This window comes from Allobosea sp. 05T439 (genome assembly GCF_056396005.1).
On record NZ_JBFTKP010000024.1, the window covers coordinates 1 to 57,430 of the forward strand.

Annotated in this window: 52 protein-coding genes and 1 pseudogene (1 of these 53 cut by a window edge); 25 read left to right on the forward strand and 28 right to left on the reverse strand. The window is 62.5% G+C overall.

From position 1 onward, the window contains the following. Positions 1-111: 111 nt before the first annotated feature. The gene (locus tag AC1DIO_RS23430) at positions 112-300 is read right to left on the reverse strand and encodes an SDR family NAD(P)-dependent oxidoreductase (protein ID WP_441508546.1); all 189 of its coding nucleotides are present in this window, start codon (positions 298-300) and stop codon (positions 112-114) included. Between the two features lie 775 nt (positions 301-1,075). On the opposite strand from AC1DIO_RS23430, the gene AC1DIO_RS23435 reads away from it, so the two are divergent. The 3 genes from AC1DIO_RS23435 (at position 1,076) to AC1DIO_RS23445 (ending at position 5,527) form a co-directional block, all read left to right on the forward strand. After that, complete coding sequence (locus tag AC1DIO_RS23435; protein WP_476770669.1) at positions 1,076-2,992, forward strand: diguanylate cyclase; 1,917 nt, start codon at positions 1,076-1,078, stop codon at positions 2,990-2,992. A 490-nt stretch (positions 2,993-3,482) separates the two neighbouring features. Then, positions 3,483-3,818: a hypothetical protein gene (locus AC1DIO_RS23440; RefSeq protein ID WP_476770668.1), complete on the forward strand. Its 336-nt coding sequence runs from the start codon at positions 3,483-3,485 to the stop codon at positions 3,816-3,818. Between the two features lie 686 nt (positions 3,819-4,504). Further along, positions 4,505-5,527 (forward strand): IS1595 family transposase, encoded by a 1,023-nt coding sequence (locus AC1DIO_RS23445; RefSeq protein ID WP_476854148.1) that lies wholly within the window; start codon positions 4,505-4,507, stop codon positions 5,525-5,527. Here AC1DIO_RS23445 and AC1DIO_RS23450 read toward each other — a convergent pair. Continuing rightward, the gene (locus AC1DIO_RS23450; RefSeq protein WP_476854149.1) at positions 5,524-5,970 is read right to left on the reverse strand and encodes a hypothetical protein; all 447 of its coding nucleotides are present in this window, start codon (positions 5,968-5,970) and stop codon (positions 5,524-5,526) included. The two genes, AC1DIO_RS23445 and AC1DIO_RS23450, sit on opposite strands and share 4 nt — an antisense overlap. 941 nt (positions 5,971-6,911) lie before the next feature. On the opposite strand from AC1DIO_RS23450, the gene AC1DIO_RS23455 reads away from it, so the two are divergent. Continuing rightward, positions 6,912-7,478: a DinB/UmuC family translesion DNA polymerase gene (locus AC1DIO_RS23455; protein ID WP_476854184.1), complete on the forward strand. Its 567-nt coding sequence runs from the start codon at positions 6,912-6,914 to the stop codon at positions 7,476-7,478. A 34-nt stretch (positions 7,479-7,512) separates the two neighbouring features. Beyond that, the gene (locus tag AC1DIO_RS23460) at positions 7,513-7,764 is read left to right on the forward strand and encodes a hypothetical protein (RefSeq protein ID WP_441508543.1); all 252 of its coding nucleotides are present in this window, start codon (positions 7,513-7,515) and stop codon (positions 7,762-7,764) included. 237 nt (positions 7,765-8,001) lie between these two features. On the opposite strand, the gene AC1DIO_RS23465 is transcribed toward AC1DIO_RS23460, so the two are convergent. From AC1DIO_RS23465 to AC1DIO_RS23475, 3 genes are all read right to left on the reverse strand, one after another. Beyond that, a complete protein-coding gene (locus AC1DIO_RS23465; protein WP_441492650.1) occupies positions 8,002-8,391 on the reverse strand; it encodes a hypothetical protein in 390 nt (129 codons plus the stop codon). Then, positions 8,388-8,738 carry a calcium-binding protein gene (locus AC1DIO_RS23470; protein WP_476854185.1) on the reverse strand — a complete coding sequence of 117 codons (351 nt, stop codon included), beginning with the start codon at positions 8,736-8,738 and terminating at the stop codon, positions 8,388-8,390. The genes AC1DIO_RS23465 and AC1DIO_RS23470 overlap by 4 nt, the downstream gene beginning before the upstream one ends. Before the next feature lie 776 nt (positions 8,739-9,514). Further along, the gene (locus AC1DIO_RS23475) at positions 9,515-10,429 is read right to left on the reverse strand and encodes a LysR family transcriptional regulator (protein ID WP_476854150.1); all 915 of its coding nucleotides are present in this window, start codon (positions 10,427-10,429) and stop codon (positions 9,515-9,517) included. A 155-nt stretch (positions 10,430-10,584) separates the two neighbouring features. Here AC1DIO_RS23475 and AC1DIO_RS23480 point away from each other — a divergent pair, with 155 nt between their 5' ends. Continuing rightward, on the forward strand, positions 10,585-11,796 hold the full coding sequence (locus AC1DIO_RS23480) for a carboxymuconolactone decarboxylase family protein (protein ID WP_476854151.1): 1,212 nt from the start codon (positions 10,585-10,587) through the stop codon (positions 11,794-11,796). A 379-nt stretch (positions 11,797-12,175) separates the two neighbouring features. Here the strand turns inward: AC1DIO_RS23480 and AC1DIO_RS23485 are convergent, their stop codons facing one another. From AC1DIO_RS23485 to AC1DIO_RS23515, 7 genes are all read right to left on the reverse strand, one after another. Next, complete coding sequence (locus AC1DIO_RS23485; protein ID WP_476854152.1) at positions 12,176-13,168, reverse strand: ABC transporter ATP-binding protein; 993 nt, start codon at positions 13,166-13,168, stop codon at positions 12,176-12,178. Then, on the reverse strand, positions 13,165-14,151 hold the full coding sequence (locus tag AC1DIO_RS23490; protein ID WP_441492646.1) for an ABC transporter ATP-binding protein: 987 nt from the start codon (positions 14,149-14,151) through the stop codon (positions 13,165-13,167). Before AC1DIO_RS23490 ends, AC1DIO_RS23485 begins: the two co-directional genes overlap by 4 nt. Next, on the reverse strand, positions 14,148-15,029 hold the full coding sequence (locus AC1DIO_RS23495) for an ABC transporter permease (protein WP_476770662.1): 882 nt from the start codon (positions 15,027-15,029) through the stop codon (positions 14,148-14,150). The genes AC1DIO_RS23490 and AC1DIO_RS23495 overlap by 4 nt, the downstream gene beginning before the upstream one ends. Beyond that, positions 15,029-15,964 carry an ABC transporter permease gene (locus AC1DIO_RS23500; RefSeq protein WP_441480561.1) on the reverse strand — a complete coding sequence of 312 codons (936 nt, stop codon included), beginning with the start codon at positions 15,962-15,964 and terminating at the stop codon, positions 15,029-15,031. Before AC1DIO_RS23500 ends, AC1DIO_RS23495 begins: the two co-directional genes overlap by 1 nt. A gap of 11 nt (positions 15,965-15,975) precedes the next feature. Beyond that, positions 15,976-17,574, reverse strand: coding sequence for an ABC transporter substrate-binding protein (locus tag AC1DIO_RS23505; RefSeq protein WP_476854153.1), 1,599 nt, complete (start codon positions 17,572-17,574; stop codon positions 15,976-15,978). Between the two features lie 33 nt (positions 17,575-17,607). Further along, positions 17,608-18,723 (reverse strand): mandelate racemase/muconate lactonizing enzyme family protein, encoded by a 1,116-nt coding sequence (locus AC1DIO_RS23510; protein WP_476854154.1) that lies wholly within the window; start codon positions 18,721-18,723, stop codon positions 17,608-17,610. 412 nt (positions 18,724-19,135) lie between these two features. Beyond that, entirely contained in the window at positions 19,136-19,840 is a 705-nt protein-coding gene (locus AC1DIO_RS23515) for a GntR family transcriptional regulator (protein ID WP_441492642.1), read from the reverse strand. 343 nt (positions 19,841-20,183) lie between these two features. Between AC1DIO_RS23515 and AC1DIO_RS23520 the strand changes: the two genes are divergently transcribed. The 7 genes from AC1DIO_RS23520 to AC1DIO_RS23550 all read left to right on the forward strand — a co-directional run bounded on the left by AC1DIO_RS23520 (position 20,184) and on the right by AC1DIO_RS23550 (position 28,059). Beyond that, positions 20,184-21,281 (forward strand): enolase C-terminal domain-like protein, encoded by a 1,098-nt coding sequence (locus AC1DIO_RS23520; protein WP_476854155.1) that lies wholly within the window; start codon positions 20,184-20,186, stop codon positions 21,279-21,281. A gap of 7 nt (positions 21,282-21,288) precedes the next feature. After that, positions 21,289-22,500 (forward strand): enolase C-terminal domain-like protein, encoded by a 1,212-nt coding sequence (locus AC1DIO_RS23525; RefSeq protein ID WP_476854156.1) that lies wholly within the window; start codon positions 21,289-21,291, stop codon positions 22,498-22,500. Positions 22,501-22,540: 40 nt separating this feature from the next. Further along, the gene (locus tag AC1DIO_RS23530) at positions 22,541-24,154 is read left to right on the forward strand and encodes an ABC transporter substrate-binding protein (protein ID WP_476770178.1); all 1,614 of its coding nucleotides are present in this window, start codon (positions 22,541-22,543) and stop codon (positions 24,152-24,154) included. Between the two features lie 156 nt (positions 24,155-24,310). Continuing rightward, on the forward strand, positions 24,311-25,243 hold the full coding sequence (locus AC1DIO_RS23535) for an ABC transporter permease (RefSeq protein WP_476854157.1): 933 nt from the start codon (positions 24,311-24,313) through the stop codon (positions 25,241-25,243). Between the two features lies 1 nt (position 25,244). Next, positions 25,245-26,060 carry an ABC transporter permease gene (locus AC1DIO_RS23540; protein WP_441480553.1) on the forward strand — a complete coding sequence of 272 codons (816 nt, stop codon included), beginning with the start codon at positions 25,245-25,247 and terminating at the stop codon, positions 26,058-26,060. Then, positions 26,057-27,076, forward strand: a complete 1,020-nt coding sequence (locus AC1DIO_RS23545; protein ID WP_441480552.1) for an ABC transporter ATP-binding protein — start codon at positions 26,057-26,059, stop codon at positions 27,074-27,076. Before AC1DIO_RS23540 ends, AC1DIO_RS23545 begins: the two co-directional genes overlap by 4 nt. Beyond that, positions 27,073-28,059, forward strand: a complete 987-nt coding sequence (locus tag AC1DIO_RS23550) for an ABC transporter ATP-binding protein (RefSeq protein WP_441480551.1) — start codon at positions 27,073-27,075, stop codon at positions 28,057-28,059. Before AC1DIO_RS23545 ends, AC1DIO_RS23550 begins: the two co-directional genes overlap by 4 nt. A gap of 812 nt (positions 28,060-28,871) precedes the next feature. Here AC1DIO_RS23550 and AC1DIO_RS23555 read toward each other — a convergent pair. After that, on the reverse strand, positions 28,872-29,078 hold the full coding sequence (locus tag AC1DIO_RS23555) for a cold-shock protein (RefSeq protein WP_476854158.1): 207 nt from the start codon (positions 29,076-29,078) through the stop codon (positions 28,872-28,874). Between the two features lie 376 nt (positions 29,079-29,454). Between AC1DIO_RS23555 and AC1DIO_RS23560 the strand changes: the two genes are divergently transcribed. The 3 genes and pseudogenes from AC1DIO_RS23560 to AC1DIO_RS23570 all read left to right on the forward strand — a co-directional run bounded on the left by AC1DIO_RS23560 (position 29,455) and on the right by AC1DIO_RS23570 (position 31,442). Further along, positions 29,455-29,862 (forward strand): hypothetical protein, encoded by a 408-nt coding sequence (locus tag AC1DIO_RS23560; RefSeq protein WP_476854159.1) that lies wholly within the window; start codon positions 29,455-29,457, stop codon positions 29,860-29,862. Between the two features lie 136 nt (positions 29,863-29,998). After that, positions 29,999-30,697: a response regulator transcription factor gene (locus tag AC1DIO_RS23565; RefSeq protein WP_476854160.1), complete on the forward strand. Its 699-nt coding sequence runs from the start codon at positions 29,999-30,001 to the stop codon at positions 30,695-30,697. Between the two features lie 567 nt (positions 30,698-31,264). Next, positions 31,265-31,442 (forward strand): annotated as a pseudogene (locus AC1DIO_RS23570) (cold-shock protein). 70 nt (positions 31,443-31,512) lie between these two features. Here AC1DIO_RS23570 and AC1DIO_RS23575 read toward each other — a convergent pair. The 3 genes from AC1DIO_RS23575 to AC1DIO_RS23585 are packed head-to-tail and all read right to left on the reverse strand — an operon-like array spanning position 31,513 to position 35,459. Next, positions 31,513-32,769, reverse strand: coding sequence for a glucarate dehydratase family protein (locus AC1DIO_RS23575; RefSeq protein WP_476854161.1), 1,257 nt, complete (start codon positions 32,767-32,769; stop codon positions 31,513-31,515). 59 nt (positions 32,770-32,828) lie between these two features. Further along, a complete protein-coding gene (locus tag AC1DIO_RS23580) occupies positions 32,829-33,674 on the reverse strand; it encodes an NAD-dependent epimerase/dehydratase family protein (RefSeq protein ID WP_476832935.1) in 846 nt (281 codons plus the stop codon). Between the two features lie 57 nt (positions 33,675-33,731). After that, positions 33,732-35,459 carry an IclR family transcriptional regulator domain-containing protein gene (locus AC1DIO_RS23585; RefSeq protein ID WP_476854162.1) on the reverse strand — a complete coding sequence of 576 codons (1,728 nt, stop codon included), beginning with the start codon at positions 35,457-35,459 and terminating at the stop codon, positions 33,732-33,734. A 322-nt stretch (positions 35,460-35,781) separates the two neighbouring features. On the opposite strand from AC1DIO_RS23585, the gene AC1DIO_RS23590 reads away from it, so the two are divergent. The 8 genes from AC1DIO_RS23590 (at position 35,782) to AC1DIO_RS23625 (ending at position 46,370) form a co-directional block, all read left to right on the forward strand. Further along, complete coding sequence (locus AC1DIO_RS23590) at positions 35,782-36,636, forward strand: aldose epimerase family protein (RefSeq protein WP_476854163.1); 855 nt, start codon at positions 35,782-35,784, stop codon at positions 36,634-36,636. Positions 36,637-36,720: 84 nt separating this feature from the next. Then, positions 36,721-38,679, forward strand: a complete 1,959-nt coding sequence (locus AC1DIO_RS23595) for an ABC transporter substrate-binding protein (RefSeq protein ID WP_476854164.1) — start codon at positions 36,721-36,723, stop codon at positions 38,677-38,679. Positions 38,680-38,740: 61 nt separating this feature from the next. After that, the gene (locus AC1DIO_RS23600) at positions 38,741-39,727 is read left to right on the forward strand and encodes an ABC transporter permease (RefSeq protein ID WP_441492627.1); all 987 of its coding nucleotides are present in this window, start codon (positions 38,741-38,743) and stop codon (positions 39,725-39,727) included. 3 nt (positions 39,728-39,730) lie between these two features. Then, the gene (locus AC1DIO_RS23605) at positions 39,731-40,858 is read left to right on the forward strand and encodes an ABC transporter permease (RefSeq protein ID WP_476769214.1); all 1,128 of its coding nucleotides are present in this window, start codon (positions 39,731-39,733) and stop codon (positions 40,856-40,858) included. Then, positions 40,855-42,582, forward strand: coding sequence for an ABC transporter ATP-binding protein (locus tag AC1DIO_RS23610; protein ID WP_476769213.1), 1,728 nt, complete (start codon positions 40,855-40,857; stop codon positions 42,580-42,582). Before AC1DIO_RS23605 ends, AC1DIO_RS23610 begins: the two co-directional genes overlap by 4 nt. 20 nt (positions 42,583-42,602) lie before the next feature. Further along, the gene (locus tag AC1DIO_RS23615) at positions 42,603-43,823 is read left to right on the forward strand and encodes a mandelate racemase/muconate lactonizing enzyme family protein (RefSeq protein WP_476854165.1); all 1,221 of its coding nucleotides are present in this window, start codon (positions 42,603-42,605) and stop codon (positions 43,821-43,823) included. 4 nt (positions 43,824-43,827) lie between these two features. Then, a complete protein-coding gene (locus AC1DIO_RS23620; protein ID WP_476854166.1) occupies positions 43,828-45,030 on the forward strand; it encodes a mandelate racemase/muconate lactonizing enzyme family protein in 1,203 nt (400 codons plus the stop codon). Positions 45,031-45,329: 299 nt separating this feature from the next. After that, on the forward strand, positions 45,330-46,370 hold the full coding sequence (locus tag AC1DIO_RS23625; protein WP_476854167.1) for a lactonase family protein: 1,041 nt from the start codon (positions 45,330-45,332) through the stop codon (positions 46,368-46,370). 672 nt (positions 46,371-47,042) lie between these two features. Here the strand turns inward: AC1DIO_RS23625 and AC1DIO_RS23630 are convergent. From AC1DIO_RS23630 to AC1DIO_RS23650, 5 genes are all read right to left on the reverse strand, one after another. Beyond that, positions 47,043-47,231 carry a hypothetical protein gene (locus AC1DIO_RS23630; protein WP_476769209.1) on the reverse strand — a complete coding sequence of 63 codons (189 nt, stop codon included), beginning with the start codon at positions 47,229-47,231 and terminating at the stop codon, positions 47,043-47,045. Positions 47,232-47,730: 499 nt separating this feature from the next. Beyond that, positions 47,731-48,075, reverse strand: coding sequence for a hypothetical protein (locus tag AC1DIO_RS23635; protein ID WP_476769208.1), 345 nt, complete (start codon positions 48,073-48,075; stop codon positions 47,731-47,733). A gap of 441 nt (positions 48,076-48,516) precedes the next feature. Further along, positions 48,517-48,765: a CBS domain-containing protein gene (locus tag AC1DIO_RS23640; protein WP_476769207.1), complete on the reverse strand. Its 249-nt coding sequence runs from the start codon at positions 48,763-48,765 to the stop codon at positions 48,517-48,519. After that, entirely contained in the window at positions 48,762-48,977 is a 216-nt protein-coding gene (locus tag AC1DIO_RS23645; protein ID WP_476769206.1) for a CBS domain-containing protein, read from the reverse strand. Before AC1DIO_RS23645 ends, AC1DIO_RS23640 begins: the two co-directional genes overlap by 4 nt. Before the next feature lie 296 nt (positions 48,978-49,273). Next, positions 49,274-50,500, reverse strand: coding sequence for an MFS transporter (locus tag AC1DIO_RS23650; RefSeq protein WP_476854168.1), 1,227 nt, complete (start codon positions 50,498-50,500; stop codon positions 49,274-49,276). Positions 50,501-50,599: 99 nt separating this feature from the next. On the opposite strand from AC1DIO_RS23650, the gene AC1DIO_RS23655 reads away from it, so the two are divergent. Then, a complete protein-coding gene (locus AC1DIO_RS23655; protein WP_441509163.1) occupies positions 50,600-51,508 on the forward strand; it encodes a LysR family transcriptional regulator in 909 nt (302 codons plus the stop codon). Between the two features lie 1,107 nt (positions 51,509-52,615). Here the strand turns inward: AC1DIO_RS23655 and AC1DIO_RS23660 are convergent. The 7 genes from AC1DIO_RS23660 to AC1DIO_RS23690 form a co-directional block, all read right to left on the reverse strand. After that, positions 52,616-53,407 carry an amino acid ABC transporter ATP-binding protein gene (locus AC1DIO_RS23660; RefSeq protein WP_441508106.1) on the reverse strand — a complete coding sequence of 264 codons (792 nt, stop codon included), beginning with the start codon at positions 53,405-53,407 and terminating at the stop codon, positions 52,616-52,618. An 82-nt stretch (positions 53,408-53,489) separates the two neighbouring features. Next, on the reverse strand, positions 53,490-54,311 hold the full coding sequence (locus tag AC1DIO_RS23665) for a transporter substrate-binding domain-containing protein (RefSeq protein ID WP_476854169.1): 822 nt from the start codon (positions 54,309-54,311) through the stop codon (positions 53,490-53,492). Positions 54,312-54,358: 47 nt separating this feature from the next. Next, on the reverse strand, positions 54,359-55,009 hold the full coding sequence (locus tag AC1DIO_RS23670; protein ID WP_441492613.1) for an amino acid ABC transporter permease: 651 nt from the start codon (positions 55,007-55,009) through the stop codon (positions 54,359-54,361). Positions 55,010-55,019: 10 nt separating this feature from the next. Further along, the gene (locus tag AC1DIO_RS23675) at positions 55,020-55,688 is read right to left on the reverse strand and encodes an amino acid ABC transporter permease (protein ID WP_441492612.1); all 669 of its coding nucleotides are present in this window, start codon (positions 55,686-55,688) and stop codon (positions 55,020-55,022) included. A 108-nt stretch (positions 55,689-55,796) separates the two neighbouring features. After that, positions 55,797-56,558, reverse strand: coding sequence for a 3-ketoacyl-ACP reductase (locus AC1DIO_RS23680; protein ID WP_476832976.1), 762 nt, complete (start codon positions 56,556-56,558; stop codon positions 55,797-55,799). A gap of 1 nt (position 56,559) precedes the next feature. Beyond that, positions 56,560-57,333: an enoyl-CoA hydratase/isomerase family protein gene (locus AC1DIO_RS23685; protein WP_476854170.1), complete on the reverse strand. Its 774-nt coding sequence runs from the start codon at positions 57,331-57,333 to the stop codon at positions 56,560-56,562. Next, on the reverse strand, positions 57,330-57,430 hold the 3' end of the coding sequence (locus AC1DIO_RS23690) for an acyl CoA:acetate/3-ketoacid CoA transferase (protein ID WP_476832977.1). 1,492 nt of this gene lie beyond the right edge of the window; 101 of the gene's 1,593 nt are visible here — the last part of the coding sequence; its start codon lies off the right edge, out of view — the gene reads right to left on this strand; the stop codon is at positions 57,330-57,332. Before AC1DIO_RS23690 ends, AC1DIO_RS23685 begins: the two co-directional genes overlap by 4 nt.

Below are 57,430 nucleotides of genomic sequence, written 5' to 3' on the forward strand. Positions count from 1 at the left end.
ATTCCAGTTCCAGCATAATGCTCCACGGCTGTTCCTCTCATGATGCTTGAGGCCGATCGCTCGGACCTCGTTTTCAACACCATCATTCTGAGGGACAGCCACCCAAAATGGCTATTCGAAGCGCCGGCCCATTACGGCATCTAGGGCAGTCGCCTGTGGATCAGACAAATCCGCACGAATGTCGGATTCATCCCGATCGATCCCGACCACCTCGTACCCGTCTTGCCGGCAGCGATCGGCGATCGCGCGCCCTATTCCGGCTGCTGAACCCGTGATGAGAACGCGTTGCTGGCTCGTCATGATTTGACCGGGGGACTATTGGAGTGATGGAAAGGCCCACAACCCGGAGCCGAAACGCGAGCCCTACTCAATAAGAGGCCGCAGGGCTATTACACTTACTATCAACTTAGGCAATCAAGCGCTTCACTGCCGGCCGCTTTGTGGCGGTTCCAGCTATGTTGGAGCCCCGGCGTGCATTCACGGCCGGGCCGGAGGCGTCGCGAGCGGGCCTCGTCKAACATCTCGTCGCGCTGGGTGACGCGGTCACGAAGGGGCAGCGTGTCGCGCTGCTGCATCCGACTGCAGGAGCACGCGGTGGGTAAGACGTGATCCTCAGTCCGATGCCCGGCTATGCGCTGCGCCAGACGGAGCACGCCTTCGCGACACCCAATCAGTTGATCGGCAAGGTCGGCACGCCGATGCAGAGATAATTCGTGAATTATGGATTGGATGAGGCTCCGCCACGCCTCATGGTCTTAATGACATAATGCGTTCCCGGGGCTTTCAGCCCTCGCCAATCGCGTTGGCTGGCGGCCGAGCGAACGTTCCGTGTCCTCGCCGCTTCGGGCTCGAAGGCGTCAGTGCGACCGGTCCTGAGCGGCGGTAACTCATTGCACGTGTTGGCCTTGCCTTGATCGTTCTGCGGCTGCTGGGGTTGAAACAAGTGCGATGGCGATCGTTGAAAGCGTGAGCTGGGGTTCATTATGTCGATGATGTACACTTAGACTACAGCCGAGCGCGTCGCCGATGCTTCATCGCGAGCGAGCGGGTGCCAACTAAGAGGAGGCCCGTCACAATGAGGGCCGGCGTCGACACGCAAATTGCGAACCGTTCTCGCCTCCCGTTCTGGGCCGGCGTGTTCGTGACAATTGCCTGTCTTGCGATTCTCATCCTTAGCGGCTGGCGAGAATGGTCAGCGCGCGAAGCGGTGCTGGAGAATGCCGAGATAGACATGGCCAATCTCGCCCGCTCGCTTACGCAGCACGCCGAAGATTCGGTGGAGCTCGCCGACGCGACGCTCCTTGGACTTGCCAATCGCCTGGAATCAACTGGCATTGAGTCCGAGGCCCTAGCGGGCCTTCAGAGCTTCCTAAACGATCGTCGAACCACGCTAGGCCGTATCCGCGGCCTCTTTGTTTATGACGAGATCGGCGAGTGGGTCGCGACGACGGAAAGCGTAAACCTCGCCGGGCTGAACAATAGTGACCGCGCCTATTTTCAACATCATCGCGATATCGACGACCGCCAAACTTTCTTAGGCCCCCCTGTGCAAAGCCGATCGGGCGGTCAATGGATCATCACGATATCGCGCCGCTTCAATCACAGGGATGGCAGGTTTGCCGGCGTGGTTGCTGCGACAATCGACGTCGCCTATTTCGCAGAATTTTATAGGAGATTTGATATTGGGCCACGCGGCACCGTCACGTTGCTCAACAAGGACGGAATTCTGCTTGCCCGAAGCGTCGGTGACGGCAGTTTTGTAGGCAGGGATCTGTCGACGACCCGTCTTATTCGCGAACAGATCCCTCGCGCTTCATCGGGAACATACTACTTCCGCTCACCCTTGGACGGATTGCAGCGGTTGAGCTTCTACAAAGTGAGTGATCGCTTCCCGTTCGTCTTGCTCGCGACACAAGCGGAGCACGACGTGCTTGCGCGCTGGCGCCAGGGTGTGATCACACGTGTAGCCTTCGTCGTTGGGCTCGCCCTGTTCATTGCTCTTGTCGGTATCCATCTCGTCCGGCAGCTCGTCGCACGTCAGCGTCTTGCCGCTGCAATCGCGGCAAAGGAGGCTGACTTTCGGCTCCTGGCTGAAGAGTCCAGCGACCTGGTGACCCGTATCGATTTCGACGAACGCATTCTTTATGCGTCTCCAGCCTCAGCGCGCGTTTTGGGTTGGGCCCCCGCGCAACTTGTCGGAACCTCGGCTTTGGCGGGCGTCAATCACGAGGACCGACCACGAGTCGAGCAAACGATTGAAGCGCTGAAGCGAGGTGAGATGGACGAAGCGCGAATGCTCTATCGCATTCGCCATCGCGAGAAGTCCGAGATCTGGGTCGAGACGACAATGCGCCCAACCAGGAATTCGGACACTGGTCTTATCAATGGTTTCGTTGCTCTCTCCCGCGATATGACGCAACACAAAGACCTTGAGGCGAAGCTCGCCGTTCTGGCCGCCTCCGACGGGCTCACAGGCCTTGGCAACCGTCGCTGCTTCGACGAACGTCTAGAGCAGGAATGGGCGAGAGCGCGCAGGGAAGGCACTCCTATTTCCCTGCTGATGATCGATATCGACCACTTCAAGATGTTCAACGACCAGTTCGGACATCAAGCGGGAGATAGCTGCCTGCGGACGATCGCTAGCGTACTGGCTAACCAGGCTCTGAGGTCGGCCGATCTTGCCGCCCGTTATGGCGGAGAAGAGTTCGCTCTTCTTCTCCCGAATACGGATTCCGACGGGTGCGAGCAGGTCGGGACCAGGGTTCTAGAGGCGCTCCACGAAATCCAGATTGAAGACGGTAGTGTCGCCGCATGGCGCACAACGGCAAGTATTGGCGGCGCTACGATCTGGCCCAATGCCGCGACCACGACCAACCATGCTTCATTGGTGGAAGCAGCCGATCGAGCACTATACGCGGCTAAGAATGGCGGTCGCGATCGCCTGATGATGGCAGGAAAAGTGATCCGCTGGCCCGGGGCCAAAACTGCATAACGCATTTTGAAGCGGCATTAGGTAGCAAAGACCACCAAAGGCTCACTAAGCAACTGAATTGTAGGGGTTTCTAGCCTCTCGGCATTGCCAAAAATGGTACGCGTGGAAGGCGTCGTTCGACAACCTGCCAGCACTGTCCTCATCGGTTCCCAGACGCGCCGGGACCTTACCCATCAGCAGACGTTCCGAAGGTCGAGGGTGGGTCGAAAGCGGAAGTCGCTAAGCTGCCCGAAAGCGGGCCTCCTGGCCAAGGCGCTATCGCCTCATCGAGCGTCTGCTTCCGGACCGAGATCGAAGGGTAGATGCGGAGCGGGCGCGCGGTTGCGAGGCGGCCGAAGTCTGCTCGGGTAACGGGGCGGTGAAATCGGGCCGGGCCCAACACCCCGGACCAATGTAGGCGGCGAGCAAAATATTGGCCGAAAGCAACAAGAGGCAGCACGGTCAATCGCGTATCGATCCGGCGAAGCCCGCTCTGCCACGAGGAACTGTGATGAATTACCCCACGAAGATTGCCCCGTTCGCGATCTGCTTGGCTCTGGCCGCTACTGCGGCACAGGCGCAGGCCGCGCCCAAAGCCGAGAGCGTTGCTGGCGATTACCTGAAGATGAGCAGCCTCGATACTGTCGAAGCTGATTGGGCTCGCCGCCGGTCGCGCCGGCACGCCTCCCGGGGGCACCGGGAATACCGGGTGTATCACCGCACCGCGACCGTCTCCCGGCCACACCGCCGACTGCGCTCGCTGGCTGTCCCGGTGCTGATGCTCGGCGGCAGCGGCGGCTCGTCCGAGATCTGCTGGATTCAGAACGGCGTGGTGCTGTGCCCATGAACCCGCACCGGATCGCCTTGGGCAAGGCCAACAGGGCAAGTTCGCGCCCTGTTGGAGTAGCGTCGCGACATCTCGCGTGTCGAGATTGCCGAGCGCCTGAGCCTCAGCGCGATGGCCGTGACCCGGCACGTTGCCGCGGACGTCACCAAGATCGACGCAAGGCTCTTTGCCAAGTGCTTCAAGGCTCAAGGTTTAACTGAGAGCGGCAGGTCTCCACGGATAACTCATGATCGGGGGCGCTCCGACAGCCGGATAGGTCAATTCCCGCTACTCGACTGCCGACGTTATCGAACTGCCCGGAAGCAGAATTTCATAATGCCAGCTCAGAGTCGATTTTGCTCCTTCGATCTCGGTCCGGAAGCTGACGTTCGTTCGGACAATAGTGCGAGAGCCTGCGCCGACTATCGGTCGCGTCGCCGTTAACCAACGCCGTGCATCCCGATCGACTCCACGCCATTCCCCTGGCATGAGCTCGGATCATGCATCGGCTCATATGACAGCGCTGACTTGAACCGCGACGCCCACCTGGATCGTCGACGGTTCCCGCTGCCCGATCATGACAATCCCCATACCGGACCGGACTCCGAGCATGACCATGCCGTTCATCACCATGGGTTTCAGCTTCCGTGCCTTCGCCGGGGGCTGGGAAATACCGCTCTCCCTCGTCTCGAGGGGAGCGCTGAGCCATGGAGAGGCCCGGCCAGCACTTCTTGCTTTCGCCCAAGGTCCGCGACCTGACGATCACCGAACTCTCCCGCATCCAGGAGAGGACGGCCTACAAGTGGTTCCGGCAGGCCCGTTGGCCTGAGACGGACGGCGAGGCCTACTGCCCGCATTGCGGGAACCTGCGCTGCTACGAGATGATCCGGAGCCGCTTCAAGTGCTCCGCCAAGGAATGCGGCTCCGTCTTCACGGTGACGTCCGGGACAGCGTTCGCCTGGCGCAAGCTGCCGTTCAAGAAGATGCTCTTCGCGATCTGGTTCGTCGCCAACTCCGTCAAGGGAAAGGCCGCCCTCCAGCTCTCCAGAGAGCTCGGCGTCCAATACAAGACGGCCTGGGTGCTCCTGATGAAGCTCCGGGAGACCGTGGCGTCGCGCCGCGAGGAGATGGTGCTCGACGGCGAGGTCKAGATTGACGGCAAGTACGCCGGCGGCCACGTGCGGCCCAAGAACAAGGCCGAGGATCGCGTCGATCGGCGCCTGAAGAAGAACCGCAGCCCGGACCGCCTCTGCATCCTGGCGATCCGGCAGCGGGGCATGTCCGGCCGGACCTTCACCCGAGTGATCCGAGAAGAGGACGGCGATGCCGCTTGGGCTGCGGTTCGCGACCACGTCTCCCGGAACGCGAAGGTCTTCGCCGACGAGCACGGGAGCTACAACGATGTCGTCGGCCTGAACCGCATGGGTCGGGTGAACCACTCCGAGGCGTATTCCTCCGAAGATGGCACGAACACCAACGTCGTCGAGAGCTTCTTCAGTCGGATCCAGCGGGCCTATGTCGGCATCCACCATCGCTTCTCGACGCGATATCTCGACTGGTACGCGGCCGACATCGCCTGGCGCGAAGACACGAGGCGGATGAGCAATGGCGGGCTGACGCGTTCCCTGCTGGGGCAGGCGCTGAGGCGACCGACGTCGCGGTACCTGTGCGGCTATTGGCAGGGCAACAAACCGCCCGAGCTGATCTGGGATGGAAGCGCCGCAGCCTAAGCTGCGATCTCCCATAGGTGCTTTCGGCTGTCGATGGTGCCCGCTTGGCGTACGCGGCCGCGCTTGGTCAGGGCGATCAAAGTGGCGGAGACCTGCGTCAGGAAACGCGGCATAGACGGATCGTCCGCATCGGCACCGTTGCGCTCTACGATCCGGAAGGTGCAGTCCGCCGTCGAAAGCGGGTGCTCCGCCTCGCGGAGCACCTCGAGGATGGCCTCGTTCTTGTTGATCCGTGCGAATTCGGGAGGGAGCTGTTTGGGTGCCCTTGGCCGCTGCGGCTTCGTTGCCGCTGATCCCTGCGGGGCATAGGCCGGATCGTAGATCGCGATCACCTGGTCGATCGCCGAGACCTGTCCATCGATCGCCTGAATCTTGGCTTTCAATTCCTCGACCTCGTCAAGCAGCTCGGCGCGCTTCCGCTTCAGTTCCTCGTCAACTCTCACCTGCTCCTGCTCCGTCAATGGGAGCCGGAAGCTACCAAACCGACTGGATCAGGTCTGGTGGTTTTTGCTACCTAATGCCGTTTTGAAGCACCGGTTGTCGGACGCCAGCGATTAAGCGCGCTCCGCCGAGCCCATGCCTATGGCCAGCCGTGCCGCTCCGTCTTGGCCGATACCGTTCGGTGAGACTACTGCGACCTATACTAAGGAGGGGGCGCGATCCGAGACGTTTGCCGCTATTCCAAGATGTGAACAGCGAGCAGCATTATGTTCTCCGCTTTTAGCGGATCCGAAATGGTGGGATTGCTCCTCGGAGCGGCTCCATCACAGGTTTTCGTCGTCGGCTTTCTTTGGCGATTCTCACTGCGCATTCCATCGCGCAGACCCGCGGAGGCACAACGCAGGGGAGCCTGGCATGCGTCAAGAACGACCAGACCGCAGGCGAAACCGGGCCCCAGCCTACCCAAGTCGCCGCTCCGTAATGTTGAGTTCGGAGGCGGACTATATTCGCGCCTGTGCCCGAGCTTGCGACCTCCATGCTGCTGCTCGTCATCCGATGGCTGAGGTCGAACTCGAGAATTTGGCTCTCGCCATTCTGACATGGGAAGCCAGAGGTGGCGGGCCAAACGGAACCTGAGCAGCGGCCCGCCCGACCACGCCTAGCCGACAAACGCCAGCGCCACTTCGTGAAGCGAGGGGCGGTCACGGATCCTGTCCGAACTCAGCCGCGTTGGCTGCGCGGCCGCATCCTCTATCTCGCCGTACCCCCCACAGCCAATATTCGGCATGGGTAGGCAAGACCACCCGAGGCCACCTAAGCAACTGAATTGAACAGGCTTTTTGATGCCTCCGAAAAATTCGGTGACGGGCGGAAGGCATCGTTCGGCAACTCCCAGCACTGCCATCTGAACAAGCCCAACGGCCAGGCCATCATCACGCCACGCATGGGACCGCCATTCGTCGAGGCGCTCGCGGTCAAGAAATTGCACGGGGTCGGACCGGCCACCGCAGCCAAGATGGAGCGGCTCGACATTTTGACAGGCGCCGACCTCAGGGCGAAGCCACTCGCCTTCCTGCAGGAGCATTTCKGGAAGTCCGGCGCCTGGTATTACAGGATCTCGCGCGGGATCGATGAGCGCCCGGTCCAGCCCGACCGGCAGCGGAAATCGGTCGGCGCCGAGGATACCTTCGCGGTCGATATCTTCGACCTCGAGGCGGCGCACTCCGAGGTCACACCGTTGGTCGCAAAGGTCTGGCGCCATTGCGTAGCGAAGGGGCTGCACGGGCGAACCGTGACCTTGAAGGTGAAGTACGCCGGTTTTCAGCAGATCACGCGCAGCCGCACAGTCGGCCTGCCGCCGGGATCAGCATCGGAGGTGGAGAGCATCGCGTGCGGCCTCCTCGATCCACTATTCCCGACCCAAAAAGGCATCCGGTTGATAGGCGTCACGTTGTCGTCCTTTGAAGGCGAACAGCACGAGGACCCGGACCAGCTCAGTCTCATGATCTAGACGGCATGTCGTCCCTCTGAACCGGATCAGTCACATGGCCTTCAAGACAGTCGAGAGTATTTTGCAGCCTGACCCGCGCTTTGCCGATCTCTGTGTTGTCCAGAACGGTGTAACCCGCCGGATGACCCTCGCGGACCATCATGACGTATTGGCTGCCTTCGGCCTCAAATGGACCGCACCGGCTGATGTGGTGGCGGGTTTCGATCGCGCGCGAAACACCATCATCTACGCCTTTTTCGACTATGACGCGAAGCGCAGGCGTTTGGTGCGTTCGAGCTGGCGCTAAAGCATCAGCTCGATGGCCGCGGCGACGCTTCTCATGGTAAGCTGCGCAATCTCGTCGACAGGGCGAGGAAGGCTGCCATCCTACCAGCGCCCATTTCTGGCTCGGTAGTGATGTCCGACCCAATCGAGGCTCTCATCCGGTGTCTGGGGCAAAGTTCGGCGGAGGGTGGCCCAAGTCCGGAACAGGATGGACCGCTTGGGCTCCTGTTCCGGGTGAAATCGTTAGCCTCCGAGCCCGTTAGATAAACAGCGGATCGGTCGAGAACGGCGCGGGCGCCGGGTCGAACAGGAAATCATCTTGGTCGAGGAAAACCTCCTGCCCGGCATTCACGAAGACCGAGATATTCCCGCGCACCGAGGTGATCGTCGTTTCGAATTCCTCGTTGACGATCGACAGGTCGGAGAATTGCAGGCCGCTGCCGCGCAGGTCGAACAGGTCCGAACCATCCTGGAAGCCGGACACCGTGTCGCCGAAGAAGCTGCCTTCCTCGCTCCAGCGCCCGGTTCCGCTGTAGACGAACAGATCCTGCGCATTGTCCAGCTCGAAACCGAACTCGTCGCGTCCGGCCTCCATCTGGTCGTCGGCCGCACCGCTGATCAGCCAATCCGAGCCGCCTTCCCCGTTCATGGATGTGCCGACCGCGCCGGCATGCAGCTCGTCGTTGCCGGCCTCGCCCGCAGCGTGTTGTCGAAGTTGTTGAAGGAGGTGTCGCTGCCGAACATGACATCGTCGCCCTCGCCGCCAAACGCCGTGCCGCCGCCGTCGCTCGTCGCCAGCGTCAGTCGGTCATTGCCCGCGTCGCCAAACAGATTGTCGAAGCCGCCCGGACCGCCATCGAGGATATCGTCGCCGGCGCCGCCATGGACCTCGTCATCGCCAGCAAGCGCAGTGACTTGGTCATTGCCGCCGGCCGCGAAGATCCGGTCGTCGCCCGGCGTGCCGGTGATGACATCATCGCCATTCGTGCCCGCGATGACGAAATCGGTGCTGTATGCTCCTACCCTACCGTGGCAGGCTCAGATCACATCATTCCCGTGACAATGCCGAGCGCACGCCTTTCGTCAGAGCGTCGAGCCCTTGCGCGACTTTTCCTGCTGGACAAGTTCCTGAAGGAGTTGGTGAGCAAGCGTCTCATGTGCCACCCGCGGGTTCGTTTCGGCGGATTTGCTGCCGTAGGTTGTTGTGACGATCAGCATCTTTCGGTCAACTTTGAAGTTCCCCGAGTAGGTTCTTCCGTCGATCTTGATGTGGATCGCATGGCCTGACATGGAAACCTGATATGCCTCGTGAATGAGAACTCGCCCACGCCTCCCCAAGAGCATACTTCCACAAGGGACAGGAGACCACACTCAACGAAGTGTGCCAAGATATCGGGCAGGTAGCCGTTGCGGCCGAGCCATTCGATAAGGCGATCGAGCGGAGCGCTCTCGTCGCTCTTGCCGACCGCTATGCCAGGCACGTTTTCAATGAAGATCAACTCGGGGCCGAACCGCTCGAGTGGGAATCGGCGGGGCTGGCGGGCTACGCTCCACGATGATGGGCACCATGTCTACGCTAGCCCTCCAAATTGCCGCAGAGTGATTGGCCCGGTTCAGCTCGGCTTCGCGCTCAGGAATCGAATTTAACGTGCGACGCCTTTGGCCGTCTGCCGCGAAAATGTCMGACGCCATCGAACTACCTAGTAGTATGGGCCGACGATGAAGCGCCGAGTGAGCGGGACCGTTCAGGGGGTCGCCCGTAGATTAGTGACTTATGCCTGTTGACCGACTTCCCGGAGAATGCGCCGCAGCCACTGATGGCCCGGATCAGCATCGTGCCTTGAGTGCCATGTCTGCACCACCCGGAACTGGGGAATGTCGATCGGCGGCGGGAAGAGCCTGAGGGGTAGGCGGCCGGCAAGCGGCGTAAAGAGGCGGCGTGGTTCCGTCGCCACGAGATCGGAGGCGTCCACCAGCATTGGGGCCATCAGGAAGTGTCMGACGGTTACGGCCACATTTCGCTTGAGCCCTCTTTCCGCCAGCACGGCGTCGACATAGCCGCTCGGATTGCCCCTCATCGAGACCTGAATGTGGCGAAGGGCCAAATATCGGTCGAGATCGAGCGGTTCGCCGAGATTGGGGTGGTCGCCGCGGCCGGCGCAGATGAAGTCTTCTTCGTAGAGCAGTTCCTCCCGCATGTGTGTCGGCGGCTCCGGAAAGTTGCCCGCGATCAGTTCGACCGTTCCATCCTCCAGCATCGGCAGGCCGACGCTCCGGCTCGTATTGCGGGCGACGAGAGACAGGCCCGGCGCCTCTTGGTCGAGGCGTGCGGTCAGGCGAGGCAGAAGCACGAAGGCGGCATAGTCCGAGAGACCGAGGACGAACTGCCGTGTGCTCGCGGTCGGGTCGAAAGCACGCCCGCCACGCAGTACGCCTTGCACCTGCTCGAGGATAGATCGCACGTTCGGCGCGATGTCTTGGGCCAGCGAAGTCGGCACCATGCCACGCGGCGAGCGGACGAAGAGTGGATCGCCGAACAAAGCACGCAGCCGGTTGAGCGCGTGGCTCACGGCCGGCTGGGTCAGCCCGATCCGTTCGGCTGCGCGCGTGGCATGACCTTCTGCAAACACGGCATCGAACACCACCAGCAGATTCAGATCGATATTGGCAAGATGAACCGCATTCATGACGATGATATTATTAATGAATTGGATTTATCGCAATCGTTCAGCGATGAATCTCTGATAGGGGCACGGGGCGGCGGCTCTATCGCGCCGCATGGCCGAAGTCATGCCCCCCGAAACCCTCTTCATGAAGCGGCTTGATGGGAGCCCAGCAGACCATGGCTCAAGACGCAAACGGCGAGCGTTTCGAACGCGGCATGAAGGTTCTCCAGCGGATCGGCGGCGAGGGTTTTGACTTGCCGATCAAACGCCTTGCAGAGGCGTCGCCGGACTTGGCGCGTTTTACGGTCGAATATTCTTATGGCGATATTCTCTCCCGCCCGGGACTGAGTTTGCCGCTACGGCAGATTTGCACCGTCTCTTGTTTGATGGCGCTGGGCAGCGTCAAACCGCAGCTCAAGTTTCATATGACAGGCTTCCTCAACGCCGGCGGGAGACCGCAGGATTTGGTCGAGTTGCTGTTCGTATCCGTGGGGGTTCTCGGCTTCCCCTCCGCCGTCGTTTCGATCGCCCTGGCGCGCGAGATCTTCCAGGAGCGAGGCATCACCTTCGAGGCCCCGCCACCGGCAAGCGACGACGGAACGCAGCGATACCGGCGCGGACTGGAAGCCCTCCTAGCGGTCAACGGCGAAGGCCATCTGCGGCCTCTTGAAGCGATCTCGCCGGACCTTGCACGCTGGACGATTGAATTCGCCTTCGGCGAGTCGCTGGCGCGCGAGGGGTTGGAACCGAAGGCCAAGCACCTCGCCATCATTTCGATGCTGGCGGCGACCGGCAACCGCGACGACGCTCTCGATTTCCATCTCAAAGTCGCCCTCAAGCAGGGCCTGTCGCCTGCAGAGATTGCCGAGGCGCTAATGCAGCTTAGCGTCTATGCCGGATTTCCCGCCGCACTCAACGCCTTCGGTCTCGCCCAACGGGCCTTCTCGGCAGACCGCGGCGCTACAGCGATCACGGCGCCATCCGCGGCGGCACAACTGTCCGAGAGCCGGGAGTTGCGTCGGAAGCGCGGGCTCGCGACACTTGCACAGACCTCCGGAGCATCCGGTGAAACGGTCATCCGCAGCTTCGACGACATTGCACCGGATATCGGTCGGATGATCGTCGAGCACTCGTACGGCGACGTTTTCTCACGACCAGGCATCGATCCTATAATCCGCGAGCTGACGGCCTGCGCGGCCTTGGCGGCGGTCGCGACCACGACTACGGAAGCCCCGCTGCGTGTCCACATCAACGCGGCACTCAATGCCGGCGCGAGCCGAAAGGAGGTGCTCGAAACCCTCCTCAACCTCGTGCCCTACAGCGGCTATCCCGTCGTGCAACAGGCGGTGCGGATTGCCGGCGAGGAATTCGCCAAGCGCCCCGAATGAAGTGCTTGGTTGCCGCCGCATACGGCAACTTGCTCAGGGATCGTGCTGACTATCGGCCAGGCCGCCCGGCCATCGCCCGGATCGCACCTCGCCACAATTGTCGGCGCCATCTCGTCGCACGCCGCTCAGCCGGAAGCAGATCACCTTCCACCGTCGATTAGCCGGCCAGCGCCGGCCGCAAATGCGACGAGAACCTTCCGCAGCTGACTGACTCGGAGCGATGGCGCCCGCCCACGAGCTCGAGCCGGAAATCGTCCGGCTGACGGAGAAATGCCCTCCGTAATAAGGGACGGCGAGGCTTCAGGATTGTCTTGGGAGAGCGGCATGGATTGTCGCTCCGAAGTCGCCGTGGAAACGCGATCGAGCAGCCGTGCGCTGTTCAGGCCGGTATGGGATTCGGACTCGCAAAGTGGCAAGCTGCGCTTTGCCCGGGCATCACTTCGCGCAATGCTGGGCGTTCTGCCTTGCAAATGTCCTGCACCAGCGGGCAGCGGGTGTGAAAACTGCACCCCGTAGGAACGCGTGTCGGGCTGGGGACGTCGCCCTCGAGAATGATGCGCCTGGCCTTGAAATCCGGGTCCGGCTCAGGGGCCGCCGACAGGAGGGCCTGGGTGTAGGGGTGTTGCGGGGCCGAATAGATCTGCTCCTTGTGCCCGATCTCAACGACGCGTCCTAGATACATCACCATGACCCGGTCAGCGATGTGCCGGACCACGGCAAGGTCATGGGCAATGAAGAGATATGTGAAGCGCTTCTGCTCCTGCAGGTCCTGCAGAAGATTGACGATCTGTGCCTGCACGGAGACGTCCAAGGCGGAGACCGGCTCATCCGCCACGACGAAACTCGGATCAACCGAAATGGCCCGGGCAATGCCGATCCGCTGACGTTGGCCGCCCGAGAACTGGCGCGGCTTCCGGTCCATGAAGCTGGGCGATAGTCCGACCTGGTTCAGAAGTTCCGCGACCCGCTCCCGTTTCTCCCGTCGGTTGCGAACAAGGCCGAAAGCCTCGAGCGGTTCGGCGACGATGTCGGCAATGCTCCTGCGCGGGCTCAGGGACCCGTAGGGATCCTGAAACACCATTTGTGCTCTTTGGCGCATCTGCCGCATCTCGCTTCGCGAGAGCGTGTTGATGTCCGTTCCCTCGAAGAAGACGCTGCCTTCCGTCGCATCGATCAAGCGCAGCAGCAGCCGTCCCATGGTGGACTTGCCGCAGCCGGACTCCCCGACGACCGCGACGGTCTCGCCGCGATTGATCGAAAAGKACACGCCGTCCACGGCACGGACGCTGCTGCCCTTCGATCTGCGGAAAAGGCCGCCGGCCTCGCCAAAGGTCTTGCTGAGATTCTCGGTCCGGATAAGCGGCTCGATCATTGGACGGCCTCCGCCTTTGCTGTGACCCAGCAGGCCGCTGTATGGCTCTCGCCGAAGCGGAACATCGGCGGCATTTCCCTGGCGCATTCGTCAACCCGCAGCGAACATCGGGAATAGAACGGGCAGCCCTGCTTGACGGTGCCGGGCAATGGCACCGAGCCGGGAATCTGGAACAGGCGTCGGCGCTGATCCCTGAGGTGGGGGATCGATTCCAGCAGACCGCGCGTATAGGGATGACTTGGCCTGCGGAAAATCGATCGCACGTCACCGTCTTCCACGACACGACCGGCATACATGACGATCACCCGTTCGCAGACATCGGCAATGACGCCCAGATCGTGCGAGATCAGGAGGATTGCCGTGTTCGTCGCGGACCGAACACGCTTCATCAGTTCGAGCACCTGGGCCTGGATCGTGACGTCGAGCGCGGTTGTCGGCTCGTCGGCGATCAACAGCTTGGGGCTACATGCGAGCGCCATCGCGATCATCACGCGTTGGCGCATCCCGCCCGAGAACTGGTGAGGATAGGCGTCGACCCGGCCCGCGGCATCGGGAATCCCCACAAGGTTCAGCACCTCGATCACCCGGCGCCGCCGCGCTTCGCGATCGAGCGCGGAATGGAGCATGATGGCTTCGCCGATTTGATCGCCAATGGTCATCAGGGGGTTGAGCGAACTCATCGGCTCCTGAAAGATCATCGCGATTTCGCGCCCGCGGATATCGGGCATTTTCGCTCGGGGCAGATCGAGAAGATTGACCCCGTTCAGCTCGACCCGGCCCTGCACAATCCGGCCCGGCGGCTCGGGGATCAGCCGCAGGATCGACAGCGACGTGATCGACTTCCCCGACCCGGACTCGCCGACGATGCCAACGGCGCCGCCGGCCTCGATCTCGAAACTCACGCCATTGACGGCACGGATGGGATTGGTCTTGGGACCGAACTCGACCGCCAGATTCTCTACTTTCAGAAGAGGTGGCGTCATTGAGCGGTCTCCGGATCGAGCACGTCGCGGGCCGCATCGCCGATCAGGTTGAAGGCCAGGACGACCATCGTGATGGCGAAGCCCGCTCCGATGATCGGCCAGGGGGAGCCAAAGATGTTCCCCAAGCCGTCGCGGATGATGTTGCCCCAGCTCGGATTGGGCGGCTGGGTGCCGATCCCGAGGAAGCTGAGGGAGGCCTCGAGCCGAATGGCCGATGCGACCCACAGCGTCATCAGCACCACGATGGGCGCCGAGATATTCGGGAGCACATGCCGGACGATGATCATGGGCGTGGTGACCCCCGCGGCGATGGCCGCTTCAACATAGGGTTCCTGCTTGACCGCGAGCGTCGAGGCCCGCGCCACGCGGGCAAAGCCCGGCACGAACGCGATGGTTATCACCGCCACGACGTTCCAGAAGCCGCCGCCGAGCACGGCTGCGATCATGATAGCGAGCAGCAGCTCCGGGAATGCCAGCAGGAGGTCGATGATCCGGGTCACCAGACGATCGATCATCCCGCCGAAATACCCGGCGGCGACGCCAAGTGCGGTACCAACGAGCGCAGCCAGCGTCGGAGAGATCAGACCGAAGATCAGCGAATTGCGTGATCCGAAGATCAGGCGCGACAGCACGTCTCGTCCGAACTGATCCGTGCCGAGCCAGTGTTCCGCCGACGGGTATGAGTTGATCGCGAGATAGCTCTGCGCCAGCGGGTCATAAGGTGCAATCGCGGGCGCCAGAACGGCGATGGCAAGGAAGACCGCGATGATGATCGTCGCCAGGATCGTGGAGGGCTGGCCCAGGATGATGCTGCGCAGCAATCCGAAGCGTGGCTCTTCCGGCGCGAGAACATGGGTCTGTTCCGTGGCAAGCGTCATCACTTCACCCGAATTCTGGGATCGACCACGATGTAGGCGAGGTCGACCAGCAGGTTGATCAGAACAACAAAGAAGGCGAACACCACGACGCCCGCCTGGATGACTGGATAGTCCCGCTTGGCGATTGCGCTGATCAGGACTTCCCCGATGCCTGGCCGGTTGAAGACCAGCTCGATCGCGACCGACCCAGACAGCGTCGCCAGAAGACTGAGCCCCAGCCCGGTCGTGATCGGCAGCAAGGCGTTGCGCAGCCCGTGCCGATAGATGACGCGGTTCTCTCGTGCGCCTTTCGCCCGTGCCGTGCGGATATAGTCCTTGCCAAGGACCTCGAGCAGTGAGGTCCGTGTCAACCGGCCGAGGAAGGCCGTCTTGACCATGGCGAGTGTCACCGCCGGCAGAAACACGTGGTACATGCGGTCGAAAAATCCGGTGCCCCCGCCATTGATCGGGAACCAGCCGAGGGTCAGGGCAAACACGATCAGCAGGAGCGCCCCGAGATAGAAGTCGGGGATCGCGTAGCCGATGAGGGAGAACACGCGAACGCCGGCGTCGGGGAGCTTGTTGCGGTTGACGGCCGCGACCACCCCGAGCGGAATCCCGACGAGCAGCCCCATCCCCGTCGCGACAAGCGTCAGCTCGATCGTGTAGGGCAGATTATCGGCCAGCAGCCGGAGGACCGGCGTTCGATCGATCAGGGACTGCCCGAAATCGAGCGTCAGCATGTCCCAGATGAAGGTGAGGTACTGCTGCCAGAGGGGCGCATTCAGCCCCATTTGCTCGCGAAACAGCGCAAGCTGTTCCGCGGTCGCATAGTCGCCGAGGGCGACGAGTGCCGGGTCCCCAGGGAGCAGGCGCAGCGCGATGAACACGAGCGTCAGCACCAGCAGGACCGTCGGCACGGCATCGAGCAGTCTCGCTCCGATGACACGCAGCATGGTCTGCCCCTTTAGACGCGCGTGGCCTTGTTCAAACGCCAATAGGCGTAGCCAGACTTGACCGGGAATCCGATGTTCACACGCGGATTGCGCGCTATGACATAGGAGAGCGTGACAATCCCAAGGAGCGGCAGATCACGCAGAACCTGCTTCTCGATGTCCTGGATGAGCGCGATACGCTTGTTGAAATCGGGCTCGTCCTGAGCCTTTTCGATGAGTGCGTCGATGCCGGGAATGGCGACGCCGTAGTGGCTGTAGTTTTCCGCTCCGGTGCCATCGGCCTTGACGTCCGCTTCGGCCGACAGCAGCTGCAGGAAGGGCTGCGTCGGCACCGGCGGGTAGCTGGACGAGTACAGGGCGATCGAATTCCGGTCCTTGCGGTTCTCGGAATGCATGGTCGCATGGTCGATGATCTTGAGATCGAGGTTGATGCCGACGGCGCGCAGCTGCTCCTGGAGCATCAGCATGATCGCCGCATAATCCTCACGCTGGCTGGTGAAGCAGGGAATGGTCACGCCGTTCGGGTGCCCCGCCTCTGCCAGCAGCGCCTTGGCTTTCTTGGGATCGTAGTTGTATTGCAGCTCGGGCGGCAAATCCGCTTTCTTGACCGCTCCGGCGAATTGCGGAGCGATGACCCCGACCATCGGGACCGCAAGACCGGCAAATGCCGTTGCGATCTGGTCGCTGTTGATGGCGTAGCGGATCGCCTGCCGCACGCGGATATCGTTCAGCGGCGGCCGCGTCAGGTTCAGGTGGAGCAGGTTGAAGCTGCCGGGCGCCGTGGCGTCGAAGATCGTGCTGGCCGAGCGCTGGCGCATCGATGGGAGCCAGCCGGGAKAGCGGACGCCTTCGATCATGTCGACCTGGCCTGAGGCGAAGGCGAGGGTTCGCGCCGTCGTGTCGGCAATGAAGCGGACATGGATCGTCTTGGTAACCGCCGGTCCAGCGAAGTGATCTGGGAAGGCAGCCAGTTGGATCCCGTCGCTGGGGCTGAGGCTTTCCACCTGGTATGGGCCCGTCCCGACCGGACTCATGGCGAAGTCCTTGCCCTTCTCCTCGAAGGCCTTCCGGCAGAGGATCGAGGCCGCGAGGGTGGTCACGACGCTGCCGTTGAACAGCGGATCGGGCCGTTTGAGGGTAAACTGGACGGTGTGGGGATCGAGCGCCTTGACCGCCTCGACATTGGAGTAGAGCGGCTTCTGGTTGGTCACGATCTTCGGATCAAGATGCCGGGCGAAGGTGAAGACGACATCGTCAGCCGTCATTTCACCGTAGCCCTTGTGGAACTTCACCCCTCGGCGCAGCTTGTATGTCCACGTCTTGGCATCCTCCGAGCTTTCCCAGCTCTCGGCGAGACTGGGGCGGAAGTCCTCGGGCCGGATTGCAAACGTCCCTTCGTCTGATTTCACGAGGGTATCGAACACCTGGTGAATCGCCCAGTTGTCGCCCCCGGTCATCCCGGGCTGCTGCGGATTGATGCTCGTGGGCGAACGCGCCGCCAGGGCGATCGAGATCGCCTCGTCCTTTGCATGAGCGATGGGAGCCCCCAGCGCCGCAGCCGCTGCAATCGTCGAGGCGTGACCGAGAAACGTTCTTCTGGTTAGTTTCATTATTTTTTCCTCCCTTTTTGTCTTGTTCTGACGTCAGGCGCTGATGGAAATGCTCCGCTTTTTCATCTCGGCCTCGTCGAATTCCATTCCGAGCCCCGGGGCCGTCGGCAATTCGAAGCGGCCATCGATGGGCTCGGACGGGTTCTTCTTGAAGAGCGATCCGGCCCGCTCCCAGTTATCCGCCAATTCGACCGGTTTGCTGAGATGCATGATGGTCGACAGCACATGAATATTGGCGAGGTGGCCGACGGAAGGCTGGGTCTGGTGCGGGACGAGCTCGACGCCGTGAGCATAGGCGACGGCGGCGCATTGCATCAGCCCGGTGATGCCTCCCATCTTGACGATGTCAGGCTGCACCATGCGCACGCCGGCATTGATCAGTTCCTTGAGCCCCTGAAGCGTATAGGTCTGCTCGCCGGCGGAAACGGTGATGTCGAGGCGCTGGGCGACCTCGCCCATGGCAGCGACATGGTAGTGCTGCACGGGCTCTTCGAACCACGTGTAGCCAAGGTCTTCGAGCGCCCGGCCGACCCGCATCGCGCCGCCGACCGAATAGCCGTTATTAGCGTCGAACCCGAGCACGAACTGATCGCCCAGCGCCTTGCGGACAGCCTTGGCCTTGGCAATGTCGCCGGGAATATCGACGTCCTGCCTGGTCCGGTCGCCGTCCCAGCGGATCTTCACCGCCGCGGGCCGCTCCTTCTCCACCCGCCGCATGACGACTTCGACAACCTGATCAACCGTGCGCCAGGCATTGCCCCCAACGGAGGCATAGCAGGGTAGAGCCGTGCGCCAGGCCCCGCCGAGTAGCTTGTAGACAGGCTGGCCGAGCAGCTTTCCTTTGAGATCCCAGAGCGCGATGTCGAGCGCTGCGAGCGCGGCCGTTGTGGCCCCTTCCGGCCCAAGTTTGATGCACTTGTGGAACAAAGTGTCCAGCAGGACGGCATGATCGAGAGCATCCTTCCCGATCAGGGCCGGCGCCATGTCGTTGGCGATGATGACTAGCGAAGCCAGGCCGCCTTGCATGGGCGAGGCTTCACCCAGGCCGTATTGACCATCCTCAGTCTCGATCCGGACGAACGCGCTTCGCGCCCCCTTTGCAGACGCACCCCAATCAACCTGGAACGTCTCTACCTTGGCAATCTTCATTATGCCCCCCCTTGGTACGTTAGACCCACCTGATTATCGCAGGGCGCTCATCAGCTCACTGCGACCTATTTAGTCTCACTGAATACGAGGATGGCGTCGCGCGAACCCACTCAGCTTGGTAGCGTCGAACGGAGCCGATAGATCCACCCTAGGCCGTCGATCGGTGCCGCCCATGACGCTTTCCAGTTTGCCCGCGCCCCGCAACCCGTTGGAGAGGTCGCGTGTTCAGACATTAAAATCGGCCCGTTCTCGGTGTCGTTGGCCAGGCGGGTCGCCTCCTACTTGGCTGGGAACGTAGAGATCGGCGCAGTGCGACCGAAGAACCGTCGTTTCAAATGGCTGCATCCACCGGAACCCCACTCAGCACGGTCGGTTGATAGTAAAAGCCACCGCTCGCACCTGTCAGAACTGTTCAACTCTCGAGATGATCCGGGTCGTTGCCCGGCAGCCGCGGGATCAACTCGTCGATCGAGCGTTGAATATGCGCACGCATCAGCCGACGCACGGCAGTCGCATCGTTGCGCGCGCAGGCCTCGATGATCGCCTCGTGCTCGGGCACCATTGCGGCAAGGCGGTGGTCGGGGAAGCCGAAGCGGCGTCGCGTCGCTCCAACGAATGCATTGTGCTGATCGAGCAGAACCAGCGCGGATCGGTTCGGGCGGATCGACAGGATGCTGGTGTGGAAAGCGCCGTTGGTCGAAGAGATCGCCGCCGAATTGCCCTGGCCGATCGCGGCGGCATAATCCTTATGGATAGCCCAGAGTGCGTTGATGTCGCTAACGGTTGCAACCGCCGCGCTGTAGCCGGCCAGAGGCGGTTCAAGAGCAAGGCGGATCTCGAATAATTCGCGGATGAAGGCCCGTTCGATCGAACGAACCCGCGCGCCCCGGTTCGGTAGAATCTCGATCCAGCCCTCGCCTTCGAGCTGCCCAAGCGCCTCGCGGATCGGCGCGGGGCTCGTCCCGTAGCGCTGCACCAGCGCCGCCATTTTCAAATGTTCAGACGGCGCAAAGGTCCCGGCAACGATGTCGGCGCGGATGGCCTCGCGCAGCCGCTGATACGTCGTCGCCTGCATGAAGGGCACGATTCGGCTGGCGGGGGCCGGTGCGTCCGTCATCTCGGCGCTCTCATCGTCGATTCCACCGCCCGCCCGATCGCCGCCCGTTCGTGAAACGCAATGCGGGTTGATGCAACCCGTGCGACGCAATCAGCCTCATTCGGACGTCTTGACATTCGCCGCCTTCTGCGAAGTTATAGATATTATATAATCCGACGAAGCCGAAGATGTCCAGCCAGCCTGGGCCTCGCGACCCGGACCCTGGGTCACAACCGGCCGTGCCAAGGGATTGGAAGCGAGCACCATGGACGTGCGGCTACTGGACAAGACGCAAGACGGAGCCGAACCAGGTCCTCGCGCGAGCGAAATCGTCCGTGTCGAAATTTGGATATTCAGTTATCCGATGGTCGGAGTCGGACCCGGCGGCATCGACGTGACCGGCGCGAAGTCCGCGCGCACTCGCCTCGCAGTGCGAATGGAAACGCGGGACGGCGCGCGGGGCGCCTATGTCGGCGGCCAGGCGAACTCGCTGGCCCAGGCCGCGGCCTGCGCCCGCGCTGTGCTCGGCCTCGACGTCTTCGCCCGCGAACGGGCCTATGAGCGTGTCCGCCGCCAGCTCCGCAAGGAAGACCGCATGGGCGCTGGCGTGATCGACATCGCGATGTGGGATCTGGCCGGCCATCGACTGGGCCTGTCGGTCAGCCAAATGCTCGGCGGCGGCAAGACCCGCCTCCCCGCCTACGCCTCGACCTGGTTCGGCGGCGAGGGTGGCGGCCTCACGACCCCCGAAGCCTTCGCCGACTTCKCCGAGGAATGTTACGAGCTCGGCTACCGCGGATTCAAAATGCATGGCTGGACCGACGGCAGCCCGACGCGCGATGCCGCGGCCGTGCGTCTGCTTGGCCAGCGCATCGGCGACAGGATGGCGCTGATGCATGACGCTGCCTGCCATCTGCGCAGCTTTGCCGACGCGCTCGAAGTCGGCCGGGCCTGCGATGACGCCAATTTCTTCTGGTACGAGGATCCCTATAGCGACGGTGGTCTTGCCGCCCACGCCCACCGGCGGCTGCGCGAGATGCTGAAGACGCCTCTCCTGCTCGGAGAGCATGTGCGGGGGTTGGAATCCATGGCGACGCTGACAATCGCCGACGGCACCGATTTCGTGCGCGCCGACCCCGATTTCGACATCGGTATCACCGGAACGATGAAGATCGCGCATTTTGCCGAGGCGCTCGGCCTCGATGTCGAGTTGCATGCGCCAGGACCCGCCCACCGGCACTGCATGGCGGCGATCCGCAACACCAATTTCTACGAACTGTCGATGGTCGGGCCGTCCCGAGGCAATTTCAATGCGCCGGTCTACACCTGCGGCTATTCCGACGATCTCGACAGCGTCGGTGCTGATGGATGCTTTCCGGTGCCCGGAGGGCCCGGTCTGGGGGTGAGCTACGACTGGGACTACATCACCCGCAATGCCAAATCGCATGTCGTGATCGAGTGAGGGCGCCATGCTGAGCGTAGAAGACACGGCAAGCGCCGCCCGCGACGTCCTCGGCTCGGCGGCCACGCGGATCCGCCGGATCGACGTCATTCTGTTCGCGCAGGACATGGAGAACGTCGCCTTCGATGTCAGCCCGAGCGGCATCGACATGCCAGGCGTGCGAACGACACGCAAACGCATCGCGGTCCGCATCGAAACCCAGGACGGCGCGCGCGGCGAATATGTCGGCGGGCGTACGGACACCGCCCCGCAGACCCATTTCATCGCCAAATGGATCATCGGGCGGGACTGCTATGCCCGTGAGACGATCTACGAAGACATTCGCCGCTGGTTGCGGAAGGAAGACCGGATCGGCGGCTGCCAGATCGACAACGCCCTCTGGGACCTCGCCGGCAAGCGCACCGGCCATTCGGTCAGCGATCTGCTCGGCGGCCATCGCGGCAAGCGCCTGCCGGCTTACGCATCGACCTGGTTTGGTGGCGATGGCGGTGGTCTGGCCACGCCCGAGGCCTTCGCCGAATTCGCCGAGGAATGCCACGGCCTGGGGTATCGCGCCTTCAAGATGCACGGCTGGACCGATGGCGGTTGGCGGCGTGATGCCGCCGCGATCCGGCTTCTCGGTCGGCGTGTCGGCGGGCGCATGAAGCTGATGCACGATTCAGCCTGTCACCTGAAGACCTTCGCCGACGCCCTCGCCTGTGGCCGTGCCTGCGATGAGGCCGGCTTCTTCTGGTACGAGGATCCCTATAGTGACGGCGGGCTTGCTGCCCACGCCCATCGTCGCCTGCGCGAACTGATCAAGACGCCGATCCTGCTTGGCGAGCACGTGCGTGGGCTGGAAGCCATGGCGACACTCACTCTCGCCGACGGCACCGACTTCGTGCGGGCCGATCCCGATCTCGATATCGGCATCACCGGCACGATGAAGATCGCCCATTTCGCCGAGGCGCTGGGCCTCGATGTCGAGCTCCACGGCAATGGTCCGGCACATCGCCACGCCATGGCCGCCATCCGAAACACGAACTTCTATGAATTGGCCATGGTCGGGCCGTCGCGCGGCCAGGCTGTCGGCACGTTCTATACCGACGGATATTCCGACAAGCTCGACGCGGTCGCCTCAGACGGCTGCTTCGTCGTGCCCGACGGTCCAGGCCTCGGCGTCACCTATGACTGGGATTTCATCGGGAAGCACAAGGTCAGCCACAGCGTCTTCGAATGAGCGCGGCCGAAAGAGCCCGCCATTCCCACAGGAGGAAATCATGACACGCATCACACGACGCTCAGTCGTCGCGAGCGCCCTGAGCATGGCCGGCCTCAGTGCCGTGTCGCACAACGGCGCAGCCTTCGCGCAGGGCGCGACCGACACGCTGACGCTGCGGCTCCAGGCCCGCGACCTCGGTTCGATCGATCCAGCCCTGACCAAGACGGGCGACGACGAGACGATCGTGCTCCAGGTCTTCAACTCGCTGGTCAATACCAAGCGCGGCACCATGGACATCGAGCTGGCGGCGCTTCAGCCGGAGCTCGCGGAACGATGGGAGGTGTCGCCCGACAAGAAGGTCTGGACCTTCTATCTCAAGCCCGGCGTGAAATGGCACCAGGGCTATGGCGAGGTCTCTGCCGATGACGTGAAGTTCTCCTATGAACGCCAACTCGACCCCAAGCTCGGCGGCGTGCACGGCGCCAGCTTCAAGGACATTGACACAATCGAGGTCGTCGATCCGCTGACGGTCCGTTTCGTCCTCAAGGCACCGAACGCGTTCTTTCACGCCTCGGCCCTGACGCCCGGTTTCGGCCGCTACATCGTGCCGCGCAAAGCCGTCGAAAAGCTTGGAGCCGAATTCGGCCGCGCGCCGATCGGCAGCGGGCCGTTCGAATTCGCCGAGTACCGGCCGCAGGAATCGATCGTCCTCAAGTCGAACAAGGATTATTTCCGCGGCGCACCGCCGACCGCGACCCTGCGCTTCCGCTACATCCCGGCCGACAATGCCGCGACAATCGCTTTCATCGGCAAGGAGATCGACCAGACCAGCGGCCCGCGCGAACCGCGTTGGGTTGATCAGATCCAGAAGGCCCGGAGCGATGCCCAGATCAGCATCATGCAGCCCGGGAGCCTGCAATTCCTCCACTTCAACATGAAGATCAAGCCGCTCGACGACGTGCGCGTGCGCCAGGCCATCGCCTATGCAGTCGATCGCAAGGTCTGGAAATCTGTGTTCGGCGTGGTCCACGGCCCGCTGCCCACGATCGTCCCGGAAGAGTTCTACGGCGCCCTGAAGACAGCCGATATCCCCGCCGAGCTTCGCTACGATTACGATCCGATCAAGGCCAAGGCCCTGCTGGCGGAGGCCGGCCACCCCAACGGCTTCAGCATCGAGGCCTTGTCGAGCGAGCGCTCCGACTACAAGCAGAACATGCTGATGGTGCAGGACATGCTGCGCAAGGTCGGCATCGACGTGAAGCTCAAGATCATGGACCATGCGAGCTATCACGCCGCCATCCGAAAGGACGAAGGCACGATCGACATGCTGTCGACGGCGATCGCGCCGACGGCGCCCGCCGTGATCAACGAGTTCCTGCATTCGGCCGCGGCGGTCGGCAAGCCGGCATCGTTGCGCAATTTCTCGCATTACGGCGAGATCGGCGGCAGCGTCGACAAGCTCGTCGACGAGGCCGTCGGGTCGACCGATGTCGACCGGCAGCTGGCGCTGCTCAAGGAGGCCCAACTCCAGATCCTGCGCGACATGCCGGTGCTGCCGCTGCAGACCCAACCCCTGGTCAGCGCGATCCAGGGCCATGTCGACCTCGGCTACAAGCCGCTCAGCGGCTTTGGCCAATACGAATACGCCACGGCGCGGCGCGTAGCCCGCTAGGGCATCGGCCTGAAACCTGGAGAGCGGTTTTCGGGACAGCCGATGCAAACACAAGAGGTTGGATCACTGGGCGGATACGACATTCGGTCAGATGATCGAGCGCCAGGCGCCGGTGGCTTCATGCCGCCGGCCATGCCCTGAAAGGTTTGCGAGACGATGGCGCGGTTCGTTCTCAAGCKACTGGCCGATGCAATTCTGACCGCCTTCCTGGTCTTCTCCTTCGTCTTCTTCGCCATGCGGCTCCTGCCGGGCGATCCCGTCATCGCCATGCTCGGCGACCGCGCCAATGCCCAGACGATCGAGAATGTCCGCAGGACACTCGGGCTCGACCAGCCGCTCCTCGTCCAATATGGCCGCTTCCTCTGGGGGCTCCTGCATCTCGATCTCGGCCGCTCGCTCGTCAACGGGGTCGACGTCACCGCGACGATGCTGCGGCACCTGCCCTATACGATCATGCTGACGCTCGCCTCGACCGTGGTCGGCATCCTGATCGGCGTGCCCGTGGGCGTCGCCTCGGCGATGCGCCCGAGTGGCGGCGTCGATCATTCGAGCCGGCTCGTCTCGCTGTTCGGCTCGGCCCTTCCGGATTTCTATCTCGGCCTCATCCTGCTCATCGTGTTCGGGCTGAAGCTCGGCTGGTTTCCGCTGCTCGGCGGTGGCGACACGCCCTTCGACCTGCGCTACCTCGTCCTTCCCGCGATGACGCTCGGACTGCTGAAGGGCTGCGGCCTGATGCGCCTCACCCGCACGGCCGTCCTCGACGTCTCGGGCCGCGACTATGTCCGCACGGCTCGCGCGCTCGGCACGCCGGAGCGGGTCGTGGTCTGGAAGCACATCGTGCGCAACGCGCTGATCCCGATCACGACGCAGCTCTCACTCATGATCGTCGCCACGCTCGGCGGCACCATTGCGATCGAACTCGTCTTCAACCGGCCGGGCGTCGGGCAACTGCTCGTCGGCGCGGTGACCGCCCGCGACTACAGCCTGATCCAGGGAGGCCTCGTGCTTCTCTCGGTCCTCGTCGTGCTGGTGAACCTTGCAACCGACCTGCTCTACGTGGTCATCGACCCCCGCGTGAAGGGAGCCTGACATGCTCGATCGCGTCTTCCTGGCCATCGCCGCCGCCATCCTGCTCCTGCTCCTGGTCGTCGTCGTGTTCGCCCCCTGGCTCCAGACGCATGACCCGCTGCTGCAGGACTTCGCCGCGGCCGATCAGGGTCTCTCCGCCGTGCATTGGCTGGGTGCCGACGAATATGGCCGCGATATCTTCTCTCGCCTGATCGAGGGAGCGCGCCTGTCGATTACGATCGGGGTGGCCGCGCCGATGCTGGCCGCCCTTGTCGGCATCAGCCTGGGCACGGCGTCGGCCTTCTTCGGCGGCTGGGCCGAGGCGATCGTCACCCGCCTCACCGACATGATGATGTCGTTCGATCCGCTTCTGCTCGGCGTGCTGATCGTCGCCTTGCTCGGCCCCGGCGTGCAGAACCTGTCGATCGCCATCGCGGCAGCACTCGTACCGTCATTCATCCGCCTCTCGCGGGCCTCGGCTCTGTCGGTCAAGCGGGAGGCCTATGTCGACGCATCGATCGCCATGGGGCGCGGCAAGTTCGGCACCATTGGAATGCATGTCCTGCCCAACATCGCTGGCCCCCTCATCGTCATGCTGACGATCTGGATCGGCTCGGCGATCCGCCTCGAGGCATCGCTCAGCTTTATCGGGCTCGGTGCCCAGGCTCCGGCCCCGTCATGGGGGAACATGGTGCGCGAGGGTGTTGCCGACATCTTCGGCTCGCCACTACCGGCCATATTTGCGGGGCTCGCGATCACGCTGACGGTCCTGGCCTTCAACATCCTCGGAGACCGCTTGCGCGACCGCCTCGATCCCGACCGGGTGACCGGGCGATGACGCCGCTGCTCTCCATCCGCGACCTCCAGGTCTCCTTCGGCGCGAAAAACGGCCCGGTTCAGGCGCTCCGCGGCGTCGATCTCGATCTGCACGCTGGCGAGTGCCTCGGCCTCGTCGGTGAATCCGGCTCCGGCAAAAGCCTGACCGCGCTGGCTGCGCTTGGCCTGCTGCCGGAAGCCGCCACCGTCACGGCCGGCCGCGTCATGTTCGATGGGCAGGATCTCCTGACCCTGCCGCGCCAGTCACTCGATGCGATCCGCGGTCGCCGCATCGGCATGATCTTCCAGGAGCCGATGACGGCGCTCAACCCGATCATGACCGTGGGCGAGCAGATCGGCGGGCCGCTGCGGCGGCATCTCGGTCTCTCCCGCGCAGTTGCACGCGCCCGCAGCATCGAGCTTCTGAGCCTCGTCGGCATTCCTGCGCCCGACAAGCGCGCCGCCGCCTATCCGCACGAATTGTCCGGTGGCATGCGCCAGCGCGTCATGATCGCGATGGCACTCTCCTGCGATCCGCAGGTCCTGATCGCCGACGAGCCGACGACCGCGCTGGACGTCACCATCCAGGCGCAAGTGCTCGACCTGCTGCGACGGCTGCGCCAGGAACTGAATCTTGCCGTGGTCATCATCACCCATGATTTCGGCGTGGTGGCCGAACTGACCGACCGGGTCGCCGTCATGTATGGCGGCCGGGTCGTCGAGGAGGCGACGGCCCTTCGCCTGTTCGATGCCCCCAGCCACCCCTACTCCATCGGTCTGCTGGCCGCGACGCCTTCGCTGGAGACGCAGTCCATGCGGCGGCTGCCTACGGTTGGCGGAGCTGTGCCACATCTGACCGAGATGCCGTTGGGTTGCGCCTTTCACCCGCGCTGTCCCGAATGTTTCGCCCCCTGTGCCAGATTGGTGCCGCCGCTGGAGCAAATCGAGGATGGTCACCTCGCCGCGTGCTGGGCGCGGCAGAACCAGCCGCAGGAGACGCCACAAGCGGCAGCGATGAGCGCGGGCGCGGCACCATGAGCGAACCTCTCCTGCGGCTCGAGGACTTGCAGAAGACCTTCGGCCGGGCTCCTGGCGGCATTCGGGCCGTCGACGGGGTGTCCCTTGATCTCCATCCCGGCGAGACGCTGGCCCTTGTGGGCGAATCCGGCTGCGGAAAATCCACGCTGGCGCGGCTTGTCCTACGCCTGACCGATCCTACCGGCGGGCGCATCCTGTTCGAGGGGCAGGACATCGCCGGCTTGTCGCAGCCCCGCATGAAGGCCATCCGCCGCGATTTGCAATTCATCTTCCAGGATCCGTTCTCGTCCCTGGACCCGCGCATGCGGGCGGGATCGATCGTGACGGAGCCGCTGGCAGTGCATGGCCTCGTTTCGCAGCGGGGCGAGCGAACCAGCGCTGCGGTGCGATTGCTTGAAGCCGTCGGCCTCAGTGCCCGCCATATCGGCCAATGGCCCCGCCAGTTTTCCGGCGGGCAACGCCAGCGCCTGGGCATCATCCGCGCCTTCGCGATGCGGCCGAAGCTCATCGTCGCCGATGAACCGGTCTCCGCTCTCGACGTCTCCGTGCGTTCGCAGGTCATCAACCTGCTGCAGGATCTCCAGGACGAGCAAGGCACCGCCTATCTCTTCATCTCGCATGACATGGCGAGCGTAAAGCACATGGCGAGCCGCGTAGCCGTGATGTATCTAGGGCAGATCGTCGAGATCGCGCCGAAGAGCACCTTCTTCTCGGCCCCCCAGCACCCCTATAGCCACGCCCTCCTCTCGGCCGTGCCGATTTCGCACCCGGCAAAAGTCCGGGACCGGATCCTGCTGCCGGGCGATCCACCGAGTCCCGCCGCGATCCCCAAGGGATGTCGCTTCCATCCGCGCTGCCCGATTGCCGAACCCCGCTGCAGGACGGAGGTGCCAGAGGCGCGACCGGTCGGCGAAGGGCATCTGGTGGCCTGCCACTTCGCGTCTCCTTGGCCGCTCGGCGGCGGTGGCGGACGCCCACGATAAGATCGTTGAGTTGGAATTTGCCTGTAAGAAAACGGCGACGTTGGCTGTGAACTGCCTGGGATGCCCCGGAGTTGCTCGTGACGCTGACCAAGATCCATTCAAGTGACAGACTTAGTCTGTCGCAATATAGGCGGTAGCCGCCGCTTCCAACGCTCCCCCGCAGGCAGAGCCCCGCTATTCCCGTAGCGCCGGCGCACCTTTGGAACTTCGGACGATACTCCCCCCGGGTCCGCGGTGAGCGCGTTCGATGCCGCAGGTGCCTGAACGAAATCTTCTGGATCGTCACGCTTCGGTGTCGATCTCTCGATCGACGGCATTTCCATCAGTTCCGGGGCGGGAGCTTTTGCGAGCGCGGGCAGGATCCGCTGAGCCTTCGCAGGTTCAAGCGAGTCCGGGGTGGCCGGCTTGGGTAATCGCTGCGGATCGATCTGCTGCGATCCGGGCTCTTGTTCGTTCGCGGAGACCTTCAGATCTAGGGTACCCCAAATAGATGGGTGCGGCTTTCTTTGGACGCGGCGTGTTTGTTTAAATTCAACGATGAAAGGCTTCTTGGGCGGCTTCATTGCTTTAGATGTCGCTCGATACTTTCATTGCCCGAATTGGGCTTGCAGGGATTACCGTTGTCTGCGGTTATCCCTGTCGCCGGTCCAGATGCTTCGCAGGTACGCCAAGGCTCGATCGCAACTTGCCAAGAAGATGGGGCTTGGTCAGCAAAGGCGGAAGCGCTCACGGGCTGCCTGACAGCAGTCGAAATCGGAATGTGCCATCAATCAAAAGCCGCTCGGCGGAAAACATCGGGCGGCTTTTAATTTTCAAACTTTAAGGTTAGCCGCAGACTCTTTGCCACTGCGACGGTCGGCCTCCAAATCATAGGTGATCTTCTGACCTTCAGCTAAACCCCGAAGACCAGCGCGCTCCAAGGCAGTCGCATGGACGAAGACGTCTTTACCACCTGTGTCTGGAGCGAGGAATCCATAACCTTTGGTTTCGTTGTACCACTTGACCGTTCCATTCGCCATTTTTGTTCCTATCGCTTTATTGTGACAACCCAACAAAGCGTAAAGCACCCCTCACCTTTTGCAAAGCGTCAGCATCAATCACTTTTTCTGACGGTTATCTAAGCGTTGGGAGCGGATTTAGCCGACACCTCTCAGGTTGCTTTAACCTTGAGTTTGACCTCTGAATTACTGCTTCGCTCAGCGGGTTTTGGTGTGCCATTATCGCCTTTTTGTAGCAATTGGCTCGCAATAACAAATCAATGACTACAAAGAACAAGCGGCAATTCGCGGCGGTGTGTTAGCGAAGCTGCAGAATCTATGCGTTTCGTAGCCGTCTGCGACAGAAGTACCTGTGTTCAACATGTTCTCCCGAAAGCTGCGAACTTCGAAGCCAGGCATGGTCGCTACTCGCCTGGAAGACTTCCTCGACATGATCACCACGGCAGCTTCGATTAGCGCCAAACTTGGTGGCGGCGCTGACCGCATGGTCGAGAACAAATTGGCATTCCACGCTGCTATTTGGGCAGCTGCGGATGCCTATGGGCAACTGCTCGGCGCCTCAATAGAAGAGACCACTGAGGGTGTTCAGCTGTATCTCAGTCGCTACGGCGACACAGAAGAGACGCTCAAGACGATGCTAATAAGTTTTATGATGCCCGAATTCGCTCCGTTGGTTCGGGCTACTGGCGAAGCGATCTTTGCAATCCGCGCCGAGGCTTCAGATAACGGCCTGGAACTGCGTCGCTTGACGGAGCTGGCGGAGCTAATCGCCGATTTCAAAGCGCGCCCTCAGCGCGCCAACTGATCCAATCCCTCCGCGAATACCTGCAGATTTTCGCGAATACGCCACGGATTTTGAAACCACCCTCGAAAAAATCTTGAATTATTAACCATACTTCGGCCATCCTCGCCAAATTATCCGCTGCGAATCGGAGTTTACCATGCGCGTTTTATTAATTGAGGACGACGCATCGATCGTGCAGAGCATCGAGATGTTTCTCAAGCTGGAGAACATCGAAGTCACCAAGACAGCCTATGGAGCCGATGGCTTCGCCCTCGCTCAGGCGGCGCCGTTTGACCTGATAATTCTGGATCTCGGTTTACCAGACATGCCAGGAATTCAGGTGCTCACGAAACTCCGAGCATCATCCATCAACACTCCTCTGATGATCCTCTCGGGTATCAATGAGGTTCAACAGAAGGTCCGTTCGCTGATTGCAGGGGCGGATGACTACCTGACAAAGCCATTCCACCGAGACGAATTTCTTGCACGCCTGCGGACTTTGGAGCGTCGCTGCAACGGGACCGAAAACCGCACGGTCCGGGTCGGAGACCTCTGCATTGATCTGGATTCAAAAACGGTTGACGTCGCCGGGAAGCCCGTTCGTTTGACTGGCAAGGAATATGAGATCGTTGCGTTCTTGGCGAGCCGCCGTGGGTTCACCCTGTCAAAGGAAATGATCCTCAATCACCTTTACGGTGGGATGGACGAGCCCGAGCTCAAGATCGTGGACGTCTTCATCTGCAAGGTGAGACGGAAAATCGCAGATGCATCGGGCGGAGCGAACTACATCGAGACGGTTTGGGGACGCGGCTACATGTTGAACAATGCCGAGCCATCCCTCCAAATGGTTTCCTAAGGCCGATTCTCTGCTGTCTTCGCGGATAGCTTGTCTCGGTCGCACGGGCAGCTCGGCCCGGCTGAGCTGACGCCGGGCGCGCTTCAGCGCTCGCATCGGTGTCGCGGCTCATCTCCATGCCAACCACCTTGCCGAGTTCTCTGCCAGTGATCGGTTGCAGATTGGCGAAACTGAATCTGAGTCAGTGGCAGGCCAGCGGTTGGTTGCGGCGCTGCCTACACCGTTCGTATCGCGGGGCGCAGAAGATCGCCGATGCCGTGCGCGACGCCACGCAGCACGACAAGCTCGGCCTCAACACTTTCTCGGGCTCCGGMATGTCAATTGCCTTTGCGAAAGGTCGCGGCGAGGCAGCGTGTTATCGATACGCGATTGGCGGAGATTTATATTGGCGTTACATCGTCATTCGACAGCAACTCACAGTTGAGTTGTTGGATCGACGGTAATCGCCAGCCGTCATGCTTCATGTTTGGCCTCGACAACCTTGTTTTTCGGGCAATTCCTTCCCGGCGGGTCTTCGKATACGCGCATCCCGCGGCTCAAAAGATGCAATCTTCGGGGGATGCGACTATGGCGACCGGAAACGTGAAATGGTTCAATACTGAGAAGGGTTTCGGGTTCATTCAGCCTTCGGATGGCGGCAAGGACGTGTTTGTACATATCGCGGCCGACAGAAGGGCAGAAGGTAGCGTTCGATTTGAAGACCGAGCGCGGTAAAACAGCCGCAGGCTCGCTCCAACTCCTCTGATCACTCCAAGCCTCGCAGTAATTCAAAGCCTCTTGCGGGCTTCAGCGCCCGTGGGAACCCGAGAGCCACTTCAAAAACGCKGGCGCGCCGAATTGAAGTCCAGCTGGTATTTGCGCATCTCCTTGGTGTCGTCGCGCACTCGAATGCCGCAATCGAGATACTGCTGGTGTAGGCGCTTCAACGCCGTACGGTCCAGCCGCACGCCGAGCCCGGGTCCATCCGGCGGCGCAAGCGAGCCGTTCTCGATCTGGAGCTTGCCGCCCTCAATCACCTCCTCGACCTGCCACGGGTAGTGTGTGTCGCAAGCATAGGCGAGGTTGGGGATCGTAGCGCCGACATGAGTCATCGCTGCCAGGCTGATGCCCATATGAGAATTCGAGTGCATCGAGATCCCGAAGCCGAAGACACGGCCGAGATGGGCCAGATGCTGGGTGGCGCGCAGGCCACCCCAATAATGGTGGTCGGACAGAACGACCTGAACGGCATTCAGGCGTATCGTTTCGGGAATATGCCCGAAGGCGATCGTGACCATGTTGGTGGCGAGCGGCATCGGCGCGAACGTCGCGACCTGCCCCATCTCGGTGAGCGTCCTTGTCGGGTCTTCGAGATATTCGAGCAGCCCGACCAACTGCGGCATCACCCGCCGCGTCGTCTCGACCGACCAGCCGCCATTGGGGTCGATCCGCAGCGGGTGGTCCGGAAACGCCTTGCGCAGGTGCCGGAGCGTCTCGATCTCGAAATCGGGTTCGAACACGCCGGCCTTGAGCTTGATTGAGCCGAAGCCGAATTCCGCCACGATCCGGCGCGCCTGCTCGACCATTTGTTCATGGCTGAGCGCCTCGCCCCAATCATCGGCAGGATAGCCGGGATCATCCTTGTGCCGTTCGAACTTGTAGAACAGATAGGCGCTGTAGGGCACGCGGTCACGCAGCTTGCCGCCGAGCAGGTCGTAGAGCGGCCGGCCGGTGAGTTGGCCCTGCAGATCGAGGAAGGCGACCTCGAAGGCGGAGAGCGCCGAGGCGCGGGCCTTGTCGCCTGCGGGTGCAAAGGTTTGGCCGGGGTCGGGATTATCGCCCACCGCAGCATAGACGACCTGCGTCAAGCCATTCAGGTCGAACGGGTCGAGACCGATTAGCCCCGCCTTCGCCTTGTCGAGATTGGCCAGCGTCTCCAGATCGCCATAGCTCTCCCCGAGCCCGACATGGCCCTCCGCGGTTTCGACCTCGATGATGCTGCGCAGGGCCCAGGGTTCGTGCACGCCGTTGACGTTGAGGAGCGGCGGGTCGCGGAAGGCGATCKGAGTGACACGGACATCGGTGATGCGCATCGGGGGCCTCGGCTGCACGGGGGGAGTTGGAATTATCGCGGTCAAACGGGCGCGGCGTCTCAGACACCCGCTGCGGGTGGAGGAACCGGTGCACCGGCATATTCAAGCGAGCAGAAGCCGCCACCTTGAAAATACAGCGCAGGCGGCTCATGGGTCAGCTCGGCTTCCCCAGCCATGGCCTCCTCGGCATAGTCGTCGGCACGGTCCTTGGGCCGGTAGCCCAGCCCATATGCGACCGCATTGTCGTACCATCCGCCGGCATTGTCGGAGACACCGTAGACAATAGTGTTGTGGATGTCGGGATGCTCCAGCCCGATCAGGCAGAGCTGGGCAAGATCGCGCCCACTGATCCAGATCTTGAGCGTACGGGCGCTGGCGGGAATGTCGGCGGCATTGCCGATCCGCACATGCATGCTGCGGATACCGTACTTGTCGGCATAGAGCGCGCCCACTGCCTCCCCCCAGCACTTGCTGAGCCCGTAGCGTCCGTCTGGTCGCGGCAGGACCGTCTCGTCGATGCGCTGATGCCTGGGATAGAAGCCGACGGCGTGGTTGCTCGAGCCAAATATGACGCGGCCTACGCCTTGACGTCGTGCCGCTTCATAGACGTTCCAGGTGCCGACGACATTTGTCTGCAGAATGGACTCGAACGGCGCTTCGCGCACGACGCCCGCCATGTGGATCACCCCGTCCATGCCCATCATCGCCCGCTCGACGGCGCCGATGTCGGCGATATCGACCTGCACGGCCTCCTCGTTGGTCGCGAGGCTCGCCGGGGCGACAGTGTCTAGGATGCGGATGCGGGCGAAGCGGCTGCCGAGTTCCTGGCGCAGTTTTCGCCCAATATTGCCGGCGCCGCCCGTGATCAGCAGGTTACGAACGACGGTCGGCTCTTGCAGTTCCATGCGTCTTCTCCCGGCTCTTTTTTTGAAACGAGGTGGGTGCTCCGATGCTTCTCCGGCTCAGCGCAGCAAGGCGGCTCGAAGCCGCCCGTCGAGGGCAAAGACGCTCCCGGATGCCGGAGCCTCGGCAATCTGCTGCGGTGTCAATCCGATCCGGCCGCTTGTAACGTAAAGCAAGTCCCCGCGCCTCCCACCGAAGGTCAGCCCGGTCGGACGCGGCACAGGCAAGGATAAAAGCCGCATGTCGGAACCGTCGCGCTGCAGGCGTGCCAGGCTCCAGCCGTCCCACAGCGCGACCCACAGGTAATCCGGCTCTTCCAGGGTCAGGGCCATGGGGCGCCCGTGCAGGGCATCGACGCGTGCGACCAGCCCCAGGCTCCCGAGTCTGTTGCCCGTCCTGATCGGGAAGCGGATGATATCGCCGGCCTCCCTGAGCGCGACGTAGAGATGGCGCCCAGGCGCGTCGATCAGCATGTCTGTGGGTGTGGCCGGCAGTTCCACTTCAAGTACGGGGGTCCCGTCAATCAGGCGATAGAGCCCGGGGCGGCTTTGCGGACTCGGCGTTTCCCCAACCCCGAGCCAGATTTGTCCGTCCGGCCCGTGGCAAGCGCAGGTGATGCGGGGAAGCAATTCCAGCGAAAGCGCCGGGCTCAGATCGGTCAGGCGCGCGGCCCGGTCGACGGTCATCGCGCCCTTTTCCGTCGCCACGAACCAACGCCCCTCGCCGATCGAGCTCAGGGCCAGCACCGGCGAGGTGAATTGGGCCATCACCTCGGACCGGGGTGGCGCCGCAGGTTCCTCGACGCGAGAGCGCATGATGGCGGGCGCCAGTGCGTCCAACCAAAGCAGCGAGTTCGTCGCCCCGTCCCAACTCGGCGACTTTCCCAGGAATGAGCGCCCATTGTAGGCCAGTGGCACCTGCGCAATATCGGGCCGGGCTCGTGGGCGCATACCTCCGTGCCGCTTCACGACCTCGCCAAGGCGCCTGGCCGCGGCCGCGACCTCAGGTCCGAGCTGATTAACCCGCTCCAGCGTCATCCGATAACAGGGGCCCGACACGGTGAATGCACCGAGCGGCACGCCGCTCTCGCCGGGCACGGAGGCGCTGACGCAGCGAATACCCTCCATGAACTCTTCGTCGTCGATGGCATAGCCGCGCAGTTGGAACACATCGAGCTGCGAGCGAAGCTGGGCCGGGTCCGTGATCGTCCGATCCGTGACGCGCTCGAAGCTCATGCGGCCAATCAGGGCCTCCCGCTCGTCCGGCGCCAGCGCCGCCAGGTGCGCCTTGCCCATTCCCGAGCAGTAAAGCGGCCGCAGGCTCCCCAATGGCGCGCCCGTGCTGATCGGATAAAGGCTTAGGATCTTCTGGATGATGATCATGTCTGCGCCGCCGGGCGCGGCGAAATAGACGGTTTCACCGCTGAGCTCGTGAAGCCAGCGGAGTTCCGTCATGGCGAGCATCGGCAGATCCGGGATCGGCCAGACAGCCTGAGCGTATTCGAGAAACTTGAAGCCCGGGAAATATCCCTKCCCGCTGGCGTCGACGCGCACCAGCCCACGCTGCTGCAGCGTATTGATGATGCGATAGACAGTGCTGCGCGGAAGGCCCAACTCATCGGCCAGGGTCTGCGCGCGGTGCTCGCCAGGCGCAGAGGCGATCAGGTCGAGCAGGTTCAGCGCCTTGCCGACGAGCCTGGTGCCTCGCACCTCGATGAGAGATTCGCCGCGCCGCCCCTCTTCGTCCGGCACGATATCCTGCTCGAGGCTGGTGGCATGATTGCGCATGAAACGGGGGCGGGCCTGTCGAACCGGGCTGATGCGGCGGGCCTCAGCTTACGCAGACGTACAAGCGCCTGCAATGGCTCAGTATCACGATGTAAGAAACTTCCATGCTGCAGCTGCGAAATGGTCGATACTTTTATACATAGTAAGAATGCTCGTTGACAGTGCGTCGCACCAATCCTAGCCTTCCCTTTAAGATCGGGGACATCCCGACAGGTATTGGGGACGAAACGTGACAATGGCGGACGCAACGGCGGCACAGTTCCGTTCTGCGGAGACCTCGCCGTCTGTCTACCCTCTCGCGGCGGGACCGATGAGAGCGGCGGTGCGGCCGTTGGACGGTGGGCGCATAGCGTCCCTCTGGCGCGAGGGACCCAACGGCCTGCGCAGCGACGTTCTGGTGCCAATGCCCGCTGCCGGATTCGATCGCGCATATTGGCCGAAGGCGGGCAGCTACCCGCTCGTGCCCTTTTCCAATCGCGTCCGCGATGCCGCCTTCCGCTTCGGCGAAACCCGGGTCGCGCTCGTGCCGCACCCGGCCGCGGCTCCGCACGCACTGCACGGCTTCAGCCAGACGCGGCCCTGGACCGTGATGCGGCACGCGAGCGCGGAGATCGAACTGCACTATCGCTTCGAGCCTCAAGATGATCTGGCGGGATGGCCCTGGGCGTTCGAGGCCGTCCAGCGCATGGCGCTCGATCCCTCGGGCCTGACCCACGAGATCTACGTCGAGAGCCATGCGGTCTCGCCGATGCCGGTCGGCTTGGGCATTCACCCCTATTTCGCCGTGTCCCAGGGCGACCGCATCACGTTCAACTGCGAAGCCCTTTGGGATCAGGACGCCGATGGCTGCGGCCAGCAGCTCCACTCGCTCACTGGCCGCGACCGGCACTACGATTCGCCTCATGGCGGCGAGGCAACCACGGCCTATTATTCTGGCTGGGACGGGGGCGCCTCAATACATCGCCGGGACGGCACACGGATCCTCATCCAGGCCAGCGCTCCTCTCKACCACCTCGTCTTCCATGTCCCGGCCGGCGGCAGCTATCTCTGCCTGGAGCCGGTCAACCATGTCGCTGATGCCTTCAATCTCGCGGCAGCGGGACATTCTGGAACTGGGATGCGCGTGCTCGACCCCGGCGCAACCATCTCGGCGAAAGTGCGGATCGGACTGGCATGACGTGAACAGGTGGCCGCGCCACCACGCCTCGACCCTCAGCTACACGGCCAACAGGCCGGCAACATCTCAATCCGGGAGGATGGCATGAGCAGGGATACGCAAAGAGGACCACACCGGCGCCGCGGACTGGACCGCCGCGATATGCTGAAAGGGCTTGCCGGCGCCACCGCGCTCTCGACGCTGCCCCACGCCGCCTTCGCCCAAACCGCCAAGGAGGCGCCAGCCCTCGCAAAGCTGGCCTCGGAGGGCAAGCTGCCGCCGCTGGCCGAGCGCGTCTCTGCCAACCCGCTGGTAATCAAGGTCGACAAGGTCGGCCGCTACGGCGGCTCGCTCCGGCGCGGCCTGCGCGGCTCCTCCGACCATAACGGAATTCTGCGCATGGTCGGCAACCAGGGCTTGGTGCGCTGGAACCTTGCTTTCACCGAGGTCCTGCCGAACGTCGCCGACAAATGGGAGGTCAACGCGGACTCGACCGAGTTCACCTTCTACCTGCGCAAGGGCATGAAATGGTCTGACGGCAAGCCCTTCACCGCAGATGACATCGTCTTCTCGATCGAGGACTGCGCCAAGAACACCGAACTCTATAAGTCCGCCCCCTCGCCGATCGTCATCGACAACAAGCCGGGCACGGCGACCAAGGTCGACGAGACGACGGTCAAGTTCACCTTCGCCAGCCCCTACGCGCTGTTTCTCGAGATGATGGCGACCCCGCTAGGACAACACCCGACGCTGTTCGCCAAGCATTACTGCAGCCAGTTCCACCCGAAATACAATTCCGGCGTGGCGGAGTTGGTCAAGGCGGCGAACCTGTCCGACTGGGGAACGCTGTTCCGCAACAAGTGCGGCGATATCGAGATTCCATCGCGCTGGGGCAATGCCGACAAGCCGACGCTCGACCCCTGGGTCATCAAGGAGCCCTATACCGGCGGCGCCACGCGCGTCGTGATGGAACGCAATCCCTATTTCTGGCAGGTCGACACTGCCGGTAACCAGCTGCCCTATATCGACAGGCTCAGCTTCAGCATCTCGCAGGACGTCGAGTCGCTGATGCTGGATGCGATTTCCGGGCGCCTCGACATCCAGGAGCGCCATCTCGACACGCTCCAGAACAAGCCGACCCTGTCGCAGAACATGCAGAAGGGCGGCTACCGCCTGATCGAGTTGATCAGCTCCTCGTCGCAGCAGGTTCAGATCTATCTGAACATGACGCACAAGGACGCCAAGATGCGCGAGATGTTCGCCAACAAGGAGTTCCGCAAGGCGCTCTCGTTGGGCATGGAGCGCAAGGAGATCATCGACCTCGTCTATCTCGGCCAGTCGCAGCCGCATCAGACTGGGCCCCGCCCCGGCCATCCCTGGTATCACGCCGGCTTGTCCGAGCAGTTCACCAGCCACGACCCAGCCCAGGCCAACGCCATTCTCGACAAGCTCGGCTACGCCAAGAAGGATGCCAACGGCATCAGGCTGCGACCGGACGGGCAGAGGGTCTTCTTCGCCATCGACGTGATTCCAACGCTGTATCCCGATGAGGTCGATGCGCTCGAACTGGTGAAGCGCCACTGGGCCGAAATCGGCGTCGACATCAAGGTCAACACGATCGAGCGCGCCCTTTACTACACGCGCGGCGACAACAACGACCATGATGCCGCCGTCTGGCCGGGCCCCGGCGGACTCGACCCGATGCTCGACCCGCGTGACTACTTCGCCCAGCACACTCAGGGCTCGCGCTACGCGATTCCGTGGGCGCAATGGTACGTCTCGGGCGGCAAGGACGGCCAGGAACCGCCGGAGGGCCAGAAGCAGCGCATGAAGCTGTTCGACCAGGCGCGCGCCACGGCCGACCTGGAGAAGCGCACCGCGCTGATGAAGCAGGTCTTCGACATCACCGCCGACGCCTTTGAGACCATCGGCATCTGCCTCGCGGTGAACGCCTTCGGCATCTGCAAGAATAACCTACAGAACGTGCCGGCGAAATATCCCAACGCCTGGACCTGGCCCAATCCCGKCCCGGCCCTGCCTCAGCAGTTCTTCTTCGCGACGTGAGCGACGACAGCCCGGCCGCGCCGCGAGCGTGGCCGGGCCGTCTCACCCAACAGGCAGTGCCATGCTCCGCTTCATCGCCAAGCGCCTCCTCTGGATGGTGCCCTCGCTGATCGTCGTCAGTTTTCTGTCCTTCGTGCTGATCCAGCTTCCTCCGGGCGACTTCGTCACGACCTATATCGCGACGCTCGCAGCCTCGAACGAAGTGGTCGATCAGAACACGGCGGCCGATCTGAGAATCCGCTTCGGGCTCGATCAGCCGATGATCGTCCAATATTTCAAATGGATCAGCGGCATCGTGCTCAGAGGTGATTTTGGCCTCAGCTTCGAATGGCAACAGCCGGTCAGTGACCTGATCTGGGAGCGGATGGCGCTGACCCTGGTGCTGACTTTCTCGACGCTACTCGCGACCTGGGGCATCGCACTGCCGATCGGCGTGTTCTCGGCCGTCAAGAAGTATTCGATCGGCGACTATATCGTCACCTTCTTCAGCTTCCTCGGCCTCGCCATTCCGAGCTTCCTGCTCGCGCTCGTGCTGATGTATGTCGCAGCCGTCGAATTCGGGCAGGAGGTCGGCGGGCTCTTCTCCGAGCAGTATCTCACGGCCCCCTGGAGCATCGGCAAGGTCATCGACCTGCTGCACCATCTCTGGATTCCCGTCATCATTCTCGCTGTCTCCGGCACCGCCAGCCTGATCCGCGTCATGCGCGCCAACATGCTGGACGAGCTGCACAAGCCCTATGTCACGACGGCGCGCGCCAAGGGCCTCTCGGAATTCCATCTGCTGGTGAAGTACCCGGTTCGCCTGGCCCTCAATCCGTTCATCTCGACGATTTCCTGGCTGTTGCCGAACCTCGTCTCCGGTTCGATCATCGTCGCCATCGTGCTGAGCCTGCCGACGGCGGGGCCTCTCCTGCTCCAGTCGCTGATGAGCCAGGACATGTATCTGGCCGGCGCGTTCGTGCTGCTGATCTGCACGCTCACGCTCATCGGCTCTCTCATCAGCGATATCCTGCTCGCCCTCGTCGACCCCCGCATCAGGCTGGAATAGGTAATGACCGACACCGCCCTTTCATCCGTCGACAGCACCCGGCTGGCCGTTGCCTCGCAATGGCAGCTCGTCTGGTGGGCGTTCAAGCGCCACCATCTTGCCATGGCGGGGCTGATCGTCACGGTGTTTCTTTACATCATCGCCATTGCCCCGGGTTTCTTCGCCATCAATGATCCGTCGCAGCAGAACGCACGGGCGGCATTCCATCCACCGCAGGCTATCCATTTCATCGACAGGGGGGCGGATGGGAGCTGGTCTTTCCGGCCCTTTATCCATCCTTCGGTGTTTAAGCGCGATCCGCAGACGCTCTCAGCGGTCTATAGCGAAGACAAGGCCCGCAAAACCTATCTTACGTTCTTCGGCCAAGGTTTCGAGTACAGGCTGTTCGGGCTGTTCAGCACTACGACCCACCTGATCGCCTCGGAAAACAAGGCCCAGCCGATCTTTCTGCTCGGGACGGATCGGCTCGGCCGCTGCGTTTACAGCCGTATCATCCAGGGCGCCCAGATTTCCCTGTCGGTCGGCCTGGTCGGCGTCCTGCTTTCGCTGACTATCGGCATCCTGCTCGGCGGCATCTCCGGATATTACGGCGGTCGCATCGACTTTGCGGTACAGCGCGTCATCGAGTTCGTGCTGTCGCTACCTAGCATCCCGATCTGGCTCGCGCTGTCGGCAGCCCTGCCGCAGGATTGGCCCGCKACCCTCAACTATTTCATGATCACGCTGATCCTGTCGCTGACCGGCTGGGCCCAGCTCGCCAGGGTCGTGCGGGGCCGCTTCCTGAGCCTGCGTACCGAAGAATTCGTCACCGCGGCGCGGCTCGACGGTGCCTCTGAAGGACGGGTCATCTTCCGCCACATGCTGCCGAGCTTCGCCAGCCACATCATCGCGTCGATCTCGCTGGCGATCCCGGCCATGATCCTCGCAGAGACCGCGCTCAGCTTTCTCGGCCTGGGGCTGCAGCCGCCGACCATCTCCTGGGGCGTATTGCTGCGCGAGGCACAGAACATCCGCTCGATCGCGACCGCGCCCTGGCTGTTCGCGCCCGGCGTCGCCGTGGTGATCGCCGTGATCGCCCTCAACTTCCTTGGAGACGGATTGCGCGATGCCGCCGATCCGTACAACAAATGAGCGTCATCGATCTCGCCATCGGCCAGGAGCTGCGCCCCGCCGCGCCGGCGCCGACGATCCTCGAAGTCAGGGATCTCGTGACGCACTTCCCGGTGCGCAACGGCGTCGTCAAAGCTGTCGACGGAGTCTCGTTCACGCTCCAGCGTGGCAGGACGCTCTGCATCGTCGGCGAGAGCGGCTCGGGCAAGAGCGTGACCGCGCGCTCGATCCTGCAAATCGTCGATGCACCTGGGCGTATCGTCTCGGGCGCGATGGTCTTGCGCCGGCCCGATGGAACCTCCGTCGATCTCGCGAAGCTCAACCCGCGCGGGCGTGAGATCCGCGCGGTCCGCGGCCGCGAGATCGCGATGATCTTCCAGGAGCCGATGTCGTCGCTGTCGCCGGTCCATACCGTAGGCGACCAGATCATGGAGGTGCTGCAGCTCCACCTGAACATGGGCAAGAAGGAGGCTCGCGCGCGCTGCGTCGAGCTCCTGGCGCAGGTCGAGATTCCCAAACCCGAAGCCGCCGTCGACCGCTATACGTTCGAGTTTTCAGGCGGCATGCGCCAGCGCGTAATGATCGCGATGGCGCTCGCCTGCAATCCCTCCCTGCTCATCGCCGACGAGCCGACGACCGCGCTGGACGTCACAACGCAGGCCGAGATCCTTGATCTGATCAGGAGGCTGCAGCGGCAGCACGGCATGGCCGTGATGTTCATTACGCACGATATGGGCGTGGTCGCCGAGGTTGCCGATGAGGTGCTGGTGATGCACCACGGCAAGGTGATGGAGAGCGGCCCGGTCGACGCCATATTCCACGCGCCGCAGGACGACTACACCCGCATGCTGATCAGCTCCGTGCTAAAGCTCGAGCAGAAGGCCGAGATCAGGCTGAGGCGCGCGCCGATCGCGCAAGAGGCTCCGCCCGTCCTGCAGGTCCGCAATCTGGAAATGCATTTTGGCTCGCCCAAGGCTCCGCTCAGGGCCGTCGACGACGTCTCGCTGGAGGTCAGACCGGGGGAGACGCTCGGCATTGTCGGCGAGTCCGGTTCGGGCAAAACCACGATGGGGCGCTGCCTGCTGCGGGTCTACGAACCCAACGCCGGAGCGATCGACTATCGACGCGCCGATGGCGAGGTCGTCGACCTGCTCAAGGCTGACAAGGAGACGCTGAGGGCCTGCCGGCGCGAGATCCGCATGATTTTCCAGGATCCGGTGGGTTCGCTCAACCCGCGCATGACGGTGGCCCAGATCATCGGCGAGCCCCTGCTCGTCAACAAGATCGCCTCCGGCAAAGAGCTCGACGACCGGGTTGCTGAACTGTTGCGCCAGGTCGGCCTGGAGCCCTCCTGGCGGGAGCGCTATCCGCATGCCTTCTCCGGCGGCCAGCGCCAGCGCATCGGCATCGCGCGTGCCATCTCCCTTAACCCACGCGTCATCGTCGCCGATGAGGCGACCTCGGCGCTGGACGTCTCGCTGCGCTCGCAAATGCTCGACCTGATGATGAACCTGCAGGACAAGCTCGGCTTATCCTACGTCTTCATCAGCCACGACATCGGCGTCATCCGCTACATGTGCGACCGGGTGGCTGTGATGTACCGCGGCAAGGTGGTCGAGACCGGTGGGGCCGAGCAAGTCTGCAATACGCCCACGCACGCCTATACCCAGGCCTTGCTCTCCGCCATTCCGCGACCCGACCCTCGGGCGCGCAGCATCCACCGCCGCCACCGCTACTCCGGTTAACGAGCCTACGGATCAGCCCCATGAAGATCGTCGACATCAAGACCTTCCTGATGCATGCGGGCGCCCCCAGCCTGAAGAACTGGGCCGCGGACGGCTCGTTCGGATCCCAGCAATTCTCGAAGAACCTCACCGGCAGCCGCAACTGGCTCTTCGTCAAGGTCGTCACCGACGAAGGCATCACCGGCATCGGCGAATGCTCCGGCTGGCCGCGCGTCATCAGGACGGCGGTCGAGGACCTGAAAGCGCTGCTCGTCGGCGAGGATCCGACCCATATCGAGCGGCTCTGGCAGAAGATGCAGATCGCGATCATGGGCCACGGCATGACCGGCGTGGTCGGCGCAGGCGCCATGACCGGTATCGACATGGCGTTGTGGGACATCAAGGGCAAGGCGCTGGATACGCCGGTCTGGAACCTACTCGGCGGCAAACTACGCGACAGGATCCGTATCTACGGCCATGCCAACACTCCGGAGGCGGCGTTGTCGCTGAAGCAGCGCGGCGTTACCGCGTTGAAATGCGGCGGCGTCTCCGATCCCGTCAGGAAGGTCGCGGCGCTGCGTGAGGCGGTCGGCGCGGAGATGGACATCGCCATCGACCTGCATGGCCCACCATGGCTGACACCGGCCGATGCGACGCAGGTGTGCCGGGCGCTTGAGCCCTACAAGATGATGTGGGTCGAGGACCCGATCGCGCCCGATAATCTCGACGGCTACGCCCGCATACGCAACCATTCCTCGGTGACGCTGGCGGCCGGTGAGCGGATGGCGACCATCTTCGGTGAACGCGAGCTGATCGAGCGCGACCTGATCGACGTGGTCCAGCCGGACACCGGCCGAGCCGGCGGGATAACCCAGATGAAGAAGATCGCGGCAATGGCAGAGGCGCATCACATCATGCTTGCGCCACATTCCGGCTCGCTCGGGCCGGTCGCGGAATATGCTGCCCTGCATCTCCTCGCAAGCTGCCCGAATGGCCTCATCCTCGAGCGCATCGAGGATGACTGGGACGGCCGCGCCAAGACGGTGATCCCGCACCCAGTCTCGCGCGACGGCTATCTCGACGTCCCCGACCGCCCCGGTCTCGGTGTCGAGATCGACGAGGATTTCGTCGCGCAATGGCCCAGCGAGATGAATGTCTCGATCCCCGTGACGGAGGGGGCCGGCTCCTATGCCGAGGGAACTTTCCGCGAGCATGTCTACGTGCAGTCGCGCTGGAAGCGCGGCGTCTATTTCAAGGACTGAGCCTATGAAGATCGAGCGCTTGCGGGCTTATATGTCGCGCGACAAGGATCGTCCCCGTGTAGTTGTCGCCATCGACACCGATGACGGATTGACCGGCTGGGGCGAGTGCTACAATCACGGGCCTGACCGGGCGCTATTGCCTCTGCTCGACTACCTGTTCGAGTTTATCCGCGGGCAAGACCCGCGACGGATCGAGTACCTGATCCTCTACCTGCTCCAGCAGAGCCGCTTTCCGCCAGGCGCACTCGGGCTGGCGGCGATATCGGCCATCGACCATTGCCTTTGGGACATCTCGGCCAAGGCTCTTGGCGTGCCGGTCTACATGCTGCTTGGCGGCAATGTGCGCGACAAGGTGCGTGTCTATGCCGGTGTCTACACCGCCCCAGACCCGGCCATTGCGCGCGACGAACTCAACGCGCTGAACGAGCAGTGGGGGCTGACGGCGTTCAAGCTCAGTCCCTATCGGATCGACATGCACGCGCATCGCTGGGGCGAGGTCGTGCGAACCAGCGCCGAGTATTTTCGCAATCTGCGCGAGACCGTGCGTTCGGACTATGAGATCGCCTTTGACGCTCATGCCAAGATCTTCGAAGTCGGGCAGGCGATGCAGCTCGGTAACGCGCTTGCCCCCTACGATCCGCTCTTCTTTGAGGAACCGCTCCGGCCCGAAAACTTCGAAGCCTGGGGCGAGCTGAAGCGCGGCCTCGCCTGCACGCTGGCGACGGGCGAGTCTTTGTACAGCCGTTTCGAGTTCCTGCGGCTGCTCTCGGTCAAGGGCTGCGACATCATCCAACCCGATATTTGCGTCGTTGGCGGTCTGCTGGAGATGCGCAAGATCGCCGCGATTGCCGAGGCACACTACGTGACCATCGCGCCCCACAACCCGATGGGGCCGCTGGCCACCGCCGTGAACCTGCATTTCTCGGCTGCGCAGCMCAATTTCCGGATTCTGGAATACCGGCTGCCGCACGGCCCCAACTATGCCTTTGGCGACGGCAGCGGCGACGCCATTGCCCAGCCCGATCGCTCGCAGGGGGCCTGGTACGTCAAGGACCCCTATCTGCCAAGGGATGGCTATCTGCAATTGCGGCCCGATCGCCCGGGCTGGGGGGTCGAGATGGACATGAATGTCCTGGCCAAGGAGGACTACGTTCATTGGGAGCGGAAGGTCCCGTGCCGCCCGGATGGCTCGACGGCTTATGCCTAATGGCAATGTCGGATTCCGGCAGCTATCTCGGCGAATACGCCGTCCCCCGCCGGCATCTAGTCGGGCTCGGCGATGTCCATGCCTATAAGAGGATGGTCTTTGCCGAGCACGGCGCCATTCGCGGCCGTGGCGCAGGCGCTGGCCGCTCCTGCGAGGCCTCGCAGCTAGACGTCCCCTGCTCTAAGTTGATCAAGGTCGGATCTGCCTCGGGCTGGGATGCCCTGAGGGTTAGAGCAGCCCCATAATCATCAAGTAAGTCCTGATTTGGTCGGGCCTCCGGGAAGCAATAGGAGCCGTGCATGTCGCCTCATCATGCCAGAGAACAGGCCGATCTCGCCGTTTATATTGGCAATGGATTGGCCGGTGCTATCAGTGTGCTGCGGCTCTCTGGCAAAAGCGGTACGCTGAGCCCGATCCAGCGCATGCCCTTCCCAGGCGTGACGGAACCCGGCCGCTCGCTGCCGTTAGCACTGTCGCCGGGTCGAGAGTTCCTCTACGCCGCCATGCGTGGGGCGCCACGCGGCGTCGCAACCTTCCGAATCGACCGGGCCACCGGTGCGCTGTCTGAACTTGGCTTTGCCGCGATGGCGGAGAGCGTCGCCTATATTCGCACCGATCTCAGCGGACGCTTCCTGTTCGGCGCTTCCTATGACGGAAATGTCGTCACGGTAAGTCCGATCGCGACCGACGGCGTCGCGCAGCCGGTAGCGCAGCGTATTCCAACTGCGCCGAACGCCCATGGCATCATGGGCGACCGATCCGACCGGCATGTTTTGGCGACAAGTCTGGGCGGCGACGTGGTCTACAGCTTCGATTTCGACCAGGTTGCCGGGACGCTGGCGCAACCACGGACGACCGCCCTACCGAAAGGCACCGGGCCGCGCCATTTCATCTTCGGTCCCGCCGGCAAGACCGTGTACCTACTTGGCGAGCTCGATGCTTCGGTCACGGTCTTCGACTACGATCCGGAACACGGCGCACTCAACACCAAGCAGGTCGTCAACATGCTGCCTGTCGGCTTCAGAGCAAAGCCCTGGGGCGCTGATATCCAGATTACGCCGGACGGCCGCTTTCTCTATGCCTCTGAGCGGAACAGCTCGATATTGGCGAGCTTCGCGGTCGAGGTAGATGGCAAATTGCGATTGTTGCAGCACATCCCTACCGAGACGCAGCCGCGCGGCTTCGGCATCGACCCCACCGGGCGCTACCTGGTGGCATTAGGACAGTCGACCAACCACGCTACAGTTTATGTGATCGACGAGAGCGGCGGGCTCAGTGTTACCGACCGAGCCATGGTGGGGAACAGCCCGGATTGGGTAGAGATGGTCGAGTTGGGTTGAGGTCAGCCAGGAGAAAAGGCGGGGTCATCGCTAGGACGCGAGCGCGGGGCCTTCTCAAAATCCCTCATGTCATACTCTGCGATTGCGTCCGTAAGGACAAGGAGCTCTCGCTCTCCGTCGCCGCCCGGCTCATAGCGAAGCAGCGCCGCGGCCCGCTTTACTGCAAGGCTGCGATCCTCGTCATTCGTGATCTCGAAACCTTTCTCACCTTGYAAAGCTGCCCCTCCTGCACGAACTCGCGATCTGAAACCCAGACCAACTTGCGAATCAGACTTCACGATCACCATGGATTGCGGTGGCTTTCGGGCAGCGCGATTTACGCGATCGGCCGGCAACTCGTCGTCATACGAACCAAGCCATCATCCGACGTAACTGAGCCTGAAAGGCTTTATTCCTGGCCCGAACGGCTGGCCGCCGGACAGCATAACGCCGCGCTCGCCTAGCTGTGCCTCGAGCCCCTACTCGAGTCTGGCGATGAATTCGTCGGCGACCGCTTCGCGAGCCGCTTGTTCGATCTCTGGGCCCGATGCCTCGGGCCTGCCAAAGGCAATGTTCTCCCGCGCCGACGAACTCTTCGTCCGCCTCCGTGCAAGCGCCGATTTCTCCTGAAGACTTCGGTCAGACGGCATTTTTCGGCTTCGGCGGCCTATTCGCCCCAGCGCAAGGAACGCCTTATTCCATCGCCTCGCGCTGTTTCAGCAGCTGGTTCAGCAGCTCTTGTTGATGGTTGATCCTGTTCGCGATTGCTTCTTCCGCAGCAGATCCAGTGGTTGCGGTGGCTCGTTCCATCAGATCGGCTATATTTCTTCGGACGACCGCAATCTGGTTATCAAGATTCTGCTTGGACACATTATCAGGCATTGGCTCATTCMTCAGTGCGTATCTAGCGCCGATTACCAGAGGTGATGCAGCAAAAACGTTTCGGGCTATACTCAACAAGTCATTCGGTCAACTTGCCCGAATTAGCGGATACAATCTGATATAGAATGCGATATCGCGCCAAATATTTGCTGATTTCTGCCGACGGAACTGAACGTCCTGCATCCGGGCAGCGAGCAACCTATGCGATCATCGTGCGAATGATGCCAGCTACCGGCGCCCGTGATTTGCGTAAGCAAGGTCTCGCCGCGGAAGCAGCTGAGCAAGCGGTCGAAGCATAGGAAAACCATAGCCGCTATGCTGCGGATCGCCAGGATCTCGACCTATAGTGCGCAGATAACGCGGACGGCAGGCCCCCGGGGCGGCGTAGGTGCAGTGGGCCGCGACCAGCGACGCCGCGATGCTGCATGGTGATTGACCTAGACTGCGCCAGCCGCTCGCCTACCAGTGCAAGCACGGGTTCTGTAGATGGCACGGGCGCTCAGTCGTCGGCGTCGTGCCCGTGTTCGTGACGGTGGGCGTAGCGCTCGGCCGGGTCTTCCTCGTCCTCGTCCGGGATGTCGTCTTTGTTCAATAGCCGCTCAAGCCAGAGCAGCGCGGCGGCCTTGGCCTCCTCGACGCTGTCCTCGGCGCAGACCGCCCGACGGTTTTCCTGATCGGTGCCGATAAAGCTCCCCGCGGAAAACCGGCTCGGCCTGATTACAAACCAAGCCTTGTCCGGCTGATCATTCGGGTCGGTGTGCCAAAGGCTGACGCCATCGACGCTGGTCTCGTACCAGGCCACCTTCTTCGGAGTCTCCGGCATATTCCCGTTCCAATGGGCCATGGTCGGATGTCCTCAAGTCGAGAGGTAGATGACAATGCCGGATTCCTTCGGAATTGCCCCACTGGTCATGCCATCGCCCAGCGACCCATGGCGATTGGCGGTTCAAGGCGCGACGCTAGTCAACGACAATAGTCGTCGTCGTCTTCCTCGTCGTCATCCAACTTGTGGTCGCCGTCCCGTGCAGTGAAGTCAGCCTCAAGTGCCGCTTCCGCGCATGCTGTTTATCGGCGCAGTAAACAACTCCTCGCACATATCGGGCGTCACGAGCATTAACAGAAGCAGCATCGTGAGCGCGCCGACAGGCCGTTCCGGGCTGTGTCGACGATCGGCAGAGTCGGATGCCGCCCCCCATCATCAGGATGAGCGCAGGCGCCAATTCGCCTTCGCGCGAGAAAGCCCGCTTGCGCGATCTCGCGCTGCTCACCCTGACTGTCGTCGCGATCAGGCCCCATGGAAGCTAGTGGGCCAAGGCGCCGAGGCGTGACGCGATGCGTCGCGTGCAACAAGCTGCGATACCTCAGCGAACAGGTCCATCGGCGCTCTCAGCGCCAAATCCGACAGGGAGAGGATACCGATCATCCGTTTCTCTCTGTTCATCACCGGAACATGATGGATTTGCTCCTCCGCCATGCGGCGCGTCGCATCCCTGACGTCATCGTCCTCGAAGCACCAGGTGATGCCCGCCGTCATGACCTTTCTCGCCTTTGTAGTGTTGGGATCGGCCCCTTCGGCGCAGCCACGGCAGGAAGGTCTCTGTCCGTGATCATTCCGATAAGGCGATCATTTTCTCCCACCGGAAGGCACCCGATTTTCGCGTCGCGCATCTTGCGCGCGACCTCGGTCAGCGAGATGTCCGGAGAGATCCATTCTGCATGTGCGGTCATAGCGTCACGAACGAGCATGATAACCTCCTGCTCTGCGCGGCTTCGAGTCTGAGGCATGTCGCTCTCTGAAGGGATTGCCTGGTGGTCTCCACGCTGCGCCGGAATGCGCTGCGCCAGCCGAGCGCGCTATTCAGAAAACTGCCTTGGGCGCCGAAAGCAGCGTGGTCCGGGAAAGGACTCTGGCGAAGGCCTGCCCCCAGGGAGTGGCATGCTCGTGGATGATAACGGATCATCAGGGGGCGAGCCAGCATAGTGTGCGGTGACCAGGCAATTCGGCGCAGCCAGGGCCGACAGCAGGGCCAGCGGACCAGTCCTTACTCCGGGCCGCCGATCCAGTCGACCAGCAGAGCTGCGAGGCCGAATGCAGCGCCGGCGGAGCAGACAGCTGGCCAGCCATTCCAGGCCCAAGCGATGCCGGCCAGCAACGATCCGGTGGCGCCACCGATGAAGAAAATGCCCACGAACAGCCCATTTAAGCGTCCGCGCGCCTTGGGCTGTAGTAGGTTGATGGCGCGGCGGCCGAGCGTTTGGTCGCCGATTACGCCGATGTCGAGCAGCACGGCGCTGACGACCATTAGCCCCAACGGAACCCATCCGGTTGCGGTCGCGGCTGCGGCGGAGCCTGCCCACGCCGACAGCGCCATCGCGCCGATCAGCACGAGGTGGCAGGCGAGAGTGGCGGAGCGCGTCAAACCACGATCTCCAGCGCGGCCGAACAGCGGCGTGACTGCAGCACCTCCGGCGCCCGCCAACGCAAACAGCGCAATGCCGCGCTGGCCGAGGTCGAAGGGCGACTGTGCAAGGCGCAATGCCACCGCCGTCCAGAACAAGCTGAACGCCGCCATTACCAGCGCCGCTGTCAGGGCGCGCCGTCGAAGCATCGGTTCGTCGCGCAAAAGGCCGAGCAGCGAGGCGATCAGCGCGCCATAGGATGTTCTCGCTACCGGGAGCCGTCGCGGCAAGCTGAAAGCGAGGACGCAGGCGAGCAGAATCAGAGAAGCCGCGCTGAGGCCATAGAAGGCTCGCCAGCCCCAAGCATCGGCGACCAGGCTGGCCAGCGGACGCGCCAGCAGGATGCCGACCATCAACCCGCTCATGACGTCGCCGATAACGCGACCATCCTGTCCAGGTGGGGCCATGGATGCGGCGATCGGCACAAGGATCTGAATCGCGGAACAGGCGGCGCCCAGGACGAACAGCACTATCAGCAGCGCGCTTGCCGTAGGTGCGAGTGTGGCAATACCAGCGGCCATTGCTGCCGCGATCAACATACGCAGGATTAGGGCGCGATTCTCGGCGAGATCGGCGAGCGGCACGAGGAAGAATAGGCCGGCGGCATAGCCAAGCAGGGTGGCCATGGCKACGAGGCCGAAGCCTGCGGCATCGGCGCCGAACGATGACCCGATTAGGCCAACTAATGTCTGCGGCGCGAACAGATTGGTGACGATGATGCCGACAGCGGTGGCAAATAGCACAGTCTGCGGGCCGGTAATTGTGGCGGCCGGCAAATGCGTCATTTGTCCGTCTTTCGTTCCTCGCATGGTCGATCCTCAACATTCCGCATATCGTTTTTTGCTTTTATGCGAAACCGTCACCATGCTACAATTCAATAAATTCGATAATGATTATGCKGGTCTATTATGAACATTCATGACCTCGAAGCCTTTATCGCCGTGGTGGAAACCGGTTCGATCGTCGGTGCGTCAGCGAGACTTAATCTTACCCAGCCGGGTGTAACCCGCCGCATCCAGAACCTTGAGGACGCGCTGGCAACGGCGTTGCTCGACCGCCAGTCGAAGCCGCTGAAGCCGACAGCCTCCGGCCGTGAAGCCTATGAACATGGCCGGCGCGTGCTACGTTCGCTTGAGGATTTGAAGGCCGGCGTGTCGCCAGAGGGCGAGGTCAGGGGCGAGTTCCGGCTGGGCATTATGCCCTATCTCTCCGATGCCGCGCTGGCGATGCCGCTCGATGGCCTGCGCGCCGCGTTCCCGCAACTGACTTTACGCATCACCTCCGGCTGGTCGCCAAGGCTGGTCGAGCAGGTGGCGCGCAGCGAGCTCGACGCAGTGGCGGTGTGTCTCGCGGAGGGTTTGGCGCCGCCGCAGGAACTGATCTGCGACGATCTCGGCGCGCAAACAGTGCTGCTGGTTGCGTCATCCGACCTTGGTGTACCGCGGGAAGCCGACCTTGCCACGCTGTCGCAATTTCCCTGGGTGATGAACGAAAATGGCTGTGGCTTTCGTGCCTATATCCGCCAGAGCTTCGAGGCGGCGCGGCTGCCTTTCCAAGTTGGGGTGGAGGCTCTCAGTGTCGATCTCAGAATGTCGCTGGTGGCGCGCGGCCACGGCATCGGCATAGTCACCCCGGCCGCCTTCGCCGACGGCCGCTGGCGCGAGGGAGTTGAGGTCATCGACTGCCCAAACTTCAAGCCGCAAGTGCGCGCTTGGTTGCTGCACCGCCCCCCGGCAGGCAGGCTCGCGCGGCCGATTGAAGTGTTCCGCAATGCCTTGATCGAAGGGCTTCAGCTTCCGATGCCGCTGTTATCGTAACACGGTGCTCAGAGCAGTGCTTCACGAGGCCTTATCAGTCCCCGATTGGCGCCTTGTGATCGAAGCCGTATAAGTATACTTGCCGGCTCCAAACTTCAGTTTATTTTCCATCGCGGCTCTATCGATGCGGTCATTTCCGCTTGGCAGTGGGTTTGATTCGCGAGATCATTGCTCCGCGGCTTATGTTGCTTTGGGTCTGGGGAAACGAGCGTCATGCCATGCTTTATGCCCTTATCGGGCTTACGGCCCTGTTTGTCGTGGCTGTCTTCGCACACGCGGGGGGACAAGAGCCCGCTTCAACGCCGGCTTTACGATCAGCGGCACCGCAGCACCGAGCACGCGTTTAGACGGAGGAGCCGTATTTGACATAATTAGTGCCAGTTGTCGGCTCGCGCTGGTGGACGTCCTAGGCAACGATAGGCGGCTGTTCCTTCGGCCAAAGCCGCCAGATATTCGTAAGATGAGTTGACGATCTTCGTCTCAAACGCGCGAACCCTCGACTCGGGGATCTCAGAGCGGACGGATCATGGTCCCCGATAGCGATCCAGGATGGACACTGAACCTTCGACCGATTGTCACCCAAACAATTGGTGCCCGTATCATCGGTTCCGATCACGCCGCGGCATCAGTAGTTCACCTAGCCTCGCTCCCCCGCCAAAAATTCTTGGGAGGCGAGCGATGTCGGAAAGGCTCTCCACCTTGCCTCAAATGAACGGTTTCACGGGCGAACTGGTCGAGCCATTGACCAGCAAGGCGGTGTTCCAGTCTAGCTTGGCACACCGATATGCACGGCGCGCTCGAACCAAGAAGATCCTGCGCTCGCTGAGCGATGAGCAACTCCGGGACGATGCGCCGCTGCCCCGGCGGGACGGTCCGGGACATGTGAGCACCGTGTTGTGGCCGGAGCTGACGGGTAGTCGAACTGGAACGCCAAGAGACTACAAGTGCAAGCGCGCTGTCGACGGATAATCATCGCCCACTTAAAGCGCGGGCCAGCCCAATCTAGCAATTGGGGCTCCAGCACGTTCCCCATTAGTTGCCTCCCCCTCAAGCACCGAGCCTCTCCCGAGGTGAAGCTGCCAGGCGAGAGATCGCCCTCAGCGGAAGTCAGTGCTGATTAGAATGAAGAATCTGGCCGAGAAATTGTCGCGTGCGTTCATTTCGAGGTGTTGAGAAAAATTCTGCAGGCGGCGCGACCTCGACGATCTCGCCTGCATCCATGAAGATTATCCGGTCAGCAACCTTGCGGGCGAAACCCATCTCATGAGTGACGCAGATCATGGTCATGCCGCTTTCGGCGAGTTCTACCATGACGTCGAGGACCTCGCTGACCATCTCCGGATCGAGCGCCGAAGTAGGCTCGTCGAACAACATGATCCTCGGGTTCATGCATAACGACCGCGCGATTGCAACGCGTTGTTGCTGGCCACCCGAGAGCTGGATCGGGTATTTCGCGGCCTGCTCGGGGATATGGACGCGCTCCAAGATGATGCGAGCGTTCGCCTCGGCCTCCGGCCTCCTGATCCCGCGCACCTTCATTGGCGCTAGCGTGCAATTTTCCAACACCGTCAGATGCCCGAACAGGTTGAAGCTCTGGAACACCATGCCGATCTCGCGGCGGATGTTCTCGATGCCGCGCAGATGCGCGTGTACGCTCGTGCCATCAATGATAATCTCGCCGCTCTGGTGTTCCTCGAGCTGGTTGAGACAGCGGATCAGGGTCGACTTGCCAGAGCCCGAGGGTCCACAAATGACGATGCGCTCGCCGCGGTTGACCGTCAGGTCGATGTTCCGCAGAACCTGGAAGTCGCCATAGAATTTGTCGACCTTGCGCATCTCGATCATAACGTCGCCCGCGGTGCGGGACGCGCCGGTCTTCTCTGTTGCGGGCATCGTCATGAGCTTCATCTCGTTTTGACCAGAGAATTTGGCGCGCCCGACCCGAGACCGGACGCGCCATGTCACGCGTTTGGGCAGGTTCTCAGAATGTCGGCATCGGCGGAAGCTTGTTCAACGGAATGCCGAACCAGCGCTGGTTGATGGCGCTGAGTTCGCCGTTCTTCTCGATATCGGCGATGAATTTGTTGGCGAACTCGGCGAGCGCAGTGTMGGCCTTGCGAAAGGCCATGCCATTGGCCTGCTCGCGCAGGGTCAGCTTCGGCTCCATGTTGAGCTGTGGATAGTCCTTGTTGAGTTGCGCGAGGATGGTGTTACTCGCGCCCATGGCCTGGACCTGACCCGAGATCAGGGCCTGCAGCGCCGTGGCATCGTCGTCGAAGCGCTTGAGTGGCGTGCCCTGCGGCGCGATCGCGCTGATGGCCGTGTCCTGCGTCGAGGCGCGCGCGACACTGATCGTCACCGGCTTCAGGTCCTCCGGGGTCTTGATGTTCAGGCTCTTGGGACCCAGCACGTAAATGGTGAGTGTGCTGTAGGGATTGGAGAATAGCACCTGCTTTGAGCGCTCGGCGGTGATGCCGAACGTGGCAATCAGCACGTCAATTTTGTTGGTCAGCAGATAGGGTATGCGGTTTGGCCCGGTGACCGGGACGAGTTCGAGCTGCACGCCAAGCGCCTTGGCCATCAGCTTGGCGACGTCGGCGTCGTATCCGGCCGGCTGCTGCTGGGCGTCGGTGCCGCCGAAAGGCGGATAGTCGGTCAGTACGCCAACCAGCAGCTTGCCGCGCGCCTTGATCTCCTCGGGCGTGGCTGCGCTCGCCGGGGCGGCGCCGAGAGTTGCGGCGGCGACGCCGGCGAGAAGCAGCGCGCCGAGGCTGCGGCGCAGGATGGACTTGAACAGTGACATGGGACGTTTCTCCTCGGGTGGACTTGGTAGGCCTTGCGTCGCCGCGCTTAGCGCGCGGCGACCAGGAGCTTTTGCTCCATTCGCTTGCTGTAGGCCGATAGCGGCCGGCAGATCAGGTAGTAGATCAACGCGACGAGCGCGAAGATGGTAAAGGGCCGGAAGGTGGCGTTGTTAATCACCTGCGCCGCCCGCGTCAGTTCGACGAAGCCGATGATCGAGGCGAGCGAAGTGCCCTTAATCAGCTGAACGAGGAAGCCAATCGTTGGCGGAATGGAGATTCTGACCGCTTGTGGCACGACGACCAGCGCCATCTTCGGCCAGTAGCGCAGACCGAGCGAGGTCGCCGCCTCCCATTGCCCGCGCGGCACGACCTCAATAGCGCCGCGCCAAATCTCGCCCAGGAAGGCGCTGGCATGCAGCGACAAGCCGATCGCGGCTGCGGTCCAGGGATCGACTGACCAGCCAAACAGACCGGGCACGAAGAACGCGAGGAAGAGCTGCATCAACAGCGGCGTGCCCTGGAAGACCTTGATATAGCCGTTCGCGACCAGCCTGAGCCATTTGAACTCACTAGTTCGAGCGAGCGCGACAAGGGCGCCGCCAATCGCGCCGCCGACAAAGGCAACGACCGAGAGCAGCAGCGTCCAGCGCACCGCGGCGATGATGTAGAGGATCTCGTTAGGTCCGAGTGTGCGCATCGTCTGAAACCTACCGGGTTGGCTTGCGCAGGAGGGTGCGCTCGATTCCGGCGAAGGCGCTCCAGAAGAACAGCGACAGGCCGAAATAGATGCAGGTCACAACGAAATAGACCTCGAAGCTGCGGAAGGTGCGCGACTGGATATCGCCCGCGACCGCCGTGAGCTCGCTCGCCGCGATCGCGGAGCAGACGCTCGAATTTAGCATCAGCAGGATGAACTGGCTGGTCAGCGAGGGATAGACCGCCTGGATCGCCGGCTTGAGGACGATGTAGCGAAAGATTTGCAGCGGCCGCATGCCGAGCGACTTGCCGGCCTCGACCTGGCCCTTGTGAATGCTCTCGATGCCAGCGCGGATAATCTCGATGCCGTAGGCGCCGACATTGACGACGAGCGCGATGAGCGCCGCCTCGTTCGATGAGAGTTTGATGCCGAGCGTAGGCAGACCGAAATAGATCATGAAGATCTGAATCAGGAACGGCGTATTCCGGATCAGCTCGATATATTCGTCGATGAGCCAGCGTAGCCATCGCGGACCCGAAGTCTTGCCGAGCGCCCCCGCGACCGAAACGACCATGCCGATCGCCATTGCAAGTGCCGAGAGCACGAGCGTGTTGATCAGTCCCTGCAGTAACTCTGGCCACGCCGCGAAGACGTCGGCGAAATCGAATTCATAGCTCATGCAAAACACCCGATGCGGCGGGTGACCAAGCGTCCAGCCATCCGTCTCCTCCTATGCCCTCACCGGCCGGTTCGATATCGGCTCTTTGTCTTACAACCATTGCGCCAATTACAGACGCGGGATCATCAATCCACCATCAGCATTGATCACTGTGCCCGTCGCGTAGGCGAAATTGCCGCTCGCCAGACCGACCACGCAACGCGCCACGTCCTCGCCCTCGCCCCAGCGCCCGGCTGGTATCATGCCGTCCGCGATACGGGCATCGTATTTGGCCGCGACCTTCGCGGTCATGTCGGTGCGGATCACGCCCGGTCGGACCTCGAAGACCGGGATGCCTTCGGGCGCGAGCCTGACCGCGAGCGCCTTCGCCCACATCGAGAGACCGAGCTTCGAGACGCAATATTGCGCCCGGTCGATCGAAACCAGCTCCGTGCTGGCCGACGTGATGAAGACGATCACCGGCCGCTCTGCCTTTTCCGCGAGCATCGCCTTGGCGACTTCCTGGCTCAGGAAGGCGGCGCCGCGCAGGTTGACATCCATGACGACGTCGAAGCTTTCCGGCGTAATCTCCAGCATGTCACCGCGAACCGGCGCGCCGATCCCGGCATTCGAGACAAAGAGATCGAGCCGGCCGAAAGCCCGCTTCACATCCGCGTTTAGGGCAGCATGGCTTTCGACTGCGGCGACGTCATGCTTGAAGAACCGCGCCGCGGCGCCGGCCTCCTCGAAGAGCTTCAGCGCCACGGCGACCGCCTCGTCCTCGACAACGTCGGTGAAGGCGATGTCATGGCCTACCCTGGCGAGCGCGACACCGATCGCGCAGCCGATGCCGCGCCTTGCGCCGGTAATTAGTGCGACGGGGCGGGTCATCTTATTCCCCTCGGTAGAGCGGTGTGCGCTTTTCCTGGAAGGCGGCGACACCTTCCCTGACGTCATCAGTATAGGAGACGAGCGAGCTCGCCAGCGTCTCCATGATCGCTGCCCGGTCCTCGTCTTCCGCGGCGTTGATCAACTGCTTGACGATGATGTTCGCGACCGGACCACGGGCGGCGACGCGCTCGGCCATCGCTGTCGCGGCCGCGAGCGCCCCACCCTTCTCCACGACCTGATCGACGATGCCGAGAGCAAGCGCTGTCTCGGCGGTGACGACCTCGCCCGTCAGGGCAAGGCGACGCGCGACACGCCCGCCCAGGCGCTTGACCAGGCGTTGGGTGCCTGACCAGCCCGGAATCATACCGAGGCCGCTCTCGGGCAGGCCAATCTTGGCCTGAGCTTCACAGATTCGGATATCAGCGGTAACGGCGAGCTCCAGCCCGCCGCCGAGCGCGTGGCCGTTCATGGCGGCGATAACCGGCGGTTTCATCCGCGCGAGCTTGTCGAAGACACGGTGGCCAGAACGCACCCAGCCCTGCCCCATCTCCAGTGCCGAAAGCTCGCCCCAGGCGACAATGTCGCCGCCGGCGCAGAAGGCCTTGCCTTCACCCGTAAGGATCACCGCGCGCACCGTTCGATTGGCATCGATCCTATCGGCKAAGCTGCCGAGCAGCCCAACCATGACGTCGTCGAGCGCATTGAGCTTTTCTGGCCTGGCGAGCGTGATCGTCGCGATGCCGGAGGCGATGTCGAGGCGGACGGAGTCGCTCATGCTGCCCTCATTGGAACTTCAAGGCCGATCAACGCCTCGTCGAACAAGGCCGCATCCATCAGCTTTGGCGGCCGCGGCACCAGAAGCGGAAACTCGC

What these genes read in the sequence shown, in the direction of transcription:
- AC1DIO_RS23430 (WP_441508546.1), bottom strand. Translation starts at nt 300, where the DNA reads ATGACGAGCCAGCAACGCGTTCTCATCACGGGTTCAGCAGCCGGAATA.
- AC1DIO_RS23435 (WP_476770669.1), top strand. Translation starts at nt 1,076, where the DNA reads ATGAGGGCCGGCGTCGACACGCAAATTGCGAACCGTTCTCGCCTCCCG.
- AC1DIO_RS23440 (WP_476770668.1), top strand. Translation starts at nt 3,483, where the DNA reads ATGAATTACCCCACGAAGATTGCCCCGTTCGCGATCTGCTTGGCTCTG.
- AC1DIO_RS23460 (WP_441508543.1), top strand. Translation starts at nt 7,513, where the DNA reads ATGGCCTTCAAGACAGTCGAGAGTATTTTGCAGCCTGACCCGCGCTTT.
- AC1DIO_RS23465 (WP_441492650.1), bottom strand. Translation starts at nt 8,391, where the DNA reads ATGAACGGGGAAGGCGGCTCGGATTGGCTGATCAGCGGTGCGGCCGAC.
- AC1DIO_RS23480 (WP_476854151.1), top strand. Translation starts at nt 10,585, where the DNA reads ATGGCTCAAGACGCAAACGGCGAGCGTTTCGAACGCGGCATGAAGGTT.
- AC1DIO_RS23490 (WP_441492646.1), bottom strand. Translation starts at nt 14,151, where the DNA reads ATGACGCCACCTCTTCTGAAAGTAGAGAATCTGGCGGTCGAGTTCGGT.
- AC1DIO_RS23495 (WP_476770662.1), bottom strand. Translation starts at nt 15,029, where the DNA reads ATGACGCTTGCCACGGAACAGACCCATGTTCTCGCGCCGGAAGAGCCA.
- AC1DIO_RS23500 (WP_441480561.1), bottom strand. Translation starts at nt 15,964, where the DNA reads ATGCTGCGTGTCATCGGAGCGAGACTGCTCGATGCCGTGCCGACGGTC.
- AC1DIO_RS23510 (WP_476854154.1), bottom strand. Translation starts at nt 18,723, where the DNA reads ATGAAGATTGCCAAGGTAGAGACGTTCCAGGTTGATTGGGGTGCGTCT.
- AC1DIO_RS23515 (WP_441492642.1), bottom strand. Translation starts at nt 19,840, where the DNA reads ATGACGGACGCACCGGCCCCCGCCAGCCGAATCGTGCCCTTCATGCAG.
- AC1DIO_RS23525 (WP_476854156.1), top strand. Translation starts at nt 21,289, where the DNA reads ATGCTGAGCGTAGAAGACACGGCAAGCGCCGCCCGCGACGTCCTCGGC.
- AC1DIO_RS23530 (WP_476770178.1), top strand. Translation starts at nt 22,541, where the DNA reads ATGACACGCATCACACGACGCTCAGTCGTCGCGAGCGCCCTGAGCATG.
- AC1DIO_RS23540 (WP_441480553.1), top strand. Translation starts at nt 25,245, where the DNA reads ATGCTCGATCGCGTCTTCCTGGCCATCGCCGCCGCCATCCTGCTCCTG.
- AC1DIO_RS23545 (WP_441480552.1), top strand. Translation starts at nt 26,057, where the DNA reads ATGACGCCGCTGCTCTCCATCCGCGACCTCCAGGTCTCCTTCGGCGCG.
- AC1DIO_RS23550 (WP_441480551.1), top strand. Translation starts at nt 27,073, where the DNA reads ATGAGCGAACCTCTCCTGCGGCTCGAGGACTTGCAGAAGACCTTCGGC.
- AC1DIO_RS23555 (WP_476854158.1), bottom strand. Translation starts at nt 29,078, where the DNA reads ATGGCGAATGGAACGGTCAAGTGGTACAACGAAACCAAAGGTTATGGA.
- AC1DIO_RS23560 (WP_476854159.1), top strand. Translation starts at nt 29,455, where the DNA reads ATGGTCGCTACTCGCCTGGAAGACTTCCTCGACATGATCACCACGGCA.
- AC1DIO_RS23565 (WP_476854160.1), top strand. Translation starts at nt 29,999, where the DNA reads ATGCGCGTTTTATTAATTGAGGACGACGCATCGATCGTGCAGAGCATC.
- AC1DIO_RS23580 (WP_476832935.1), bottom strand. Translation starts at nt 33,674, where the DNA reads ATGGAACTGCAAGAGCCGACCGTCGTTCGTAACCTGCTGATCACGGGC.
- AC1DIO_RS23600 (WP_441492627.1), top strand. Translation starts at nt 38,741, where the DNA reads ATGCTCCGCTTCATCGCCAAGCGCCTCCTCTGGATGGTGCCCTCGCTG.
- AC1DIO_RS23610 (WP_476769213.1), top strand. Translation starts at nt 40,855, where the DNA reads ATGAGCGTCATCGATCTCGCCATCGGCCAGGAGCTGCGCCCCGCCGCG.
- AC1DIO_RS23615 (WP_476854165.1), top strand. Translation starts at nt 42,603, where the DNA reads ATGAAGATCGTCGACATCAAGACCTTCCTGATGCATGCGGGCGCCCCC.
- AC1DIO_RS23625 (WP_476854167.1), top strand. Translation starts at nt 45,330, where the DNA reads ATGTCGCCTCATCATGCCAGAGAACAGGCCGATCTCGCCGTTTATATT.
- AC1DIO_RS23630 (WP_476769209.1), bottom strand. Translation starts at nt 47,231, where the DNA reads ATGCCTGATAATGTGTCCAAGCAGAATCTTGATAACCAGATTGCGGTC.
- AC1DIO_RS23635 (WP_476769208.1), bottom strand. Translation starts at nt 48,075, where the DNA reads ATGGCCCATTGGAACGGGAATATGCCGGAGACTCCGAAGAAGGTGGCC.
- AC1DIO_RS23640 (WP_476769207.1), bottom strand. Translation starts at nt 48,765, where the DNA reads ATGACGGCGGGCATCACCTGGTGCTTCGAGGACGATGACGTCAGGGAT.
- AC1DIO_RS23645 (WP_476769206.1), bottom strand. Translation starts at nt 48,977, where the DNA reads ATGCTCGTTCGTGACGCTATGACCGCACATGCAGAATGGATCTCTCCG.
- AC1DIO_RS23655 (WP_441509163.1), top strand. Translation starts at nt 50,600, where the DNA reads ATGAACATTCATGACCTCGAAGCCTTTATCGCCGTGGTGGAAACCGGT.
- AC1DIO_RS23660 (WP_441508106.1), bottom strand. Translation starts at nt 53,407, where the DNA reads ATGACGATGCCCGCAACAGAGAAGACCGGCGCGTCCCGCACCGCGGGC.
- AC1DIO_RS23670 (WP_441492613.1), bottom strand. Translation starts at nt 55,009, where the DNA reads ATGCGCACACTCGGACCTAACGAGATCCTCTACATCATCGCCGCGGTG.
- AC1DIO_RS23675 (WP_441492612.1), bottom strand. Translation starts at nt 55,688, where the DNA reads ATGAGCTATGAATTCGATTTCGCCGACGTCTTCGCGGCGTGGCCAGAG.
- AC1DIO_RS23680 (WP_476832976.1), bottom strand. Translation starts at nt 56,558, where the DNA reads ATGACCCGCCCCGTCGCACTAATTACCGGCGCAAGGCGCGGCATCGGC.